The 57,104-nt window shown below is 73.3% G+C and carries 48 protein-coding genes, 1 tRNA gene and 1 riboswitch (2 of these 50 running past the window's edge); of the genes, 21 read left to right on the top strand and 28 right to left on the bottom strand.

Annotation, left to right across the window (positions count from 1 at the left end):
- A protein-coding gene (locus ACYVHQ_RS08760; protein WP_460512137.1) for a DUF3253 domain-containing protein crosses the window boundary here: on the bottom strand, positions 1-372 show its 5' portion. Its footprint begins 39 nt before the window's first position; the window shows 372 of its 411 coding nt (coding positions 1-372); the start codon lies at positions 370-372; its stop codon lies beyond the left edge, outside the window.
- A gap of 234 nt (positions 373-606) precedes the next feature.
- Here ACYVHQ_RS08760 and ACYVHQ_RS08755 point away from each other — a divergent pair, with 234 nt between their 5' ends.
- Complete coding sequence (locus tag ACYVHQ_RS08755) at positions 607-1,899, top strand: MFS transporter (RefSeq protein ID WP_460512135.1); 1,293 nt, start codon at positions 607-609, stop codon at positions 1,897-1,899.
- Positions 1,900-1,968: 69 nt separating this feature from the next.
- On the opposite strand, the gene ACYVHQ_RS08750 is transcribed toward ACYVHQ_RS08755, so the two are convergent.
- A complete protein-coding gene (locus ACYVHQ_RS08750; protein ID WP_460512134.1) occupies positions 1,969-2,091 on the bottom strand; it encodes a hypothetical protein in 123 nt (40 codons plus the stop codon).
- Positions 2,092-2,291: 200 nt separating this feature from the next.
- Here ACYVHQ_RS08750 and ACYVHQ_RS08745 point away from each other — a divergent pair, with 200 nt between their 5' ends.
- Positions 2,292-2,900 (top strand): hypothetical protein, encoded by a 609-nt coding sequence (locus ACYVHQ_RS08745; protein WP_460512132.1) that lies wholly within the window; start codon positions 2,292-2,294, stop codon positions 2,898-2,900.
- A gap of 10 nt (positions 2,901-2,910) precedes the next feature.
- Here the strand turns inward: ACYVHQ_RS08745 and ACYVHQ_RS08740 are convergent, their stop codons facing one another.
- On the bottom strand, positions 2,911-4,065 hold the full coding sequence (locus ACYVHQ_RS08740; protein ID WP_460512130.1) for an SGNH/GDSL hydrolase family protein: 1,155 nt from the start codon (positions 4,063-4,065) through the stop codon (positions 2,911-2,913).
- A gap of 445 nt (positions 4,066-4,510) precedes the next feature.
- Between ACYVHQ_RS08740 and ACYVHQ_RS08735 the strand changes: the two genes are divergently transcribed.
- On the top strand, positions 4,511-5,956 hold the full coding sequence (locus tag ACYVHQ_RS08735; protein WP_460512128.1) for an acid phosphatase: 1,446 nt from the start codon (positions 4,511-4,513) through the stop codon (positions 5,954-5,956).
- Positions 5,957-6,087: 131 nt separating this feature from the next.
- Here the strand turns inward: ACYVHQ_RS08735 and ACYVHQ_RS08730 are convergent, their stop codons facing one another.
- The 7 genes from ACYVHQ_RS08730 to ACYVHQ_RS08700 all read right to left on the bottom strand — a co-directional run bounded on the left by ACYVHQ_RS08730 (position 6,088) and on the right by ACYVHQ_RS08700 (position 15,965).
- Positions 6,088-7,740, bottom strand: coding sequence for an ABC-F family ATP-binding cassette domain-containing protein (locus tag ACYVHQ_RS08730; RefSeq protein ID WP_460512126.1), 1,653 nt, complete (start codon positions 7,738-7,740; stop codon positions 6,088-6,090).
- Positions 7,741-7,795: 55 nt separating this feature from the next.
- Positions 7,796-8,161 carry a hypothetical protein gene (locus ACYVHQ_RS08725; RefSeq protein WP_460512125.1) on the bottom strand — a complete coding sequence of 122 codons (366 nt, stop codon included), beginning with the start codon at positions 8,159-8,161 and terminating at the stop codon, positions 7,796-7,798.
- Between the two features lie 312 nt (positions 8,162-8,473).
- Positions 8,474-8,626 carry a hypothetical protein gene (locus tag ACYVHQ_RS08720; protein ID WP_460512123.1) on the bottom strand — a complete coding sequence of 51 codons (153 nt, stop codon included), beginning with the start codon at positions 8,624-8,626 and terminating at the stop codon, positions 8,474-8,476.
- 67 nt (positions 8,627-8,693) lie between these two features.
- Positions 8,694-9,056: a hypothetical protein gene (locus ACYVHQ_RS08715; RefSeq protein WP_460512121.1), complete on the bottom strand. Its 363-nt coding sequence runs from the start codon at positions 9,054-9,056 to the stop codon at positions 8,694-8,696.
- 655 nt (positions 9,057-9,711) lie between these two features.
- Positions 9,712-10,086, bottom strand: coding sequence for a hypothetical protein (locus ACYVHQ_RS08710; RefSeq protein ID WP_460512119.1), 375 nt, complete (start codon positions 10,084-10,086; stop codon positions 9,712-9,714).
- Entirely contained in the window at positions 10,083-15,563 is a 5,481-nt protein-coding gene (locus tag ACYVHQ_RS08705; protein WP_460512117.1) for a DUF6531 domain-containing protein, read from the bottom strand. Before ACYVHQ_RS08705 ends, ACYVHQ_RS08710 begins: the two co-directional genes overlap by 4 nt.
- Before the next feature lie 120 nt (positions 15,564-15,683).
- Positions 15,684-15,965, bottom strand: coding sequence for a pyrophosphorylase (locus ACYVHQ_RS08700; protein WP_460512115.1), 282 nt, complete (start codon positions 15,963-15,965; stop codon positions 15,684-15,686).
- Between the two features lie 294 nt (positions 15,966-16,259).
- Between ACYVHQ_RS08700 and ACYVHQ_RS08695 the strand changes: the two genes are divergently transcribed.
- The 3 genes from ACYVHQ_RS08695 to ACYVHQ_RS08685 all read left to right on the top strand — a co-directional run bounded on the left by ACYVHQ_RS08695 (position 16,260) and on the right by ACYVHQ_RS08685 (position 24,815).
- On the top strand, positions 16,260-19,049 hold the full coding sequence (locus ACYVHQ_RS08695) for a coiled-coil domain-containing protein (protein ID WP_460512113.1): 2,790 nt from the start codon (positions 16,260-16,262) through the stop codon (positions 19,047-19,049).
- Entirely contained in the window at positions 19,046-20,464 is a 1,419-nt protein-coding gene (locus ACYVHQ_RS08690; RefSeq protein WP_460512111.1) for an ABC transporter substrate-binding protein, read from the top strand. Before ACYVHQ_RS08695 ends, ACYVHQ_RS08690 begins: the two co-directional genes overlap by 4 nt.
- 64 nt (positions 20,465-20,528) lie before the next feature.
- Positions 20,529-24,815 carry an FtsK/SpoIIIE domain-containing protein gene (locus ACYVHQ_RS08685; protein ID WP_460512109.1) on the top strand — a complete coding sequence of 1,429 codons (4,287 nt, stop codon included), beginning with the start codon at positions 20,529-20,531 and terminating at the stop codon, positions 24,813-24,815.
- 136 nt (positions 24,816-24,951) lie between these two features.
- Here ACYVHQ_RS08685 and ACYVHQ_RS08680 read toward each other — a convergent pair whose 3' ends face one another.
- Positions 24,952-26,931: a serine/threonine-protein kinase gene (locus tag ACYVHQ_RS08680; RefSeq protein ID WP_460512107.1), complete on the bottom strand. Its 1,980-nt coding sequence runs from the start codon at positions 26,929-26,931 to the stop codon at positions 24,952-24,954.
- A 200-nt stretch (positions 26,932-27,131) separates the two neighbouring features.
- Here ACYVHQ_RS08680 and ACYVHQ_RS08675 point away from each other — a divergent pair, with 200 nt between their 5' ends.
- Positions 27,132-27,341, top strand: coding sequence for a PspC domain-containing protein (locus tag ACYVHQ_RS08675; protein ID WP_460512105.1), 210 nt, complete (start codon positions 27,132-27,134; stop codon positions 27,339-27,341).
- A gap of 64 nt (positions 27,342-27,405) precedes the next feature.
- On the opposite strand, the gene ACYVHQ_RS08670 is transcribed toward ACYVHQ_RS08675, so the two are convergent.
- A complete protein-coding gene (locus ACYVHQ_RS08670) occupies positions 27,406-27,903 on the bottom strand; it encodes a DUF2017 family protein (protein WP_460512104.1) in 498 nt (165 codons plus the stop codon).
- Entirely contained in the window at positions 27,903-28,181 is a 279-nt protein-coding gene (gene clpS / locus ACYVHQ_RS08665; RefSeq protein WP_460512577.1) for an ATP-dependent Clp protease adapter ClpS, read from the bottom strand. The genes ACYVHQ_RS08670 and clpS overlap by 1 nt, the downstream gene beginning before the upstream one ends.
- A 107-nt stretch (positions 28,182-28,288) precedes the next feature.
- Positions 28,289-28,374: riboswitch (ZMP/ZTP riboswitch) on the top strand.
- A gap of 44 nt (positions 28,375-28,418) precedes the next feature.
- On the opposite strand from clpS, the gene glyA reads away from it, so the two are divergent.
- Positions 28,419-29,696 (top strand): serine hydroxymethyltransferase, encoded by a 1,278-nt coding sequence (glyA, locus tag ACYVHQ_RS08660; protein WP_460512102.1) that lies wholly within the window; start codon positions 28,419-28,421, stop codon positions 29,694-29,696.
- A 152-nt stretch (positions 29,697-29,848) separates the two neighbouring features.
- The gene (locus tag ACYVHQ_RS08655) at positions 29,849-30,775 is read left to right on the top strand and encodes a bifunctional methylenetetrahydrofolate dehydrogenase/methenyltetrahydrofolate cyclohydrolase (RefSeq protein ID WP_460512576.1); all 927 of its coding nucleotides are present in this window, start codon (positions 29,849-29,851) and stop codon (positions 30,773-30,775) included.
- Positions 30,776-31,044: 269 nt separating this feature from the next.
- Here ACYVHQ_RS08655 and galK read toward each other — a convergent pair whose 3' ends face one another.
- Both galK and galT read right to left on the bottom strand, forming a co-directional pair.
- Entirely contained in the window at positions 31,045-32,253 is a 1,209-nt protein-coding gene (gene galK / locus ACYVHQ_RS08650) for a galactokinase (protein WP_460512101.1), read from the bottom strand.
- Positions 32,250-33,350, bottom strand: a complete 1,101-nt coding sequence (gene galT / locus ACYVHQ_RS08645; protein WP_460512099.1) for a galactose-1-phosphate uridylyltransferase — start codon at positions 33,348-33,350, stop codon at positions 32,250-32,252. The genes galK and galT overlap by 4 nt, the downstream gene beginning before the upstream one ends.
- Positions 33,351-33,431: 81 nt before the next feature.
- Between galT and ACYVHQ_RS08640 the strand changes: the two genes are divergently transcribed.
- Positions 33,432-34,376, top strand: coding sequence for a DeoR/GlpR family DNA-binding transcription regulator (locus ACYVHQ_RS08640; protein WP_460512097.1), 945 nt, complete (start codon positions 33,432-33,434; stop codon positions 34,374-34,376).
- A complete protein-coding gene (locus tag ACYVHQ_RS08635) occupies positions 34,373-35,305 on the top strand; it encodes an aldose 1-epimerase family protein (RefSeq protein ID WP_460512095.1) in 933 nt (310 codons plus the stop codon). The genes ACYVHQ_RS08640 and ACYVHQ_RS08635 overlap by 4 nt, the downstream gene beginning before the upstream one ends.
- A gap of 572 nt (positions 35,306-35,877) precedes the next feature.
- On the opposite strand, the gene ACYVHQ_RS08630 is transcribed toward ACYVHQ_RS08635, so the two are convergent.
- Positions 35,878-35,950 (bottom strand) — tRNA-Lys (locus ACYVHQ_RS08630).
- Between the two features lie 103 nt (positions 35,951-36,053).
- Between ACYVHQ_RS08630 and ACYVHQ_RS08625 the strand changes: the two genes are divergently transcribed.
- The 3 genes from ACYVHQ_RS08625 to ACYVHQ_RS08615 all read left to right on the top strand — a co-directional run bounded on the left by ACYVHQ_RS08625 (position 36,054) and on the right by ACYVHQ_RS08615 (position 38,899).
- Positions 36,054-36,686, top strand: a complete 633-nt coding sequence (locus ACYVHQ_RS08625) for a DNA-directed RNA polymerase subunit beta (protein WP_460512093.1) — start codon at positions 36,054-36,056, stop codon at positions 36,684-36,686.
- Between the two features lie 726 nt (positions 36,687-37,412).
- Entirely contained in the window at positions 37,413-38,006 is a 594-nt protein-coding gene (locus tag ACYVHQ_RS08620; protein WP_460512091.1) for a sigma-70 family RNA polymerase sigma factor, read from the top strand.
- Positions 38,003-38,899 carry an anti-sigma factor gene (locus ACYVHQ_RS08615; RefSeq protein WP_460512090.1) on the top strand — a complete coding sequence of 299 codons (897 nt, stop codon included), beginning with the start codon at positions 38,003-38,005 and terminating at the stop codon, positions 38,897-38,899. Before ACYVHQ_RS08620 ends, ACYVHQ_RS08615 begins: the two co-directional genes overlap by 4 nt.
- A gap of 78 nt (positions 38,900-38,977) precedes the next feature.
- Here the strand turns inward: ACYVHQ_RS08615 and pstB are convergent, their stop codons facing one another.
- The 8 genes from pstB to ACYVHQ_RS08575 all read right to left on the bottom strand — a co-directional run bounded on the left by pstB (position 38,978) and on the right by ACYVHQ_RS08575 (position 48,095).
- The gene (gene pstB / locus ACYVHQ_RS08610) at positions 38,978-39,757 is read right to left on the bottom strand and encodes a phosphate ABC transporter ATP-binding protein PstB (protein ID WP_460512088.1); all 780 of its coding nucleotides are present in this window, start codon (positions 39,755-39,757) and stop codon (positions 38,978-38,980) included.
- 28 nt (positions 39,758-39,785) lie between these two features.
- A complete protein-coding gene (gene pstA / locus ACYVHQ_RS08605; RefSeq protein ID WP_460512086.1) occupies positions 39,786-40,883 on the bottom strand; it encodes a phosphate ABC transporter permease PstA in 1,098 nt (365 codons plus the stop codon).
- On the bottom strand, positions 40,883-41,845 hold the full coding sequence (gene pstC, locus ACYVHQ_RS08600) for a phosphate ABC transporter permease subunit PstC (RefSeq protein ID WP_460512084.1): 963 nt from the start codon (positions 41,843-41,845) through the stop codon (positions 40,883-40,885). Before pstC ends, pstA begins: the two co-directional genes overlap by 1 nt.
- Positions 41,846-41,963: 118 nt before the next feature.
- Positions 41,964-43,061, bottom strand: coding sequence for a phosphate ABC transporter substrate-binding protein PstS (gene pstS / locus ACYVHQ_RS08595; protein WP_460512082.1), 1,098 nt, complete (start codon positions 43,059-43,061; stop codon positions 41,964-41,966).
- A 229-nt stretch (positions 43,062-43,290) separates the two neighbouring features.
- Positions 43,291-44,235 carry an NUDIX hydrolase gene (locus ACYVHQ_RS08590; protein WP_460512080.1) on the bottom strand — a complete coding sequence of 315 codons (945 nt, stop codon included), beginning with the start codon at positions 44,233-44,235 and terminating at the stop codon, positions 43,291-43,293.
- Complete coding sequence (locus ACYVHQ_RS08585) at positions 44,232-46,400, bottom strand: RNA degradosome polyphosphate kinase (RefSeq protein ID WP_460512078.1); 2,169 nt, start codon at positions 46,398-46,400, stop codon at positions 44,232-44,234. Before ACYVHQ_RS08585 ends, ACYVHQ_RS08590 begins: the two co-directional genes overlap by 4 nt.
- A 145-nt stretch (positions 46,401-46,545) precedes the next feature.
- Positions 46,546-47,349, bottom strand: a complete 804-nt coding sequence (gene mshD / locus ACYVHQ_RS08580; RefSeq protein ID WP_460512076.1) for a mycothiol synthase — start codon at positions 47,347-47,349, stop codon at positions 46,546-46,548.
- Between the two features lie 65 nt (positions 47,350-47,414).
- Positions 47,415-48,095: a winged helix-turn-helix domain-containing protein gene (locus tag ACYVHQ_RS08575; RefSeq protein WP_460512074.1), complete on the bottom strand. Its 681-nt coding sequence runs from the start codon at positions 48,093-48,095 to the stop codon at positions 47,415-47,417.
- Between the two features lie 90 nt (positions 48,096-48,185).
- Between ACYVHQ_RS08575 and ACYVHQ_RS08570 the strand changes: the two genes are divergently transcribed.
- From ACYVHQ_RS08570 to ACYVHQ_RS08555, 4 genes are all read left to right on the top strand, one after another.
- Positions 48,186-48,494 (top strand): hypothetical protein, encoded by a 309-nt coding sequence (locus ACYVHQ_RS08570; protein ID WP_460512073.1) that lies wholly within the window; start codon positions 48,186-48,188, stop codon positions 48,492-48,494.
- Between the two features lie 169 nt (positions 48,495-48,663).
- On the top strand, positions 48,664-49,287 hold the full coding sequence (locus tag ACYVHQ_RS08565) for a nitrobindin family protein (protein ID WP_460512071.1): 624 nt from the start codon (positions 48,664-48,666) through the stop codon (positions 49,285-49,287).
- Complete coding sequence (gene ygfZ, locus ACYVHQ_RS08560; RefSeq protein ID WP_460512069.1) at positions 49,277-50,449, top strand: CAF17-like 4Fe-4S cluster assembly/insertion protein YgfZ; 1,173 nt, start codon at positions 49,277-49,279, stop codon at positions 50,447-50,449. Before ACYVHQ_RS08565 ends, ygfZ begins: the two co-directional genes overlap by 11 nt.
- Before the next feature lie 83 nt (positions 50,450-50,532).
- Complete coding sequence (locus tag ACYVHQ_RS08555; RefSeq protein WP_460512067.1) at positions 50,533-51,681, top strand: FUSC family protein; 1,149 nt, start codon at positions 50,533-50,535, stop codon at positions 51,679-51,681.
- 17 nt (positions 51,682-51,698) lie between these two features.
- Here ACYVHQ_RS08555 and ACYVHQ_RS08550 read toward each other — a convergent pair whose 3' ends face one another.
- Positions 51,699-52,475 (bottom strand): class I SAM-dependent methyltransferase, encoded by a 777-nt coding sequence (locus ACYVHQ_RS08550; RefSeq protein ID WP_460512065.1) that lies wholly within the window; start codon positions 52,473-52,475, stop codon positions 51,699-51,701.
- Between the two features lie 41 nt (positions 52,476-52,516).
- Between ACYVHQ_RS08550 and ACYVHQ_RS08545 the strand changes: the two genes are divergently transcribed.
- The gene (locus tag ACYVHQ_RS08545) at positions 52,517-53,269 is read left to right on the top strand and encodes a phosphoglyceromutase (RefSeq protein ID WP_460512063.1); all 753 of its coding nucleotides are present in this window, start codon (positions 52,517-52,519) and stop codon (positions 53,267-53,269) included.
- A gap of 103 nt (positions 53,270-53,372) precedes the next feature.
- Here ACYVHQ_RS08545 and ACYVHQ_RS08540 read toward each other — a convergent pair whose 3' ends face one another.
- Positions 53,373-53,906 carry an AAA family ATPase gene (locus ACYVHQ_RS08540; RefSeq protein ID WP_460512061.1) on the bottom strand — a complete coding sequence of 178 codons (534 nt, stop codon included), beginning with the start codon at positions 53,904-53,906 and terminating at the stop codon, positions 53,373-53,375.
- Between the two features lie 67 nt (positions 53,907-53,973).
- The gene (gene phoU, locus ACYVHQ_RS08535) at positions 53,974-54,624 is read right to left on the bottom strand and encodes a phosphate signaling complex protein PhoU (protein ID WP_460512059.1); all 651 of its coding nucleotides are present in this window, start codon (positions 54,622-54,624) and stop codon (positions 53,974-53,976) included.
- A gap of 170 nt (positions 54,625-54,794) precedes the next feature.
- On the opposite strand from phoU, the gene ACYVHQ_RS08530 reads away from it, so the two are divergent.
- Entirely contained in the window at positions 54,795-56,123 is a 1,329-nt protein-coding gene (locus ACYVHQ_RS08530; protein ID WP_460512057.1) for a sensor histidine kinase, read from the top strand.
- Positions 56,120-56,800 carry a response regulator gene (locus ACYVHQ_RS08525; RefSeq protein ID WP_460512056.1) on the top strand — a complete coding sequence of 227 codons (681 nt, stop codon included), beginning with the start codon at positions 56,120-56,122 and terminating at the stop codon, positions 56,798-56,800. Before ACYVHQ_RS08530 ends, ACYVHQ_RS08525 begins: the two co-directional genes overlap by 4 nt.
- 85 nt (positions 56,801-56,885) lie before the next feature.
- Here ACYVHQ_RS08525 and ACYVHQ_RS08520 read toward each other — a convergent pair whose 3' ends face one another.
- On the bottom strand, positions 56,886-57,104 hold the end of the coding sequence (locus ACYVHQ_RS08520; protein ID WP_460512055.1) for a hypothetical protein. It continues 351 nt past the right edge of the window; only the last 219 of its 570 coding nucleotides appear in the window; its start codon lies beyond the right edge, outside the window; its stop codon occupies positions 56,886-56,888.

The raw sequence follows: 57,104 nt of genomic DNA, 5'->3' as shown, positions 1-57,104 counted from the left end.
CGCGGTCGACGGGTCGACCACCGAGCCGCGCTGCGTGATCTCCACCTCGCCCGCGGCGACGAGGCGGCGGGCCGCCCGGCGCACGGGCTCCATGAGGCCGCGCCAGGCGTCCTCGTCGTCGGGGGCGACGGACCGCGCGACGTCCGACGGGCAGATGGTCGCGCCTCCTGCCCGCTGCTCGAGCAGGGACAGCACGCGCGCCTCGAGGTCGCGGTCGAGCGCGGTCACGCCGTGCGCGCGACAGGCGTCGCTGCACCAGGCCACGTCGTCCCAGGAGGCCGCCCACTTGGCCCGCCACTCGATGCGGCGGCCGCACGACCGGCACGTCTTCTCCGCCGGCTCCGCCTCGCGCTCGCCCCGCTGCCTGCCCACGTCGTCTCCTCGCTCCGCGACCGGCTCCCGGTCGACCCGACCACGCTGCTCCCTCGACCTGGGGGCAGGATGCGCGTACGATGTCCGACGGTCGAGCGGCACGCTCGGCCCCGGGCGGGCACGAGGGCTCGCAGTCGGGATCACCACCCTCCTCGACGCACTCGGAGCGACCCCTGGTCGCCGCGAGACGGTCGGGTCGCAGGAACGGCGCCCGCCGACACCGAGGCACCCACCATGACCACCTCTCCTTCCGTGCGCCCGCAGCCGCGCCCCGCGGGGCCGACGCCCTTCCCCTGGGCCGGCCTCGTCGCGCTCGCGGTCGCGACCTTCCTGTCCATCACCGGCGAGATGCTGCCCACGGGGCTGCTGCCCGAGATGAGCGGCGAGCTCGGCGTCAGCGAGTCGAGCATCGGCCTGCTCGTCAGCGTCTTCGCGTTCACCGTCGTGCTCACGAGCACGGGCCTCACCCACCTCACCCGACGGGTGCCGCGGCACCGGCTCATCGTGGGGCTGCTGCTCGTCCTCGCGGTGAGCGCCGTCGCCAGCGCCCTCGCCCCCAGCTACGCGCTGCTCGTCGTCGCGCGCGTGCTCGGCGGGCTCGCCCACGGCGTCTTCTGGGCCGTCGGCGGCGCCTACGCGGCCCGACTCGTGCGGCGCGACCAGGTGGGGCGCGCGCTCGCGGTCGCCATGAGCGGCGGCACGCTCGCGTTCGTGCTGGGCGTCCCGCTCAGCACGGCCGTCGGGCAGGCGCTGGGCTGGCGGGCGGCGTTCGTGCTGCTCGCGGTGCTGCTGCTCGTCGGGGCGGCGCTCGTCTGGCGGCTCCTGCCGGACGTGGGCGCGGCTCCTGCGGGCGACGACGAGCCGGTGCTCGCCGAGCTCACCGAGACCGGGGCAGCCCGGGTCGTCGCGGCCGACGCCGAGACGTACCGCCACCGGCCGCGGCCCAGCGTCGCCGGCGTCGTCATCAGCTGCGTCGTGACCGCGGTCTTCATGATCGGGCACTACTCGTTCTACACGTACATCGCACCGTTCCTCACGCGCCAGTCGGGCGTGCCCGAGGCAGGGCTCAGCGGCGCGCTCTTCGCCTTCGGCATCGCGGGCGCGGTCGGCCTCGGGCTCGTAGGGTGGTTCCTGGGTGCCCGCCCGCGACTCAGCGTGCCCGTCGGCATGGCGGTCACCGCCGTCTCGGTGGCGGCCCTGCTGCTGCTCGAGGGGCAGACGGTCGCGTCGCTCGTGGCGCTCGTCGTCTGGGGCATCACGTTCGGGGCCCTGCCCCCGCTGCTGCAGACGCGCATGCTGCAGGTGGCGCCCGACCGCATCCGCGACCTCGCCAGCGCCTTCTACACGACGGGGTTCAACGTGGGCATCGGCGGCGGTGCGCTCGTCGGCGCGATCGTCCTCGACGGCGTCGGCCTCGCGGCCCTGCCGGTGCTCTACGTCGTCGTCGCGGTGGTCGTGCTGGTCGTGGTCGTCGTCACCGACCGGTGGCTCGCGGTCCGCTCGACCAGGGCGCGACCGGGCGCCTAGGCCGGCGGGGACGGCAGGAGGGCGGCGTCCGTCGGACGCCGCCCTCCTCTCGTCCGTCGACGCGCGAGGTCAGCGGCGTCGACCCGAGCCGCCGCGCGTGCCGCCCTGGGCACCGCCGTTGCGGTTGTCCATGAACTTCTTGACGACGAACGTGATGATCAGCGGTGCGAACCTGCGGAGCAGCGATGCCATGGTGGTGCCTCTTCTCGGTGGGGCCCGCGTGCGGACCAGGAGGCTCCACCTCACCACGCACCCCGCCACCTGTCCGCCCCGTGGCCGGCATGCGCAGGTCATCCCCACCCACGGCGTCCCCCGGCCGGGCGCACGCCGGCGGTGGGTAGGTTGGTGCCGTCGCCGGAAGGGGTCCGGCGCACGAGACCAGGGGGAACGCCGTGCGCGCCACCACGAAGAAGTCCGTCCTCGCGAGTGCCACCGGGGCGCTGGCCCTCTCGCTGCTGCTGGCCGGGTGCACGGGAGGCGGGTCCGACCCGGGCTCCGACGGGTCCAGCGGGTCGGCCGAGGGCGGGAGCGCCACCGAGGCGAGCGCCGAGGCGACGCCCGAGCGGACCGGCGAGCTGACGCTGCCGGCGAGCTGCGACGAGGTCGCCGAGCGCCTCGGAGGGCTCGTCGAGGGCCTGGAGCCCTCGCCGACGAGCTCGATCACCGACACGCGCGCGGACTGCCAGTGGTCGTCGCCCGAGGGCGACGCCTCCGGTGTGCACCGGGTCGCGGTCATCATGGGCCTCGGTGAGGCCGGCGAGCTGGGCCTGGACGCGGTGACCGAGAGCCTGCCGGGGGCGGACGTCGAGGAGATCGACGACGACCGTGCTGCCGCCTTCGACGGCCGGACGTACGCCGCCACGATCGAACAGGACGGACTGAGCGGAACGCTGTCGGCGGTCTCCCTGCCCGACGGCGGCGTCGCCGTGGCAGACGTGAACACCGCGGGCGCCGTGGGTCAGGACGAGCTCGTGGACCTCGCCTTCGAGTTCATCGACTGAGCGGCGCCGCTCAGTCCGCGAGCACGCCCACCACGAGGTCGGCGACGCGGCGCTGGCCCGCGTCGGACGGGTGCAGGCCGTCCGCCGAGAGCAGGCCCTCGAGCCCGTCGGCGGGCAGCGCGCCCTCCAGCCCCACGTACTCGGCGCCGGCCTCCTCGGCCGCGCCGCGCACGGCCGCCGTGTAGTCGGCCAGGGGCGAGGGGAGGGCCCCGTCGGCGGACGTCCCGGGCACGAACTCGCCGAGCACCACGACCGACGGCGACGACCCGACCCCGCGGAGGCCGTCGAGGACGGCGCGGTAGTCGTCGGCGATCTGGTCCGGGGTGCGCCCCTGGGCGGCGTCGTTGATGCCGAGCGACAGGGTGACCAGGTCGGGCCGGACGCGCTCCACGCGCTCCAGGAACGCCGACGGGTCGTCGAGGAACGTCCCGATCGTGGCACCCGTCCGGGCCGAGTCCACGGTCACGATGCCGGCGTCGCGGTCGCCGTCGTACGCGGTGAGGCCCTCCAGGCCGACCGCGTCCTGCGCGGTGACCGTCACGGCGTGGTCGCCGGGGGCCAGGCCCTCGACCTCGGTGACGAGCGGGGCGGCGTCGGTGGCGCCTCCTGACGTGCCGGTGCCCGTGTCGACCGTCTCGGGGGCACCACCGTCGACCGACCAGGTCGCGGTGCCGCCGCCGGGTGCCCACCAGAGGTCGAGGCCGTCGCCGGTGACGGCGTAGGTGACGGACCGACCGGGCTCGAGGTCGACCGAACGGTGGCCGAACGACGGCACGTCGCCCTGCAGGGCGAGCGGTGCCGTCGAGGCCGTGGCCCACGAGGCCCACGGCGAGTCGGGGCCCTGCACGGCGAAGCGGGCGGGCAGGTAGCCCTCGCCCCCCGGGACGCCGTCGGTGGGGAAGCGCTCGCGCAGGTCCGCTCGAGCCAGGTCGAGCCAACGGGCCCCGCGGGTCGAGGCTCCTTGGCCCTCGGTGAGCGAGTCGCCGATCGCGAGCCAGGTGGCCGGCTCGTCGGCGCGGTCGTCGAGGGCGCGCTGCCAGGTCGCGAGGGCGTTCGAGCCGGGCGCCGACCCGGTCGTCGCGCCGCCGTCGCCGCCCGTCGTCGGGGCGGGCGTGCCCGTCGTGCAGCCCGTGGCCAGGGCCGCCGTCAGCAGTGCCGCGGGCACCAGGGCCAGCGCGCGAGGGCCGCGGCGCGAGCGGCGCGGACGACTCGAGCGACCGTGGAGGTGCGCGGTGGGAACGCCGGGGGACCGGTCGGGGGAGGACGGGTCGACGGGAGCGGGACGGCGCGGGAGCATCTGCCCACCGTACGAGCCGTGCCCGCGAGCGGCCCGGGCCGTGGTGGGGTGGGCGTCCCTCACGCGGCAGAGCGCACCGACGGGCCGCTCGGCGTCACTCCCGTGTCACCTGCCGTCCACGGGTCGGCCATGCGCCCTCCCTACGGTCGGCGGGTCCCGCCCGCCGCGCCCCGACGGCCACCGCCGTCGGCACCGAGGCCCGGGTCACCGACCGCACCCCACGAGAGGCACGATCATCACCACCGCACCCGCACGCCCCCGTCGCACGCGCCGCGCCGCCGGCCTGCTCGCCGCCAGCACCGGACTGGGGGTCGTGCTCACCGCCCTGACCGCCGGTGCCGCCTCGGCCGCGACGCCCTTCACGCCCGAGCAGCTGCAGTACCCGTACCCGTCGAACGCGACCTACGACTACGTGCCGATCATCGACCAGTTCACGCAGCTGCGCGCCGACCGGCCCGACATCCTCGCCCTCAACGACTCGCAGACCGTCGCGATCAACCAGGCGGCGACCGACCTCGAGTCCGAGCGCGCGATCATCGACCAGTACGACGACATGTCCGTCTCGATGCACGACGGCATGGGCGAGCGCGTCGGCGCGATCTACCGCGACGCGCGCCTCGCGGGCGAGCTGCCCAAGACGCAGGCCCTCCTGGCCAAGAGCGGCGGCCTGATCGGCTACTACTCGTCGTCGAACCCGGCGAAGCAGCACTTCTCGTACGACCGCCCCTACATCCGGTTCCCCGAGCTGCTGGAGTACCGCGACAAGGAGGGCGGCGACGCGTGGGCCTCGACCTCGGGCGCCTACCCCAGCGGCCACACCTCGCAGGCGTACTGGCAGGGCACCGCCCTCGCGACGATGCTGCCCGAGCTCGCACCGCAGATCCTCGCGCGCACCTCCGAGGCCGGCCACAACCGCATCGTCATGGCCGCGCACTACCCCCTCGACGTGATGAGCGGGCGCATGATGGGCCAGCACATCGTCGAGCGCCGCTGGAGCGACCCCGAGTTCCGCGTCCTCCTCGAGGAGGCCTCGGCCGAGCTGCACACGGTCCTCGAGGCAGGCTGCGGCGTGCCGCTCGCCGAGTGCATCGCCGCCGACACGCCGTACCTGCCCGAGGACGAGGCGCTCGCCGTCTACGAGGCCCGCATGAGCTACGCGTTCCCGCAGATCGCTGCCGCGGGCCAGCCCGTCACGGTGCCCGAGAACGCCGAGTCGCTGCTCCTCACGAGCCACCCCGACCTCACGCCCGAGCAGCGCCGTCAGGTGCTCGCGCTCACCGCGATCGACTCGGGCTACCCGCTCGACGAGGGCGCCGAGGGCAGCTGGCAGCGCCTCGACCTGGCCGCCGCCATGGCCGCCGACGTCACCGTCGCGGCCGACGGCACCGTGTCGCTGGTCGCGGCCCCGGCGCCCGTCGACCCGACGCCGGCCCCGGAGCCCGAGCCCGGCCCCACCCCTGTCCTCCCGGCCCCCGGCGACCCGGGCACCGCGCCCGCTCCCGGTGAGGGCGAGGCCGGCACCGACCCCGTCGACGCCGCGCCCGTCGCGGTCGAGCCCGCGGCCCCCGCAGGAGGCGCGGCCACCGGCACCGCCGCCGGTCGCGACCCGCAGGCGGTCGCCCCCACCGCCTCCGGCCGTGACGGCCTGGCGTACACGGGCAGCGACGCGCTCCTCGGCGTCGCCGGTGCCGCGCTCGCGCTGCTCGGCGGCGGCACGGCGCTCGTGCTGCGTCGTCGTCGCGCCTCCGCGCGCGGCTGACGGTCGGCCTGCTCCGGTAGGCACCCGGAGTTCACTGGGCACCGCAGGAGTTCGCGGTGCCCAGCGAACGTCGTGGTGCGTCAGCCGTCATGGGCAGGTGATCGGGCCAACTGGTGGCGCGCGGCGGGGCGTTACCGCTCGGTGACGGAGCCGCCCTCGACGTGCCAGTGACGGTCGAGGCGGACCGTCTCGAGCATCCTGCGGTCGTGCGTGACGAGCAGCAGCGTGCCCTCGTACCCCTCGAGCGCCTGCTCGAGCTGCTCGATCGCGACGAGGTCGAGGTGGTTCGTGGGCTCGTCGAGCACGAGCACGTTGACGCCACGGGCCTGCAGCAGCGCGAGGCCGGCGCGGGTGCGCTCGCCGGGGGAGAGCTCGTCGACGGGGCGCCCCACGTGGTCGGCGCGCAGCCCGAACTTGGCGAGGAGGGTGCGCACCTCGGCCTGCGGCCAGTCGGGCACCTGCGCCTCGAACGCGTCGGCGAGGGGGCGACCGCCGGCGAGCACGGCGCGCGCCTGGTCGATCTCGCCGATGGCGACGCTGCTGCCGAGCGACGCCGTGCCCTGGTCGGGCGCGAGGCGGCCGAGCAGGAGGCGCAACAGGGTGGACTTGCCGGCCCCGTTCGGTCCCGTGATCCCGATGCGGTCGCCGGCCGCCACCTGCAGCGAGACGGGTCCGAGCACGAACGAGCCGCGGTCGACGACGGCCTGCGCGAGGGTGGAGACGACCGCGCTGGAGCGGGGGGCGCTGCCGATGGTGAACTGCAGCTGCCACTCCTTGCGGGGCTCCTCGACCTCGTCGAGGCGGGCGATGCGGCTCTCCATCTGGCGCACCTTCTGTGCTTGCTTCTCGCTCGACTCGGCGGACGCCTTGCGGCGGATCTTGTCGTTGTCGGGCGCCTTCTTCATCGCGTTGCGCACGCCCTGGCTCGACCACTCGCGCTGCACGCGGGCGCGGCCCACGAGGTCGGCCTTCTTGTCGGCGAACTCGTCGTACGCCTCGCGGGCGTGCCGGCGGGCGGTCTCGCGCTCCTCGAGGTAGGCGTCGTAACCGCCGCCGAACAGCCGGTTCGACGACTGCGCGAGGTCGAGCTCGAGCACGCTCGTGACGCAGCGGGCGAGGAACTCGCGGTCGTGGCTCACGAGCACGACGCCGCCGCGCTGGCCGCGCACGAAGCGCTCGAGCCGGTCCAGGCCGTCCAGGTCGAGGTCGTTCGTGGGCTCGTCGAGCAGCACGAGGTCGAAGCGGCTGAGCAGCAGGGCGGCGAGTCCGACGCGCGCGGCCTGGCCGCCGCTCAGCGACGTCATCAGGGCGTCGGGGTCGATGGCGGCGCCGAGATCGGCGAGCACGACGGGGAGCCGCTCGTCGAGGTCGGCGGCACCGCTCGCGAGCCAGCGGTCGAGCGCGGTCGCGTAGGCGTCGGCCGGGTCGACGGTGCCGGAGGCGTCGGCCGGCTCGCCGAGGGCCGCTGCGGTGCGGTCCATGTCGGCGGTCGCCTGCGTGCACCCGGTGCGACGGCCGATGTAGGCGGCGACGGTCTCGCCGGGAACGCGCTCGTGCTCCTGCGGCAGCCATCCGACGAACGCGTCGCCGGGGGCCAGGGTGACGGTGCCGGCCTGCGGTTCGTCGACGCCCGCCAGGAGGCGCAGCAGCGTCGACTTGCCGGCCCCGTTGACGCCCACCAGGCCCACGACGTCGCCGGGGGCGACCGTGAGGTCGAGGTCGTCGAAGAGGGTGCGGTGCCCGTGGCCGCCGGCCAGGCCCTTGGCCACGAGTGTCGCGCTCATGCGTCGATCATCCCGTACCCGCGCTGGGTCGACACGTCGTCACGTCGTCAGGTCGTCACCTCGTCAGGAGACGGCCGAGCGGGCCTCGCCTGCGCCGTTCGTACTCGAGCGAGGGCCACGTGAGCTCGAGGAGGCGAGTGCCGATCGCGAGGTACTCGTCCGTGGCCCCGTGGTCGGCCGTGGCGTCGTCGTGCTGGACGACCATGTCGAGGGGCTGAGCGGGTCCGCGCCGGAAGAAGGCAGCGATCTTCGCTCGGACGGCCGTGATGTCGTGCGGGTCCGTGAGGCGATCGATCTCCTCGGCGCGGTCCAGGAGCCAGCGGGCAGCGCTCTCCTTGCGGAGTCGCACGAGGTACGGCGCCACGTCGGCTAAGAGCTGCACGATCACGTCGTCGGGTGCGTCGGGGGGTGGCTTCTTCATCATGTGCTCCATCCTGTGCCAGCACCGGGGCCCCTGGCCCTGAGGAGCCAGGGAGAGGACGGCTTCACCAGGAGGACGTCTTCCCCTGTCCACCAGTCCTCGGCCGGCGAGGTCGACGACCGCCGTCGCGTGGGAGGACTTCTTCCTCGATCTGAGCGGAAGACCAATGCTCGATGGTGACACCTCGATCCGCGACGTGGCACTCCAGCGCGGGCTTCGACCTTTTGTCTTTCCGTGACGCGGCGCCTTGCGTGATGCCGTGTGCGGTCACGCTAGCGATGCGGGGGATGACGGCGACCAGCTGGGCCACGGTCAGTCCCGCCCAGCATCGAGGTACTCGGCCACGGAGAGCACCGCAAAGAGCAGGCCGGCCGCTAGGGAAAGGAGGAGGCACCGCTGCACCGGTGTCACGGCTTCGTCGTCGTGGATGGTCCTCCCTCGAACCCAGTCGACGACGAGGAACAAGGGTGGCAGGAGCAGGGGAGCTTTCTCTGCCCATGCTGCATCTCTACAGCGCCGTCGCGCCCGTCGGTCAAGCTGCTTCTGCAAATTGCGCGGCTAGATAGATCTGCCCACCCACAAAGAAGGAGACAAATACCATCGTGAGCACGACCAGCGCGATTCTCTCCTTTGGCACGATGCCCCGCTTCTGATCCTTTCTGCTACGCGACCAAAAGACAAAGAGAAACAACGTTGGTACGATGATGAAAGGTAGTGGAACTCGCCACTCATTACTGACTCGCGTGTAGCTGATGGTAGTGTTCCACGGAATCGTAGCTAAAGATGCAAATGATATGCCCAATGATACGAAACTAGTGATGAGTGCTACAGTGCTGATTCTTCTGGCCAACACTTTGTCATTGTCAGTTCCGATTGGGTTGTGGTCGTTGGTCAACCTATGACACCTGTCTCTTCCAGAACGAATTCGGTGGAGTCCACGATCCCGCTGGCGTGCTGACCGCCTGTCGCCGCAAAGAGATGGTCGCCCATCGTCGGTGCTTGAGCCAAGCCATCGGCTCCTGGGAAGAAGGCAGGACCCGCGCCGCCCACCCCGGGTCTCATCGAGTTATCGCGCGATCGCGCCGACTACTCTTCTGCCCTAGCCACACGTACCATCTTCGCTTGGTTCCGATGAGGCTCCCAGCGGCTAGTCCGAGCATCCAGCCTGGAAGAGCAGCGCCCCACACTGGTACCGAATTGAAGGTGAGATACATGCCGCCGAAAAGAAGGGCCACGGCGATAAGCGAGCCCCACTTAAGGGGTAATAGAAAGAACGTGAGGCCAGCCAGGACAACGCCAGCAACCGTACCGCAGGCGCTGATGGGTAGAAGTCGGGCTGCGGCTGTCCCGCTGATGAGGACAGGTCCGAGAAACCCAAGGCCTGCAACCCCCACTGCTGTCCAAGTCCTCTTTGAAGTGGCAGTCACCTATCGACGGGTTTTCGGCTAGCGCGCCACCAGATCTCGGTATCGCCCGTGCCGGCAGTGCGCCAACGATGTCGACACGCTGCAACATGGCAGTAGAGTTGAATCGCCGGTATCTCGAACGCTTTAGGAGAGATTTGCGGCGCCATAGAAGTACACGGCGAACACGATCTGGCCGGTGATGGATGCAAGAAGATAGAAGGTGCCAAAATACACAAGGAACAGGCGCTCCCATTTTGGTAGAGCCTTAGTCTCAGGGTGGCGATTCTTGATGGCAAGGCTCGCTAAAATCAGCGGAATAAATGCGAATACAAGCAGTGGAACATCGAAAGACCTGCTTACTCGATTGTAGCGGACCGTCGTGTCGAGTGGAACTTGCAGCACGACAGTCATGCCAATTATTGCGGTGATGATGAAAGCTGCTATCGTCGAAAGCCAAATAGCCCGCGTGATTCTTCGGGCACTGGCGACAATTGGATCTTCACCCTGGGTTGGGTTCATGGAATAACTCCTGTTTCTTCCAGGACGAAACCGGTCCCGTCGGCGATCCAACTCGCGTGCTGACCGGCATAGGCTGCGCCAACATGAGTTATCAAGTCTGGAGTTCGAGAGTCCGCAATCTGCTCAGCGCCTGGGAAGTGAGTCAGTGCCGCCCCGGTCAGGCCATCGAAAGTAGCGTCAAAGATGTTGTACTGATCACCCGAAAGTACATTAGTGAGGGCGCCACCAGCCATGTTGCCCCCGGCACCCAAAGCATGCTGGGCCATCTGGCCTGCGGTCGCAGATTCGAAGCGTGCACCGAAGGCTCCGGCGTGCGTGGTGATGCCGCCGCTTACGGCTCCACCTGCGAAGGACGCGCCCGCGCCTCGCAGTGTCCAATCTTCCTGTGGCGTAGTCACGTAGTACGTGCCTACGTTCCCCACGCCGCCGACGCCCGCGTTCGTGATCGTGCGCATGCCAGCCTGAGAAGTCACGGCGCGGGTGGTCGCTCCCAACGCTTGCTGAGCACCGCTGGAGAGGGAGGAGCCTGCTCGGGTGGCGGCACTCTGGACCGCAGTGGCGGCCCGGCCAGCGGAGGCCGTCGCTGACCAGGCTCCAGCCGCCGCGCCCGCGCCACCGAGGACACCACCGATCGCTGTGTCGATGCCTGCTCGCCGCCAGTCGACTTCACCTGTGGTGGCCTTCTGGCTCGCGACGGAGATGCCGCCGGACAGGAGGGCTCCCGATGCTGCCATCAGGGCGATGCCCGCGGGGCCGCCGACGCCCGTGAACATCAGCGCGACTCCGGCGACGATCGCAGCTCCCGCGACGACGTACTCCCAGTTGTCGCCCCACCACTCACCGACCGCAGCGAACGCGCCCTGGTTCGCGTGGGCGTAGGCGTCGAGGTCGGCGTCGGTCGCGGGGCGCAGGCCCAGCGGGTCGAGGGTGTGGAGGGGGTCGTTGCCGGCGTAGGAGTACGGGTTGCCCGCCCACGCAGCTCCCGTGACGGGGGCGAGGGGGTCGGTGGAGAGGAACCCTCGTGCTGCGGGGTCGTAGACCCGGGCACCCAGCCACTCCAGGCCGGCGACGGTGAGGCCGCCGCTTGCCGTCAGCCCGACACCCTCTGGCAGTGCCAGACCCGCGACCTGGCCGAGGACGGCCCAGGGGTCCTTGGCGTCGGTGGCACGGGCGGCACGCCACCCGGGCGTGCTCCAGGCGTCACCCACGGCGATGACCCCGCCGGGCAGGCCCAGCAGGGGCGTGTCGTCGACGCTGATCAGGGTCGGCACGACAGCTGCGGTGTCCCACCAGGTCTCGGTGCCGCCGATGCTCGCGAGCTCGCCGAGGGCATCGACCCACACCTCCACCCGACCCGTGACCTGCGAGGAGGCGTCGCGGTCGATCACCGCGGTGAGGTAGCCGAGATCGTTCCAGGCGTACTCGGTGCTCGACCCGTCCGTGGTGGTGCGGCGGACGCGGCGGCCGAGGCCGTCGTGGACGTACTCCGTCCGCACACCCCCGACGGTCGAGGAGACCAGCTGCCCGGCCGTGTCGTACTCGTGCGTCGTCACGACCCCGTCGACGGTCTCACGGGTGAGGCGCCCCGCGGTGTCGTACTCCCACGTGTGCCTGTTGCCTTCGGCACCGTCGACGCGGATCAGCTGCCCGGCGTCGTCGTGGACGTACGTGGTCGGTCCGGTGCCGTCATCGAGGCTCGTGATCCGGGCGTCGTCGTCCCGGACGATGCGGGTCGCGCTGACCCCGTCGGGTGTGGTCGTGGTGTGCGCGACCAGCGCACCGCCTTCGTAGGTCCAGGACTGCACGAGGTTGCCGGTGGCGGACTCCACGATGCGGCCCGCGGCGTCCCAACGGAACGTGCCCGTGCCCAGGTCGTCACGCTCGACCGCTGTCAGTCGGCCCGCGGCGTCGCGGCGGTACGTGGTGCGGGTGCCGGCGGGATCGGTTCGGGCCGTGCGGTGGCCGTCGGCGTCGTACTCCCACGACACCGCCTGGTCACCACGGCTGCGACGCACCAGCAGGCCCCGCCGGTCGTAGGCGAGCTCGTGCTCGACGTCCCGCCCCTCACCCCGCGTGTGATCGGTGACGACCAGGGTGCGAGAGAACGCGTCGCGGGTGATCGTCGAGAGGGGGCGGCCGTCGACGTTGATCCCGGTGCCGCGGCCCGCGGCGTCGAACGACCACGTGGTCGTCCGCCCGTCGGGGTCGGTCTGGGACAGCTGACGCCCGGCGGCGTCGTAGGTCGCCGTCGTGGTGCGACCCAGCGGGTCGGTGACTGCTGTGACCCGGTCGGCGGCGTCGTAGCTGCGGTGGGTCGTTCCACCGGCAGGGTCCGTGATCGACACCACACGGCCCCGGACGTCGTACTCGTACCGGGTGACACCGCCCAGTCCGTCGGCGGCCTCGATCAGCTGCCCGGCCGCGTCGTAGCGGAAGGCGCGGCGGCCGAAGCGTGGGTCCTGGAGACCGGTCAGCCGACCTGCGGCGTCGTAGCGGAAGCGCGCCGTCCCCGCACCGGGCGTCTTCCTGGTGAGCAGGCGGCCGACGGGGTCGTAGGTGGAGCGCTCGACCTCGCCCGTGGGCAGCGTGCGGGCCACGACCCGCGAGTCCGCGTCGTAGGTCAGCGTCGTCCTGGCGCCCAGCGCGTCGACCGCTGCGGACGGTCGACCGCACGCGTCGTACTCGTACCTCGTCGTGGCACCCGAGGGAGCGACGATCGCGGTGACACGTCCCGCGGCATCCCGCTCGAGGCGGGTGAGGCCGCCCTCGCCGTCGACGAGTTCCACCGGTCGGCCGCACCGGTCGTAGGTCGTCAGCTCTGCCGTGCCGTCCGGGGTGGTCGTGCTGACCGGGCGGCCGAACTCGTCGAACCGGACCGTGGTCGCCTCGAACGCATCCCCCACCGTCGTGGTCCCCGTGCCGCGGTCGATCGTCGCCTCGGCGCGCACGCCGGTGGGATCGACGACGGCGGTGAGGGCACCGGTGGCGTCGTGCTCGCGCGACCACACCCCTCCTGCCGGGTCGGTGACCCGCACCAGGCGCGACAGGGCGTCGTGGGCGAAAGCCCACGCACCACCGTCGGGCAGCACCAGCCGTGACACATCGCCCTGGTCGTCGAACTCGCGCGAGACCTGCCGGCCCAGCGGGTCGGTGGTGGTCTCGAGCTCGCCGTGGGCGCCGTAGGTCAGCTCGGTGCGCGCGCCGACCGGGTCGACGATCGCGGACACGCGGCCGCCGGCACCGTGCTCGAACCGCCACACCGCACCGTCGGCGTCGCGGCGCGAGACCAGCAGCCCCGCGGCGTCGTAGCCGAAGGTGGTGCGCGCCCCCGAGGGGCTGACCGCCGCCGTGGGCCGGCCTGCGTGGTCCCGCTCGATGCGGGCCACGTCCCCTGCGGCGTTCTCGGTCTCGACGAGGTCACCGTGGGCGTCGTACCGGCACGTCACGACGACACCGGTCGGGTCCGTCGCCCGCTGCAGGAGCCCCTCGTGCCAGAGAAGCTCCGTGCGGCCACCCTCCGGGTCGATGATGACGGAGGGATCACGGTCAGTGTCGGCCGCGTACTCGTACGTCACGACCGCGCCGGATTCGGTCACGAGCGTCGTGATGCGGTCCTGCTCGTCCCACCCGTACGTCAGGTCCGCACCCGACGGGGTCACGGTCCGCACCCGGCGGCCACGGGCGTCGTAGCCGTGCACCGTCGTGGAACCGTCACGCTCGATCACCGACACGAGGTTCCCGTGCGCGTCGTAACTCATCGACTGCCGACGATCGTCCGCGTCGAGGACACCCACCAGACGACCCTTGGGATCAGCGAGGTAACTGTTGGAGCGGGTCCCGTCCTCATCGGACACCACCGTCACCCGGCCGGGGAGGTAACCGAAGCGTGCCGTGCGCCCGTGCGGCGTCACCTGACGCACCACACGACCCTGCCCGTCGTAGACGTTCTCCGCCTCCACGACGCCCGCCGCCGACACCACCGCCTCGATCAGACCCTGATCGTTCCACCGGTACCGGCGCGTGCCGATCTCGGTGGTCGCAGCGACCAGCCTGCCGGCGTCGTCATAGGCGTACTCCACCCGGCGACCGTCCGAACCCGCCACCACCGCGACGAGGCCGTCGGCATGCTCCACCGACACCCACCGGCCACGCTCGTGCACCAACCTCGACACCAGGCCGTCGACATCGCGCTCGACGAGCACCCTCGTCCCGGGCCCACCACCAGATCCGACCCAGGTGCCGGAGACCGAGAACGCCCGCCACGCGCCGGCGTTGTCCCGCACCACGAACACCGCCTCCGCGGGCAGGGCACGCAGGCTCTGACGGAGGTCGTCGTCGACCCGGTCGAACCACGCGTTCTCACCCGCCGCACGATCCCACCCACTGCCCTGCCGGGGGAACCACTGCTGACGACCGTCCTCGAGCACGACCGCGGCGCCCTCGTCATCGAGGACCAGCCGCACGTCGAGGGACGACGCCCACCCCGGACCGAACACGCCCACGTGCTCGTCGAGCGAGTTGTACGTCCGCGACACCCGCAACGACGCCGACCCACCCGCGAACCCGAGATCGTGCTCCACCTCGAGGAAGTTCCCCGTCGAGGTGTTGATCGGGTCCATCGTGAAACCCGTCGTCGGCGGTACGCCATACGCGCGGGGCGGGTCGATCACGAGGCCGTCACGAGCCGCGGACACTCCGGCGGCCTGGAGAGCGGCCAGGAGGCCCGCGTCGGAGAGCGTCGACACCGTGTTCTCGGCGCCCACGTTCGCGAAGGCATCGGCGATGGTCGTCGCCCAGTTCGCGTCGTTGTCGTTGTCGGAGAGCCACGTCTCGAAGGCGCTCACGACGCCGTCGCCGTCGATCGTGCCCCACTTGCACTGGGCCGCGAAGTCCGCGAGCTTGCCGCGCACGGCACCAGGACGACCGGACAGCTCGTCGTCGAACGAGCGGATGCCCGCAGCGAAGGAGCGGAGGTCCTCGGGGCGCGCGGACGACGTGCCGCCGCCACCGCCGCCTCCTGCGCCTGGGGCGGGAGTCTCGCGCGAGCCAGGTCGGGCCGTCATCGGCGGGAACGTCGGTGCGGGCTCGTTGCCGAACCGCGGCATCTCCTCGCCCCCGGTGAAGGCGTCGACGATCCTCTCGCCGAGGTGGCGGTTCTCCTGCTCCTCGGCCCACTCACGGGCCTGCCGGCGCCGGTCGTCCTCCTGGCGCGCCGCCTCCTTCAAGGTGTCCGAGGCATCGGCGATCGCCCGGAGGGCTTCGACGAGACCCTGGGCGCCGACGCGGGCCGTCGTCGCGTTGGCGTCGAAGAGCTCGGAGAAGAAGCCTCGGAACTCCTGCTTCGCGGTGGAGACGTTCAGCGCGCGAGGGCCGTACTGCCCCACGATCGCCGTCGCCGCCGCCCGGCACGTGTTGCCGAGCGAGTCGGCGGTGAAATAGTTGAACTCCAACGGCTCGCTGCCGGCCGGAACACTCACGAATCGTCCTTCCCCCGTGTCGGCCCACGCCGACGCTCACCCCATGTGTTGCGCGTGCAGCACCCCCGACGACGGCACCCCACGGGGGCGCCGCCGTCGAGAGCGTCGAAGACCGTCAGGTCAGGCGCCGCCACCGGCGGTGAAGATGTCCTGCGAGATCTTCTCGAGCTGCGTGCGGAGCTCTTCGAGCTCGGTCTTGGCCTTGTCGAGAGCGGCCTTGGTCTCGGGCCAGGTGGAGCTGCGGAACGTGGTCGCCAGCGGGCCGTCCCACGTGTTCGGGTCGGACAGGATGCGACCCTGCGCGTCGAGCTGCGTGATCTGATCGGTGAAACCACCGTTCACGATCGACTGCAGCTGACGGATCGCCGTCTTGGCCTGCTCGGTGGAAAGGACACGAGACATGGTGGATCTCCTCTACTTCGTCATGATGCGCCCCCGCGCACTGAACACCCCCGGGAGCTCGAACACAGCCGACCATACACGCCTCCCGGACAGACCGCTATGTTGCATATCCGGACCTCTGGAAGGACCTCACCACCGCACCCCCCGTCCGTGGGGCAAGCGCGGCGGAAGGGGCGGAGGGGCCCTAGCATCACTCGAGACGCACGGCTACAGGGGGTAGTTCCGCCAATGGACAGGCATCGTTCGCACACCGCCGGGGACGGCACGCAGGGGTCTCGCCGCCACGCGCTCGCCATGGTCGCGACGCTCGGCGTCGTGGTGCTCGGGGTGACCGGCTGCACGGCCGACCCGCCCCTGGAGGACCCGTCGCGCGTGCTGCAGACCGTCGAGACGTCGCTGTCTACGGACGGGGCCGTGACCGGCGTGACCAGCACGACCATCTCGGTGGACGACACCGCCGCCCGGACCAGCACGGCCTCGACCGACCACGAGCCGTCCGAGGTCGCGGACGACCTGCCCGTCCGCGTCACGACGCAGTGGCGCGCGGGCGATGCCTCCGGCACCGATCTCGCCGACCTCGAGGGCCGTGACGGCCGTGTCGAGATCGACCTCACGGTCGAGAACCTCACCGTCGCGCCGCGGAGCCTCGACTACGACGTCGCCGGGCGCTCCCGCACCGATGCCGCGCTCGTCGGTGCGCCCCTGAGCGTCGCGGCGTCGACCGTGCTCGCCGGGACGTCCCCGAGCGCCGTGGTCACCAGCGCCTCCGACGCCGGAGGCGGCACGGACGGGATCGTCAGCACCAACGGCGACGGTGACGCCGTCGTCCAGTGGGGCCGCCTCCTGGCGCCACCGACCTCGGGTGCCAGCACGACCCTCCGTCTCGTCGTCGACGCCGAGCAGTTCACGGCGCCCTCCTTCGACCTCGCCGTGCAGCCCGGCCTGTCCACCGACCTCAGCGTCGACGGCGTCCTCGCCTCGGCGTTCGACGAGGGGCCGACCTCGGAGCTCGCCCTGCAGCAACGCACCATCACCCTCGTCACCGACGTCGCCGCCGTGCTCGGCCGCGCCGGCGGCACGATCACCGAGGTGCGGACGAACCTCGAGACCACCTCGGAGACCCTCGGCGTGCGCACGGCGGAGCAGCTGCGCGACAGCAGCTCGTCGCTCGCCTCCACGATGCAGGGCGTCTCCGGTCAGCTCGCGGCGCTCGAGGGCGACCTCGGCGGGACCGTCACGGGCACGCAGCAGACCGTGCGCGGCCAGCTGCAGCAGACCGTCGCCAGCGTCGACGCCCTGCTCGGCGACACGTCGGCGACGGCGCCGAGCGTCGCCGTCGACGGCGAGGGCTGCGCCGCGGTCGTCGCCGCACCCGGCGAGACCGCCAGCGTCTACGGCAGCCTGCTCCAGGTGTCGGCCCAGCTCGACGCCTACGCGAGCACGAACGCCGAGTGCCGTGACCAGGTCGTGGCCGAACTGCAGCGCGTGCTCGGGCCGGAGACGCCCGACGCCACGGTCTGCGCGAGCGACTCGTCGTTGACCTGCTCGCTCTTCCAGTCGTCGGCGAGCATCCTCGGGGTGCTGGCAGAGCTGGCCGAGCAGGGCGAGAAGCTCTCGACCTCGCTAGAGCCGGACCTGGCGCAGACGGCGCTGGACAGCTACGACGAGCTCGCCGCGTCCGTGGCCTCGCTCGAAGCCCAGCTCGCGGCTCTCGACGAGGACCCGTCCGGTGATGCCGTCGGCGATGCGCTCGACGAGCTGCGCGCGGCGGTAGGGGCTGCCCAGCGTCGAGTCCCCGCGCTGCGGGACCGCGTGGACGGCCTCCACGACGACGCGATCGAGGCCCGTGACGCCATCGGTGACGTCGAGGAGCCGGTCTCGTCCTCCATGCAGGCGCAGAACGCCCGCCTCGCCGACGAGTTGTGCGACCTGCGCGACGTGCCCGGGCTGAGCGTGCTGCAGGTCGAGCGACTGCGATCGTTCCTCGTCGACACCTCGTGCGGTCGTGCGGCAGAGCCCGTCGAGCCGGAGGTCCCGGGGACGCCCGAGGACCCTGCTGATCCCCAGGCGCCGGGCACACCCGAGGAGACCGCCGCACCGACCGCTGGTCTGCCCCTGCCGCCGCCCCTGCCCTTCCTCCGGCCCATGGAGGACCGCCTCGCCGAACAGGCGGCGGCATGGGACCTCGTGATCGCTGTCACGGACACCGATGTGACGGAGGGTGACGGCCTGGGTGCCGCTATCGCCAGCCTCGATGCCGAGGTCACGGCGGTCGACGCCGCGCTCGCGTCCCTCGAGGAGGCCGTCGCCGCCGGCGACGTCAGCCTCGGCGGCGCCCTGCAGCGACTGCGGGAGACGACCGACGCCGCGTCCGCCTCGGGCGTCGGACTCCGCGAGGACCTCGATGCACTCAAGGTGCAGCAGGAGGCCCTCGCCGCCCAGGTCGCGGAGGCCTTCGACTCGGCAGCCGGTACGGCCGCGGAAGACGTCGTCCTCTCCACCGGGAAGCAGGTCGAGCGCGTCACCGCCCAGGCCACCACGAGCCGCGAGGCCGTCTCGGACGCCTTCGCCCGGTCGGTGGCGGGCCTGAGCACGACCTCCGGCTCGGTGACCGCCGAGGCCCGTCGCACGATCGAGTCCCAGCGGGGAGACCTCGGCGAGCAGACCGACGCGCTGACGGCGGCGGTCGACGGCCAGGCCGCCACGACGCTCGAGCGGATCGCGGCGACGACCAGTGCCTCCACCCGTGACGTCGAGGGGGCTCGCACGTTGCTCTCGGCCGACCTGGCCAAGGTGCTCCTCGACCTCGGCGACCCCGAGGTCAACGGCTCCGGCCTGCTCGGCTCGATGACCACCAGCGCGGCCAAGGCCGACACCGCCGACTACCAGCTGGCGCTCGCGTCGCAGGAGGCCTCCGGCTACGCGAACGTCCGTGCCGAGGACGTCGCGGGCATCATGCTCCGGCGCGCCCAGGTCACCGCCTCGCTCGAGGCCGCCGGCGCCCTGCCCGCCTTCCACCTCGACGTCCCGGCGGGCGCCACCTCGACCACGCTGTACTCGTTCCGGATCGGGGGCACGCGATGAGCCGCCACGACGCCAAGGCTGCAGCTGCCACCGACACCGCACCTGACGAGCACGCCGTGGACGGCGACGCCGAGACCGCAGGAGGCACGCCCCGCGGACGCACGAAGGTCGCCCTGGTCGTCGGCGCGGGCCTCGTCACCGCCGCCGTCGTCGCGACGGTCGCGGTCGTCGTCGTGCAGGGGACCGGCTCGGCAGAGGCCGACCCGGTCGCCGCGACCGTCCCGGTCGCCCTGTCGGCCCGCGTCCCCGACGGCACCACCCTCGGCGTCGTCCTCACCCTCGGTTCCGGCGAGGGCTCCGAGTGGGCCGGTGCTGCCCAGGGCGCCCGCGTCGCCCAGGAGCGCCTCGCCCTCGGCGGCACCGACGTCGAGCTCGTCACCGAGGACGACGGCGGCACCGAGGACGGCGCCCGCGCCGCCGTCGACGCACTCGTCGAGCAGGGCGTCGCCGGCGTCGTCGTCGCCTCCTCGGGGGCCCACGTCGCGGGCGCGGTCGAGGCCGCCTCCGCCGCGGGCGTCCCCGTCGTGCTGCCCTACGCGGAGCTGCCCGAGGGCACCGACGCGGACGCGGCCTGGTCGCTCGCCCCCGACGCCGCGGCCACGTCCGCCGCGCTCAGCACCGCCCTCGACGGCACCTCGCGCCCCCTCGTCGTCGACGTGGGCGGCGGCGTCCCCGCCGACGTCCCCGTCGGCGACGTGCTCGTCGTCGCGCCGCAGGACGACCCGGCCACGCTCACCACCGAGCTGGTGCGCCGGGCCGGCCTCGCGCCTCCTGCGCAGGAGGGCGAGGAGCCGCCCGTGCCGGTCGACGCACCGATCGACGCCGTCGTCATCAGCGGACCGCCCGCCCGGCAGGCGGACCTCGTCGAGGTCCTCCAGTCCGCCGACCTGCCCGTGCCCGTCGTCCTCACCCCCGGCGCGACCAGCCCCGCGTTCTCGTCCGCCCTCGCGGAGGCCGGCGGCAGCGCCTCCGGCGGCTTCGTCACCGTGGGCACCGCCACCGACGACGCCGTCGCCCTCCAGGCCGACGCCGCCGGGCGCTCCATGTCGGCGTTCCTCGCCGGCGTCCGCGTCGCCGCCACCGACGGCGACGTGCAGAACCTCACCGACGACCAGCCCTTCTCGGCCGTCGCGCAGGAGGCCGACTCGCGCAGCCACGACGCGGTCGTCGCGCTCGTCCGCGGCGTCGCCGAGGCCGGCAGCACCACGCCGACCGACGTCGCCGTCGCGCTCGCCGCCACGACCCCCGGCGCCGCGCAGGGCATCGCCGGACCGGCCCTCGACCTCGGACGGGCCAGCGCCTCGACGGGCGAGGTCGTCGTGCTGCACGCCTCCCCGCAGTCCCTCGGCCTCCGCCCCGCCGCCGGGGACGCGACCACCCGCACGACCTGGTTCGCGGAGCCCGACGCCGACTGACCCGGTACCACCAGCAGTGCCGGTCGCGCGCCCCCCGTCGCGACCGGAGGAGAGGACGACGCGCATGCGCGTGCAGATCGAGCTCGACGACGAACGACGCAGCATCGACGTGGACCGCTGGCAGGGCACCGCCACGCTCCGCGACCTCGTCCAGGCCGCCGGTGCACCCGCGCCCGGGCCCGACGACGACCTCTTCGTCGACGAGTCCGCGGCCCCCGTGTCGACGCCGCTCGCCGAGGTCCTCCTCCTCGAGGGGTCGCGCATCGGGCGCACGCCCACGCGCCGACCGCGCCGCCTCGCCGGCTGGAACGTCACCCTCGCCGGCGGCACCGACGCGGGCGCCGTCGTCGAGGTGCCGCGCACGCGTCCCCTCGTCGTGGGCCGCGCACCCCAGGCCGACCTCGTGCTGCCGACCGCCAGCGCGTCGTGGGAGCACTGCACGATCGAGCTCGACACGGACGACGAGGGCGAGGGCGTCGTCGTCCGTGACGCCGGGTCGACCAACGGCACCGTCATCGCGGGGGAGCGCGTCGGCGACGACGGGCAGCGGCTCACCGAGGCCACGACCGTCCTCGTCGGCGGCGCCGTGCTGCTCGTGCGCCCGCGGCTCGACGAGGTGCCCGCCCCGGCACCCGGCAGCCTGCACAACCTCACGCCCGCGGCCACCGCCCCGTTCAACCGGCCGCCCCGCCCCGGCAAGGTCGACGACGTCGAACCCGTGGTCCCGCCCACGCGCAAGGAGGTCCCGCCGGCCTCCAAGTTCAACTACATCACCGTCATCGCGCCGCTCGTCCTCGCGGGCACCATGGTCGTCGTGCTCGGCGACGCGCGCTTCGCCCTCTTCGCCCTGCTCAGCCCCGTGATGGCCGTCGGCATGTGGTTCGAGCAGAAACAGCGTCGCAAGCGCGGCCTCAAGGAGGAGGAGGAGCGCTTCACGGGCGCCGTCGCCGACTTCCGCGCCGAGATCGCCGCCGCCGCCGAGCAGGAGGTGCGCCGACGTCAGGACCTCGCCCCCGACCCGGCCACCGTCCTCCGTCGCGCCGCCCTGCCGTCCACGCTGCTCTGGCAGCGGCGGGCCGACGACGACGACTTCCTCGCCCTGCACGCCGGCACGGGCGACGTGCCCTGGCAGCCCCAGGTCGACGACCGCGGCATCGTCCGTCGCGACGACGCCGTCAAGGAGGCCCTCGCCGACAGCCGCCTGCCGGCCGCGCCCGTCGTCGTCGACCTCACCGACGCGGGCGTCGTCGGCATCGTCGGCGACCGGGCCGGAGCCCTGGCCCTCGCCCGCAGCCTGCTCGCGCAGGCCGCCGTGCACTGTGGGCCGGCCGACCTCACCGTCGGCGTCTTCTGCGACCGCGGCCGCACCGACGACTGGGCCTGGGCCTCCTGGCTGCCGCACACCCGGCAGACCGGCAGCAGCACCGGCGACCGCTGGATGTCCGACCAGCGCGAGTCGAGCGCCGCGATGCTCCGCGGCCTCCGCGAGACCGCCGACGACCTGCCCACGCCCGCGATGCTCGTCGTGCTCGACTCCGAGGTGCTCACCGAGGGCCGGGACGCCCCCGCGCGAGCGCTGCTCGGACACGGGCGCTCCGAGGCCGGCCGGTCGCTCCGGCCCGGGGAGCGCCGCCACCGCGTGAGCGGCATCGTCATCGCCACGTCGGAGGAGCAGCTGCCGGCCGCCTGCACCTCGGTCGTGCACGTCGGCGACGACTCCGCCGCGACCGTGCACCGCCCCGAGGACCGCACGCGCGTCGACGACGTCGTGCTCGCCGGCGTCGCCCCCACCCGTGCCGAGGAGTGCGCCCGCCACCTCGCCCACTTCGACGACCCCGAGCTCGTCGTGCCCGGCGCCTCACTGCCGTCGCTCGTGCGCCTGCCCGAGCTGCTCGGCCAGCAGCAGCTCGACGCCGCCGCCGTCCGGGCGCTCTGGGCCGCCCCCACGGGCGTCTCGACCCCCATCGGCTCGTCGGAGACGGGAGTCCTCACCCTCGACCTCGTCAAGGACGGCCCGCACGGCCTCGTCGGCGGCACAACCGGCTCGGGCAAGAGCGAGTTCCTGCGCTCGCTCGTCGCCGGCCTCGCCGCGCGCAACGACCCGACGCGGCTCACCTTCGTGCTCATCGACTTCAAGGGCGGCGCCGCCTTCAAGGCCTGCGAGCGGCTGCCCCACACCATCGGCACCATCAGCAACCTCGACGAGCAGCTCGCCGACAGGGCGCTCCGCGCGCTCGAGGCCGAGATGCAGCGCCGCCAGCGCGTGTTCGCCCAGGCCGGCGACGACATCGACAACCTGGACGCGTACCTGGCGACCGGGCCCGCCGAACCCATGCCGCGCCTCCTGCTCGTCGTCGACGAGTTCGCCATGCTCGCCAAGGACTTCCCCGACGTGCTCAGCTCGCTCGTCAGCGTCGCGGCCGTCGGGCGCACGCTCGGCGTGCACATGATCCTCGCGACGCAGCGCCCCGCCGGCGTCGTCAACGAGGACATCCTCGCCAACACCAACCTGCGCGTCGCCCTCCGCGTGCAGAGCCGCGACGACTCGTCGAACGTTATCGGCGTGCCCGCCGCCGCGGGGATCGGCCGCGCCCAGACCGGCCGCGCCTACGTCAAGCTCGGCCAGGACGACATCACGCCCGTGCAGACCGCCCTCGTCACCGGCCGCGCCGCCGAGGCCGCCGCCGCGCTCGTCGACGTGCGCGCGACCAGCCCCTTCGGCGTGCCCGCACCGCGCCCGGCACCGCCGCGCGCCTCGTCGACCGACGCCGTCGACCTCGACCTGCTCATCGACGCCGTCGTCGAGGCGAACGCCGCCGAGGGGTTCGCCCCGCCGCGGCAGGTCTGGCCGGAGGCCCTGGGCGAGCGGGTCGCGCTCGCCGGCCCCGCGGGCGGTGCGGCCGAGCACGACGGGCTGCCCGCCGTCGGCGACGTCCACGACGACGTCGTGCGGGTGGCCCTCGCCGACGAGCCCGACCTGCAGCGGCAGAGCGCCACCGGGTGGGACCTCGACGAGGGCAACCTCCTGCTGCTCGGGATCCCGGGCAGCGGCACCAGCACCACCCTCGCGAGCCTCGCGCTCACCGCGGCAGGCCAGCTGCCCCCCGACGAGCTCGACCTGCTCGTGCTCGACCTCGGCTCGCGCGAGCTCGCACCCCTCGCCGACCTGCCGCACACCGTCGCCTACGTGGGCTCGGGCACCGGGGCGAAGGAGCAGCAGGCACGGTTCCTGCGCCACCTCCGTGCCGAGCTCGAGCATCGCCGGGGCGCGACCGGCACGCGCCGTCGGGCCCTCGTGCTCATCGACGGGCTCGCCGCCCTGCGCGACGAGCTCGGGGACTACGAGGGCCAGCAGCTGCTCGACCTGCTCTACCGGGTCTACGCCGAGGGCCCCGCGCTCGGCCTCTCGTTCGCCGTGTCGTCGAGCCGCGCCAAGGCCGTGCCCACCGCCATGGAGGAGGTCACGACGCAGCGTTGGCTGTTCCGCCTCGCCGACGCCTACGACTACGCCTCGATGGGCATCCGCGGCAGCACCGTGCCGGCACCCGTGCCCGGCCGCTGCGTCGACGTGCGCACCAGGCTGCAGCTGCACGTCGCGACGCCCGACGGCTCCCTCGCCGAGGCCGTCGCCCGGGTCGCCGCCACCTGGGGCGACGCCGCCCCCAAGCCGCAGGCCATCGGTCAGCTCCCCGAGGACCTCACCGTCGCCGAGCTCGGCGCCACCCCGTCGCTCGAGGGCGAACCGTGGCTGCTGCCCGTCGGCCTCGGCGAGGACGACCTCAGCCCCGCGGCCCTCGAGATCTACGAGGGTGAGCACGTGCTCGTGGCGGGACCGGCCCGTTCGGGCAAGTCGACCCTCCTGCTGGCGCTCGCCGAGTCCGTGCGCTCCGCACCCGGGGGAGCGCACCCCGCGGTGTGGGGCATCTGCGACCGCCGGTCGCCGCTCGCGACGGCCGACCTCGACCGCGTCGCCGTCGGGGCCGACGAGATCCCCGGCCTGCTCGCGTCGCTGCGGCTCGAGCGCGGCCCCGTCGTGCTGCTCGTCGACGACGCCGAGCGCATCGACGACGCCGACCAGGCGCTCGCGACCCTGCTCGCCTCGGGCCGGCCCCAGCTCGTCGTCGTCGCGGCCGGTCGCAGCGCCGACCTCCGCACGCTCTACAGCCACTGGACCAAGACGGTCCGCAAGGCCCGGTGCGGCGTGCTGCTCCAGCCCGACGTCGACTACGACGGCGAGCTGCTCGGCTCGACCCTGCCCCGACGGGCGCCCGTCGCCCTCACCCAGGGGCGCGGCTACGCCTGCGTCGGCGGGCAGGTCAGGCTCGTGCAGACGATGAGCCCGAGCCGCTGAGCGCGGGCCGCTGAGCCCGAGCCGCGGAGCCCGGTCCGCGGGCCCGGGCCGCTGAGCGCGAGCAGGCCGCCGAGCCCGGTCCGCTGCACCCGAGCAGACCGCCGAGCCCGAGCAGGTCGCCGAGCGTCGGGCCGGCTCAGTCGCGCGTCGTGATGCTGAACGGCGAGCTCTCGAGCGCCGTGAAGTTGCCCACGGTCGCGCGCAGCACGCACGACGGGGCGACCGAGAGGGCCGTCACGACGAGGCCGTCCGACGAGACCGCCAGGGCTCCCGAGCAGCCGTCGACGAAGCGCACGCCCGCCTCGCCGCCCGCGACGTCCTGCAACAGCTGCGACGGCGACCCCGTGGCCGGGCTCGAGTAGAGGGGCGACAGCTCGTCGGGACCGTTCGGCCACACCGGCACGAGCACCACCGGCAGCGCCGTCTGGCTGACCGTGCGCGGCGGGGTGCGGACCTCGACGCCCCGGAGACGCTGCACCGGGTAGGCGGTGCTCGTCACGCCGTCGTCACCCACGGCCTCCGCCGTCGCCGCGGCCGCCCCGTCGAGCCAGGCGTCGAGCGCGGGCGCGTCGGCGAGCTCGAGCGGGAGCGTGGCCTCGACCACGAGCTGCTCGCCCGCGGGCACCTCGACGTCGTCCAGCGACCAGGCGCAGTCGGTCGTGAGGCCCGTGACGCTCGCGACGTTGCGCGTCGCCGTCACCGACGACCAGGTCACCGGCGGGCACGCGTCGCCCTCGCCCGCACCGGGCACGACCTCGAGCAGCGTGCCGGAGAGCGGCGCCGTCTGCGCGGCGTAGGTGAGGGTGAGGCGCACGCGGCCCTGGTCGGGGTCGTACGCGGCGTCGCGCGAGACCGTGAGGCCCGTCGGCAGGGCAGGGTCCTGCTGGTGGGCCGTCGCCGCGACCGGCGTCGAGCCCGGCTCGCCCGGGGAGTCGGGGAGGAACCGCACCACCCCGGCGACGAGCAGCCCCGCGACGGCCAGGCCGGCCACGCCGAGGACGGCCACCCGGTTCGTGAGCCAGGCGGGCCTCCTGCCGGGGGCCTGCTCAGGAGGCGCGGTGGCGGTGACAGGGGCGCGCACCTCGCGTCGGGGCATCGGCCGCACGATGGTGCGCGATCTGTCCGAGCCGAGATCGGGCAGCGGCTCGGCGTCGGCGTCGCCGTCGAGGTCGACCGGGGGAGCGGCCGCCGGGGCCGCGGCGGCACCACGCACGACGGTGGCGGGGCGCTCGACCTCCGTGAAGTCGCCGGGCGCCGACTCGGGCGCGAGCGCCGGCGTGCCGTCCAGGCCGGGCGCGAGCCGCCGCAGCCGGGCCGCCGCCTCGCCCGCCGTCGGGCGCGCCGAAGGGTCCTTCGCGAGCATCGCCGAGAGGGCGGCCCAGACGGCGGGGGGCACGTCGAGCTCCGGGGGCACGGTGGTGACGTGCCGGTAGGCGACCGTGAAGTCGGTGCCCGGCCCGGCGAACGGCGTGCGGCCGGCGAGCAGCTCGTAGAGCACGACGCCCGCGGCGTACACGTCGGCCTCGGGGCCCGACCGCCCGTGGCTGATGAGCTCGGGGGCCATGTACCAGGGGGTGCCCAGGAGGCCCGTGGTCGTCCGCTCGCGCTCGCCCACCACGCTCGCGATGCCGAAGTCGCCGACGCGCACCGCGCCGCGCAGGCCCGGGTGCCACGGCTCGGCCAGCAGCACGTTGTCGGGCTTCACGTCGCGGTGCGACACCTGCTGCACGTGGGCCGCGGCCAGGGCGTCGAGGACCTCGGCGACGAGCGAGAGCGCGTCCGCAGGGGGCAGCGTGCCGCGCTCGGCGAGGACGTCGCGGAGCGAACCGCCGGGCACGAGGTCCATGACGATCGCCAGGCGGTCGCCCTCCACGACGAGGTCGCGCACCCGCACGACCGCGGGGTGCTGCAGCGAGAGCAGGACCGAGCGCTCCCGGACGAAGCGCTCCACGACCGACGCGTCGTCGGCGTGCTCGGGCTTGAGCAGCTTCGCGGCGGCCTCCTCGCCCCCGGCCTGCGCGCTGACGCGCCACACCTCGCCCGCGGCACCCGAGCCGATCAGGTCGACGAGGCGCCACCCCGCCCCGAGGGCCTCGCCCGACCGTGCCTGCGCCACGCTTCCCCCGTCCCGTGCTCGGACCCTCCCCGGGCCGACGGAGCCATCGTACCGTCGTACTGCATGCCGGGTGCCGCCGCGGGACGGCACCCCGTGGCCCCCGTCCCGGGGGCGGGGCGTGCCCGATGCCGACCACCCGTCGTCCTGGGGGGGGGCTGGCCCCCGGGCGTCCCGCAGCCCGCGCTGCCACGCTGGAGCACATGACAACCCTCACTCGTCCCCGCCACGGCAAGGTCATCGCCGGCGTCTGCGCCGCCCTGGCCTTCCGGTTCGGCGTCAGCCCGTTCCTCGTCCGCCTGCTCTTCGTGCTGTCGTGCCTGCTGCCCGGGCCGCAGTTCGTCCTCTACATCGTGCTCTGGGTGCTGTTCCCCAAGGAGGGGTCGACGCCGCGCACCGTCCGCCGCCGCTGACGCGCGGCGCGGCGGTCGCGACCGCCGCGCGCGTGGCGACCAGGCCCTCGTGCGCTGCGCCCGCTCAGTCGCCGTCTGGCGTGGCCTCCGTGATCGCCTGGAGCAGCGACTCCTGCACCCAGCCGAGCCAGTCGAACACGTCGCGCAGCACGAGCTCGTGCTCGTCGTCGGTCTCGTCGTAGCCGTCCGCGGTGACGCCGAGGCGCTGACCGAGCACCAGCCGCAGGTCGGTGAGGGTGCGCAGCAGCGCCTGCTGCCGCTCGTCGTCGAGCAGGACGCCCTCGCCCTGGTCGGCGGCGAACAGCCGGGCGACGGTGCGGGCGCCCTCGAGCTTGCGCGCCGTGACGTCGTCGGACGTCCAGCGGCGGAACTCCGCGTCGGCCTCGGCGTCGTCCGGGTAGGCGGACGGCAGGAGGCGCGCCACGGCCCCGTCGCGCCGGTCGCCCCCCTCGAGCAGTCCGCCCAGCTGCCCCGCCAGGTCGACCAGCAGGCCTCGTTCGTGCTCGGCCAGGGTCAGGCGGACGCCGCCGGGGTCGATGCCGCCCTCGCGGCGGACCGGCATCACTCGTCGGCCTTCGCGACGGTGGCGTGCAGGCCGTGCTCGTGCATGGCCTCGACGTGGCGCTCCATCTCTTCACGCGGGCCGGTCGCGACGACGGCCCGGCCCTCCTGGTGCACGCGCATCATGAGCGCCTCGGCCGTCGCCCGGCTGAAGCCGAAGTAGCGCTGGAAGACGTGCGCCACGTACGACATGAGGTTGACGGGGTCGTCCCAGACGATCGTCGTCCAGGGCACGTCGGGGGCCGCGCGCAGTCGCGTGTCGGTCAGCTCGCTGGTCATGCTCACCGCCCCAGCGTCGCACGCGGCACCTGCCCGTGCCCCGGACGTCCGCGGGCCGTCGCACGACCGGCCCGTGCCCTGCCCTGTGCAGGGGTGCTGCGTTATGCTGGCCCGGTCGCGACTGGCGTTGAGGTGGACCACCACCGGGGAGCGACTGACACACGAGCGGTGGCCGTACGCCTGGGCCGCCACGCCAGACCAGACCCCCCGTCCGTCCCGTGTGCCGAGGAGCAGTCCATGACCGACAGCCAGTCCTTCCCGTCGACCTTCAACCAGCCGCTCTCGGAGGTCGACCCCGAGATCGCCGCCGTCCTCGAGCAGGAGCTCGGCCGCCAGCGCGGCACGCTCGAGATGATCGCCTCCGAGAACTTCGTGCCCCGCGCCGTGCTCGAGTCGCAGGGCTCCGTGCTCACGAACAAGTACGCCGAGGGCTACCCGGGCCGCCGCTACTACGGCGGCTGCGAGTTCGTCGACGTCGCCGAGAACCTGGCCATCGAGCGCGCCAAGTCGCTGTTCGGGGCCGAGTACGCCAACGTGCAGCCCCACTCGGGCGCGCAGGCCAACGCCGCCGTCCTCGCCGCGCTCGCGACGGTCGGCGACACGATCCTCGGGCTCGAGCTGTCGCACGGTGGCCACCTCACCCACGGCATGAAGCTCAACTTCTCGGGCAAGCTCTACAACGCCGTCGCCTACGAGGTCGACCCCGAGACGTACCTCATCGACATGGAGACCGTGCGCCGCCAGGCGCTCGAGCACGAGCCGAAGGTCATCATCGCCGGCTGGTCGGCGTACCCCCGCCAGCTCGACTTCGCCGCCTTCCGCGCGATCGCCGACGAGGTCGGGGCCTACCTCTGGGTCGACATGGCGCACTTCGCCGGCCTCGTCGCCGCGGGGCTGCACCCGTCGCCGCTGCCGCACGCGCACGTCGTCTCGTCGACCGTGCACAAGACCCTCGCCGGGCCGCGCTCGGGCGTGATCCTCTCGAACCACGAGCCGCTCTTCAAGAAGCTGAACTCGGCGGTGTTCCCCGGGCAGCAGGGCGGGCCCCTCATGCACGTCATCGCCGCCAAGGCGACCGCGTTCAAGCTCGCCGCCGAGCCCGAGTTCAAGGACCGCCAGGAGCGCACCATCCGCGGCGCGCGCATCCTCGCCGAGCGCCTCACCGCCGACGACGCCAAGGCCGCCGGCATCGACGTGCTCACCGGCGGGACCGACGTGCACCTCGTGCTCGTCGACCTGCGCACGAGCGAGGTCGACGGCAAGCAGGCCGAGGACCGCCTGCACGAGGTCGGCATCACCGTGAACCGCAACTCGGTCCCGTGGGACCCTCGCCCGCCGATGGTGACCTCCGGCGTGCGCATCGGCACCCCGGCGCTCGCGACCCGCGGCTTCGGCGACGCCGAGTTCACCGAGGTGGCCGACATCATCGCCGAGACGCTCAAGCACGAGCCCGACCTCGAGGCCCTCGCGGCCCGGGTGAAGGCCCTCGCCGACGCGTTCCCGCTCTACGCGTGAGCACGGGCACGACCGGTGCCGGCGTCGGTGACGTCGGCACCGCCTCCGGCGACGGCGCAGGAGCCGGTGGCGCGACGAGCGCGACGGGCGGGGTCGGCGAGACGGGAGCGGTCGGCGTGACGGGCTCGGCAGGCGTGTCGGGCTCGGCAGGCGTGACGGGCGAGCCCGGCACTACGGAGCCGCGCCGCTTCGGCGGGCCCGACAGCGCGATCGTCGTCGACGGGACAGCCCTGGCCGCCACGGTGAAGCACGAGCTGCGCGAGCGGGTCGACGCCCTGCGCGCCCGGGGCGTGGTGCCCGGGCTGGGCACGATCCTCGTCGGGGCGAACCCCGGCTCGCTGTCGTACGTGGCGGGGAAGCACCGCGACTGTGCCGAGGTCGGCATCGAGTCGATCCGGATCGACCTGCCCGAGACCGCGACCGAGGCCGACATCCGGGTCGCGATCGCGACCATGAACGACGACCCCGCGGTCACGGCCTTCATCATCCAGCTGCCGCTGCCCGAGGGCATCGACCCGACGGTGATGCTCGAGCTCATGGACCCGGCGAAGGACGCCGACGGCCTGCACCCGGTCAACCTCGGTGAGCTCGTGCTCGCCGTCCCCGGTGGCAAGGGCACGATCGACACGCCCCTGCCGTGCACGCCGCGGGGGATCGTCGAGATGCTGCGCGCCTACGACGTGCCCATCGCCGGACGGCACGTGACCATCGTCGGCCAGGGGCTCACCGTCGGACGTCCGCTCGGGCTCCTGCTCACGAGGCTCGAGGCGACCGCGACCCTCACCCACTCGCGCACCGTCGACGTGGCCGCCGAGGTGCGCCGCGCCGACATCGTCGTGGCCGCGGCAGGAGTCGCGGGCCTGGTGAAGCCGGACTGGGTCGCGCCCGGCGCGGCCGTCATCGACGTCGGCATCACCCGCGTGCTCGACGAGGCCAGCGGCAAGCACAAGCTCCGCGGGGACGTGGACCGCGGCGTGGCCGATGTGGCGGGGCACCTGTCGCCCGTCCCCGGCGGAGTCGGACCGATGACGCGCGCCATGCTGCTCAAGAACGTGGTCGAGGCCGCCGAGCGCCGCTGACGCGGCCGGGCGCCGCGCCGGGGCGGGTGCGCCCGGCCCTGGGGCCCGCACGTGACGCGGGTCCTCCGACGTGGCACGTGCGGGCCCGCTCGTGTGTTGTCGGAGAAGCCGTGTCACCCGGACGTGGTGCCGCCCGCGGCACGCCCGGCCTTCGCGGCCCGCGCCCGGCCCGGCCCGCGCGGCGCCCTGCCGGCACCGGCCGCGCCGCGTGTCACGCCTCCTGCGCCGCGGCCGGCGCGCGGTGCCCGGCCCCGTGCGCGTCGCGCCGGTCAGGCGTCGCGGCGGGCGCCCTGCGCGGCGGTGACGGTGAAGATCGTGGGCGCCGTGTGACCAGCGTCGGCGAACGCGGCCTCGACGGCGGCGGCGATCGCGTCGCGGTCGCCGGCACGGACGAGCGCGATGGCGGAACCGCCGAACCCGCCGCCGGTCATGCGGGCGCCGACGGCACCGTGGGCCTGGGCCGTCGCGACGGCGAGGTCGAGCTCGGGCACCGAGATCTCGAAGTCGTCGCGCATCGACACGTGCGAGGCGTCGAGGAGGTCGCCGATCGCGGTCGCCCCGCGTTCGCGCAGCGTGCGGACCGTGTCGAGCACGCGCTGGTTCTCGGTGACGATGTGGCGCACGCGGCGCAACGTCTCGTCGTCGAGCACCTCGGTGGCCCTCGGCAGGTCGTCGAGGTCGAGGTCGCGCAGCGACGTCACGCCGAGAGCCTCGGCGCCGCGCTCGCACGAGGCACGTCGGTCGGCGTACCCGCCGGTGGCGTGGGCGTGCTCGACGTGGGTGTCGACGACGAGCAGCTCGAGGTCGGCCTCGGCGAACCCCAGGGCGACGACCTCGGCGTCGAGGCTGCGGCAGTCGAGGAACACCGCTGAGTCGACCTGACCGAGCAGCGACGCGGACTGGTCCATGATGCCGGTGGGCGCGCCCACGGCCTCGTTCTCGCTGAGCTGGCCGACGGCCGCGAGGGTCTGCCGGTTGAGGCCGAGGCCCCAGAGCTCGTCGAACGCCAGCGCGGCGGAGCACTCGAGGGCGGCCGACGACGAGAGCCCGGCTCCGACGGGCACGTCGGACTCGACGAAGACGTCGAGCCCCGTGAACGTCGCGGGGTCGATGCCGCTGACGTCGCCGCCCGCGGCCGAGAAGGCGGGGGAGGTGGACCGCGACGGTGCCTCGCCCAGGGCCCAGGCGACGCCGGTGACGTACGCGGACCAGCCGTCGAGGGCCTCCGGCCGGAGCTCGTCGAGCGACACCTCGTGCACGACGCGGGGCTCGAACGTGCTGCTCACGCGCAGCAGGCGGTCGCCGCGACGACCCACCGTGATGGTCGTGCGACGGTCGATGGCGAACGGCAGCACGAAGCCGTCGTTGTAGTCGGTGTGCTCGCCGATGAGGTTGACGCGGCCGGGTGCCGACCAGCGGCCGACGGGCTCGGTGTCGAAGACGTCGGCGAAGCCGGGGGTGGGGGTGTCGGTGGTCATGCGCGCTCCATCGCTTCTCGCAGTCGCTGTGCCTGGGCCTCGGGCACGAGGTCGCCGACCCAGGCTCCCATCGCCGCCTCCGAGCCGGCCAGGAACTTCAGCCGCGACTCGGCACGGCGGGGCGACGTGATCTGCAGCATGAGCCGGACGGTGTCGCGCCCGGTGTGCACCGGCGCCTGGTGCCACGCCGAGATGTAGGGCGTGGGGTCGTCGTAGAGGGCGTCGATGCCGCGCAGGAGGCGTCGGTACAGGACCGCGAGCTCGTCGCGCTCCGCCTCGGTGAGGCCGGCGAAGTCGGGCACGTGGCGGTGCGGCAGCAGGTGCAGCTCGATCGGCCAGCGCGCGGCGAACGGCACGAAGGCCGTGAAGTGCTCGCCCGCGAGCACGACGCGCTCGCTGCCGCGCTCGGACTCGAGGACGTCGGCGAAGAGGTCGGGACCGTAGGAGGCGATGCTGTCGAGCAGCCGCGTCGTGCGCGGCGTGACGTAGGGGTAGGCGTAGATCTGCCCGTGCGGGTGGTGCAGCGTGACGCCGATGGCCTCGCCGCGGTTCTCGAACGGGAACACCTGCTGGACCCCGGGCAGGGCCGAGAGGGCCGCGGTGCGGTGCGCCCAGGCCTCGACCACGGTGCGGGCGCGCGACTCGCTCAGGTCGGCGAACGAGCCGTGGGTCTCGGGGCTGAAGCAGACGACCTCGCAGCGGCCGACGCTGCGGCGCGTGCGGCCGATGCCGACCTCGCGGAGGTCGTCGAGGCCCGTCGGCGCCCCGTCGCCCTCGAGCATCGGGCCGAACGAGGGGGAGCGGTTCTCGAAGACGGCCACGTCGTAGAGGTCGGGGATCTCGCTGGGGTTCGTCGGCGAGGCGGGCGACAGCGGGTCGAGCTCGGCCGGCGGCAGGTGCACGCGGTTCTGCCGCGACGCGGCGATGGAGACCCACTCGCCGGTCAAGGGGTCCTGTCGCATCGAGGCCGTCTCGGGGCGCGGGTCGAGCGTGCGCGCGTCGGCGCGGCGCTCGGGGCCGAGCGTCGTGTCGGCGTCGTCGAAGTAGATGAGCTCGCGGCCGTCGGCCAGCGTCGTGCTCCGTGTCGTGATGCCCACCGTCGCTCCTCGTTCGTGTCGACCGCGAGCCCGGCGGGCTTGCAGTTGCGAAAGCACCTGAAAGCATACGAAACTGTCGGCGTGACCGCCACCCCGTCCCCGGCAGGCCCCGCACGAGCAGGCGCCGCCCCGGCGGACCCTGCCCTCGACGAGCCCGCCTCCCCGGGCCGCGCGCCCGCGGGGCTGCGCCGCGAGCGCATCGCCGACCTCGTCGCTCGGCGGGGCTTCGTGCGCACCGCCGAGCTCGCACGCGAGTTCCGGTTGTCCGAGGTGACGATCCGCACCGACCTCGAGCAGCTCGTCGCGGGCGGGCTCGTGGCGCGGGTGCACGGGGGCGCCCTGTCAACCGACCGCCGAGCCGCCGAGCGGCCCTTCGAGGAGGAGAGCGAGGTCGGCGCCGAGGCCAAGCGGGCCGTCGCCGTGACGGCCGCCGCCCTCGTGCGCTCCGGGGACTGCGTCGTGCTCGACGTGGGCACGACCACCACCCAGATCGCCCTGGCGCTCCTCGAGCGCGCCGACCTGCACGACGTGGTCGTCGTCACGAACGGCCTCACCATCGCCCTCGCCCTCGAGCAGGCCGTGCCGCGCTTCACGGTGGTCGTGAGCGGGGGCACGCTGCGCCCGCTGCAGCACTCCCTCGTCGACCCGCTCGCCAGCAGCGTCCTGGCGAGCATCACCGCCGACATCGCCTTCATCGGCTGCACCGGCGTGCACGCCCGGCACGGCGTCACCAACGTCAACCTGCCCGAGACCGACGTCAAGCGGCTCATGACCGCGACCGCACGGCGGTCCTACATCGTCGCCGACGGGAGCAAGCTGGGGGAGGCGCACATCGGCGTGATCGGCCCCCTCGCCGCGTTCGAGGGGCTGGTCACCGCCGGGGCCGCGCCCGGGGCGGTCGCCGAGCTGCGCGCGGCCGGCCTCACCGTCGTCGAGGCGGACGCGACCTCCCCGGGACCAGCCGGGGTCGCGACTCCTGACCCTGACGCGACCGTCAGCACCCGCACCACCGAGGAGGCGCCGTGACCAGTCCCACCGGAGACCAGTACGACCTGACCCTGCAGGCGGGCGAGCGCACCGTCACCGCGACCGTCACCCAGGTGGCGGCGGGGCTCCGCGCGCTCGCCGTCGACGGCATCGCGCTCGTCGAGACGTTCCCGAGCACGAGCATCCCGCCGTCCGCGTGCGGCATCACGCTCGTGCCGTGGCCCAACCGCGTCGCCGACGGCCGGTGGGAGCTCGACGGCGAGGTGCAGCAGCTCGACCTCACCGAACCCTCGAAGGGCAACGCCAGCCACGGCCTGCTCCGCTGGACGGCGTACCGGGTCGTCGAGCACCACCCCCACGCCGTCACGCAGGCTGCGACCGTGCACCCGCAGCACGGGTGGCCGTTCCAGCTCGACGTCACGGTGCGGCACGAGCTCGTCGACGACGGCATGGTCGTCACCCACACCATCACCAACGTCGGACCGGGTCGCGCGCCGTGGGCGCTCGGCTCGCACCCGTTCTTCCGCGTCGGGGACCACGACGTCGCCGACCTCACGGTGACCCTCGACGCCGCGACGCGCTACGTGACCGACGAGCGGAGCATCCCGACCGGCACGGAGCCCGTCGACGGCACGGCGTACGACCTCAGGCACGGGCCGCGCGTGGGCGACCTCGACCTCGACACGGCCTACCGCGACGTCGCCGCGGACGCGGAGGGCGTGCGCCGCACCACGGTCCGCGCCCCCGACGGCAGCGGCGTCGAGCTCTGGCAGGACGCCGCCTACCCCCACGTGCAGGTCTTCACGCCCCGCGACTTCCCTCGCGACGGGGTGCTCGGCCTGGCACTCGCCGCCGAGCCGATGACGGCACCGGCGAACGCGCTCGCCACCGGCGACGGCCTGCGCTGGCTCGACGAGGGCGAGACCGCCACGGCCGTGTGGGGAGTGCGGTACCTCCCCGCGGACTGAGCCTCGCTGCCGGGGCTGCCGGGGCTGCCGGGGCTGCCGGGGCTGCCGGGCTGTTGGGGCTGCTGCCCGGTGCGCAGGCGGTCCCGACCGCGCGAGGAGGGTCCTGCGCCGGTGGCCCCCGACGGGGCGTCGCCAGGACGGGGGCCGTGAGAGATGTCCGAATACCGCAAGAGCCCGCTGATGCGCATGGTGGCGACTCTCCCGCGGGGTTAGGGTCATCTGTGCATCCCGGCTGGTTACCGGGTGCACGTCGCCGCTGACGCGCACGTTCGTCTCCTGATCCGACGGACGAGACGCTCGCGGCGCAGCGTGCCCCCGCCCTTCGGGGTGGGGGCACGTCTCCCCTTCCCCCGCGCAGGAGGCGCGTCCCCGCCCCGCCGCGCAGCTCACCCGCCTGCCACGCCCGCCCGCCTGCACCGCGGTCGTCGAGGTGACGCTCGATGTCGCCTGCGCGCCCCCGAGGCCGCAGGTCGGGTCACATCGACGGCGGTCGCGCGGAGAGCTCGGAGGAGGGGCTCGGGGGTGGGGGTGCGGCAGTGGGGTGCACGGCAGTGGGGTGGGGCTGCTCCAGGTGGGCCCCGTGGGGCTCGAACCCACGACCCGCGGATTAAAAGTCCGATGCTCTACCGACTGAGCTAGAGGCCCGTTGCCCGTCAACCCTACGCGATCGAGTGCGACCGCCGACCTGGTCCGTTCGCCCTGGGCGACACCCGGTGCGGATGACTGTGGCGACGCCTATCGTGGGCCAGTGCCCAGAGAGTTCCACCGCCCCACGCAGTTCACGAACCAGGAGTTCGAGGCGTACCAGGGCGGCGCCGACCCCGCCACGCTGAACCGCGTCGCCCACGAGTCGGCCGCGGCGCTCGTCGCGCGCGTCAAGCACGACCCGGCGCCCGAGATCCTGGACCGCCTCGTCACCTTCACCGACTCGCACGGCATCGACGTCGTCGCCGAGCTGTGGGCGCGCGCGAGCCCGCACACCCTGCCGGGGGCGCTGTGGCGCATTTACCTGGTGCGGGCGGCGATCCGGGCGAACCCGGCCGAGACGACCCTCCTGTTCGAACGTGGCAGCGAGACGTCGCGCACGATCGACCCGGTCGTGGCGGGTGCTCCCGACCCCGCGACCCCGGGGGAGATCCTCGACCTGGCCGACCTGATCCTGCGGGGCGCCTTCGAGGGCGACTTCTCGCTCGCCCTCGACCGCGGGGCCGCGTTCTGCCGGCTCACGGCCGACGGCGCCACCTCGGTCGCGGACGACCTCGACGAGCACGCGGGTGACGAGCGCAGCAGCGAGCTGACGCGGCGGGCCCTGCGCTGGTCCGAGCTCGCGGTCGACCTCACCGCCTGCGCCGCGCTCTGGCGCGACGGCAGCCTGGACTGACCCACCCGGGAGCCGGCACGGGCGAGTCCGTCGTCCTCGGGCGTCCGCGTCGGCCCGGGGACGACGAACTCGCCCATCCGGCGGGACGACGCAACCGTCCGCGCCACCCCCGTTCGCACCGGGCGAACGCACCCGACGAGCCCTTCCGAGGTCGTCTACACTCGATCGAGCCGGGCCGCAGCAAACCCCGGGCTCCAAAATTCGCCGCTGCGAGCGGCCTTCCGCCGAGAGGCGTTTCTGCGGTCCGGCACCCCCTCCCACCCGCCCCTGGCGAGGTCGAGCACGGCTCCCTCGCGGCGGGGCTCCCGTCCCACGGCGCGACGAGCAGCGAAGGCGCCACGACCCCGCGGCGCGACGAGCAGCGAAGGCGCCACGACCCCGCGGCGCGACGACCCGACGACCACCGTCGGGGCCGCAGCGCGACGACGACCGGGTGAGCGCCCCAGGTGACCGACGGGCGTCGCCGCTCACCCGCCTCCTGCGCTGCCTCGCCCCCGGCACCACCCGCGGCGGGACGCCATCCGGGGCAATCCGCCCTGCTCCCGGTGCCGAACTCCTACACGTGAGGGATCGACTGATCTCCCCGGCACCGCCCACTCCCTGGGGCGGACGCCGAGCCGGTCCTCCACGGCAGCGGGCCTCGTCGAGGCCGTCCCAGACGGTGCCGGTGGAGGACCGGTCACGCACGACGACCGACGACAGGACGGACGAGGAGGTGGACCTGACATGCTTGCACTCGTGACCCGAGACATCGAGATGAGCGCAGCCGAGCAGCCGGCCACGCCGGACGAGCTGCTCGTCAAGGCGGCGCAGGGCGACCAGCAGGCCTTTGGCGAGCTCTACGACCAGACGGCGCCCCGCGTGATGGGCCTGGTGAAGCGGCTGCTGAAGGACCACTCCCAGTCCGAGGAGGTCACCCAGGAGGTGTTCCTCGAGATCTGGCAGACCGCGACCCGCTTCGACACGACGCGGGGCAGCGCCGCCAGCTGGATGCTGACGATGGCCCACCGTCGTGCGGTGGACCGGGTGCGCGCCTCGCAGGCCGGCCGTGACCGCGACGTGCGCATCGGCATCCGCGACCACGAGACCGAGTACGACCAGGTCAGCGAGAAGGTCGAGATCCGCCTCGAGCACGAGCGTGTGACGCGGGCGCTGGCCCGGCTCACCGAGCTGCAACGGCAGGCGGTGGAGTTGGCCTACTACGGAGGTTTCAGCCACAGCGAGGTGGCCGGGATGCTCAACGTGCCGCTCGGCACGGTCAAGACACGACTGCGCGACGGCATGATCCGCCTGCGCGACGAGATGGGGGTGGCATCGTGACCGGTCCTGACGACCCCACGACGACCGGCCGTCGCGGACGCGACGACCACGACACGGACGCGCTCTCCGGCGCGTACGTCCTGAACGCACTGACCGACGACGAGCGTCGGGCCTTCGAGGCCCGGCTCGCCGAGTCCGACGACCTGACCGAGGAGGTGACCGGCTTGACCGAGACCACGCTGCTCATGGCGCACGCCCTCGAGCCGGTGACGCCGTCGGCGTCGGTGCGGGCCGGCCTCATGGCCGCGATCGCGTCGACCCCGCAGCTGCCCCGCCTCGACGAGAGCACCGGCACCAGCACCAGCACGAGCGACCAGCAGGCCGGCACGGCCGAGCCCGCCCGCGTGCCGACCCCGACGGTCGAGCCCGTCGAGGACGAGCGCGCAGGAGGCGCGGTGCTGGCCCCCACGGGAGCGGCGCGCGCCCGGTGGTTCACCCGCCCCGTCGGCATCCTCGCGGCCTCGGCCGCGGCGGCAGCCCTCTTCTTCGGCGGCGGTGCCGTGATCGGCCAGCTCACCGCGCCCGCCCAGCAGGAACAGCAGCAGGCGTCGGGCATCGAGGAGATCTACGCGGCCGAGGACTTCCAGCGCGCGGTGACCGACGTGAGCACCGGCGGCACGGCCGCCCTGGTCTGGTCGAACGAGCTGCAGCGCTCGGCGGTCGTGGTCGACGGCCTCACGTCGCTGCCCGGCGACCAGACGTACGAGCTCTGGTACATCAACGAGTCGGGAGCGGCCCCGGCCGGCACGTTCGGCGTCTCGTCATCCTCGCCGCTCACGCAGGTGCTCGACGGCACGATGCAGCAGGGCGACACCATCGGCATCACGATCGAGCCGCAGGGCGGGTCCGAGAGCCCCACCTCGGAGCCCATCGCGGTGATCCAGAGCGCGTAGCGCCCCGGAAACGGCAGGAGGCGGTGGTCCCGATCGGGACCACCGCCTCCTGCCGTCCGCCCCGCAGGGCCGTGCCGATCAGCCGAAGCGGCCCGAGACGTAGTCCTCGGTCGCCTGGACGCTCGGGTTGGAGAACATCTTCGCGGTCTCGTCGTACTCGATGAGCTTGCCGGGCTTGCCCGTGCCCGCGATGTTGAAGAACGCCGTCTTGTCGCTCACGCGGCTGGCCTGCTGCATGTTGTGGGTGACGATGACGATCGTGTACTGCTGCTTGAGCTCCTCGATGAGGTCCTCGATGGCGAGCGTCGAGATGGGGTCGAGGGCGGAGCACGGCTCGTCCATGAGGACGATGTCGGGCGACACGGCGATGGCGCGCGCGATGCAGAGGCGCTGCTGCTGGCCGCCGGAGAGGCCCGAGCCGGGCTTGTCGAGGCGGTCCTTGACCTCGTTCCAGAGGTTGGCGCCCTGGAGCGACTTCTCGACGAGGGCGTCCGCGTCGGACCTCGTGATGCGACGGTTGTTGAGCTTGACGCCGGCGAGCACGTTGTCGCGGATGCTCATGGTGGGGAACGGGTTGGGGCGCTGGAACACCATGCCCACCTGGCGGCGGACCAGCACGGGGTCGACGCCCTGGCCGTAGAGGTCGTTGCCGTCGACGAGGACCTGGCCCTCGACGTACGCGCCGGGGATCACCTCGTGCATGCGGTTGAGCGTGCGGAGGAACGTCGACTTGCCACAGCCGGAGGGGCCGATGAAGGCGGTGACGGTGCGGGGCTCGATCGTGATGTCGACGTCCTCGACGGCCTTGAACTTGCCGTAGTAGACGTTGAGGTCGCTGACCTCGATGCGCTTGGACATGTGCTGCTTCTTTCGGGAGAGGGCGGCGTCAGCGGCCGAGCTTGGGGGCGAACAGGCGGGCGATGAGGCGGGCCAGGAGGTTGAGCGCCATGACGATGAGGATCAGCGTCAGCGCGCTGGTCCAGGCGCGGTCGATGTAGGCGGCCGCGTCGGTGCCCTGGCTCACGTAGGAGCTGTAGGCGAACACCGGGAGCGACTGCATGCGTCCGTCGAAGAGGTCGTAGTTCATGCTCGCCGTGAAGCCGGCGGTGATGAGTAGCGGGGCCGTCTCGCCGATCACGCGTGCGATGGAGAGCATGACGCCCGTGACGATGCCCGCGATGGACGTGGGGAGCACGACCTTGAGGATCGTGAGCCACTTCGGCACGCCGAGGGCGAAGGACGCCTCGCGGAGCTCGTTCGGGACGAGCTTGAGCATCTCCTCCGTGCTCCGGACGACCACGGGGATCATCAGCACCGCGAGCGCGACCGAGCCCGCCGCGCCCATGCGGACCCCTTCGCCGAAGAAGAGGACGAAGAGGGCGTAGGCGAACAGGCCGGCGACGATCGACGGGATGCCGGTCATGACGTCCACGAAGAAGGTGATGGCACGGGCGAGGCGCCCCTGGCCGTACTCGACGAGGTAGATCGCGGTGAGCAGGCCGATCGGCACGGAGATCACCGTGGCGAGCGCCGTGATGAGCAGCGTCCCCGTGAGGGCGTGCAGGCCGCCTCCGCCGGCGCCGACGACGTTCCGCATCGACATCGAGAAGAAGTCCCCGTCGAGGCGCGCGGCGCCGGAGGTGATCACGGTGACGAGCAGCGAGACCAGCGGCACGACGGCGATGACGAAGGCGGCGCTCACGAGCGTGGTGACGACGCGGTCCTTCGCACGGCGCACGCCCTCGACCTGGTACGAGACGACGAAGACGAGCACCGTGTAGAGGATCGTGCCCAGCACGATCGCCGTCGGCCAGTTGAGGCCGTCGGTGACCCCCGCCGCGGCCAGGAGGCCGAACGCGACGAGCATGACGAGCCAGCTGCCGACGAGGATCGCGAGCGGGCTGTACCGGGGCAGGCGGCCCGTGGTGAGCGTGTTGACGGTGCGGGAGGCGGGGCGCGTGGCCGCCGCGGTGGTGGTGGCCATCAGTTCGCTCCCGAGAAGGCCTTGCGGCGGTTGATGACGTAGCGGGCGATTGAGTTGACGATCAGGGTGATGACGAAGAGCACGAGGCCGGTCGCGATGAGCGTGTTGATGCCGATGTCGTGCGCCTCGGGGAAGCGCAGGGCGATGTTGGCGGCGATGGTCGACGAGTTCGTCGAGGTGAGGATCGCCGGGTTGATCACGAGCGCGGGCGAGAGCACGAGCGCCACGGCCATGGTCTCGCCGAGCGCCCGACCGAGGCCGAGCATGGCGGACGAGATGACGCCCGGGCGGCCGAACGGGAGGACGGCCACGCGGATCATCTCCCAGCGCGTCGCGCCGAGGGCGAGGGCGGCCTCCTCGTGCAGGGTCGGCGTCTGCAGGAACACCTCGCGGCTCAGTGCCGTGACGATCGGCAGGATCATCACCGCGAGGACGATCGAGGCCGTGAGGAGGGTGCGGCCGGTGCCGGAGACCGGGCCGGCGAAGAGGGGGAACCACCCGAAGGTGTCGACGAGCCATGAGTAGAAGGGCTGGATGGCCGGGGCGAGCACGATGCTGCCCCAGAGGCCGAAGACGACGCTGGGGACCGCTGCGAGCAGGTCGACGACGTAGCCGAGCCCCTGCGCGAGGCGTCGGGGCGCGTAGTGGGAGATGAAGAGCGCGATGCCGACGGCCACGGGGAGGGCCATGAGGAGCGCCAGGGCGGCCGCGTAGACCGTGCCGAAGGCCAACGGGCCGACGTACTGCCAGAAGGAGTCCGGGAAGCCCGACAGCGAGATGTCGTCGGGGTCGGAGGTGATCGCGGGGATGCTCTGGACGATGAGGAAGAGCGCGACGGCCGCGAGGATCGCGAGGATCAGCCCTCCGGCGACCACCGTGCTCGTGGAGAAGATGCGGTCGGCCGGACTGCGGCGCACGCGCGGCGTCCGCGCGGTCGCAGGGGTCGTGGCGGGGGCTGTCATCGGCCGGGTTCCTCCGTGTCTCGAGCTGGGGCCGTGCTGTTCGGGTCGGGCGGCGGCCCTGTCAGGCCGACGGCCCGGGACCGCCCGGAGGCGGTCCCGGGCCCGGGGTGGTGCCGTGCTACTTGATGAGCTCGATGGCCGAGGAGACCTGCTCCGAGAGCTCGCTCGAGATGGGCGCGCTGCCCGCGGCGTCGGCCGCGACCTGCTGGCCCTCGTCGCTCGTCACGTAGGAGAGGTACTCCTTGACGATCTCGCCCTGCGCCTCGTCCTCGTAGGACTCGCAGGCGATGAGGTAGCTCACGAGGACGATCGGGTAGACGCCCGACTCGGTCGAGCTGCGGTCGATCTCGATGGCGATGTCGCCCTCGGTGCGGCCCTCCTCCTCGGGGGAGGCGTCGACGATCGCGGCGGCACCCTCGGGCGAGTAGGTGACGAACTCGTCGCCGACCTTGATCTTGGCGACGCCCAGGTCACCGGCGCGCGACGCGTCGGCGTAGCCGATGGTCCCGGTGCCGTTGCTGACGGCGTCCACCATGCCGGTGGTCTGGTTCGCACCCTCGCCGCCGAAGGACTCGGGCCACACGCCGTCGGGCTCTTCCGTCCAGGCGTCGGGCGCCGTGGCGTGCAGGTAGTCGGTGAAGTTCTCGGTGGTGCCCGAGTCGTCCGAGCGGTGCACGGCCGTGATGGTCGTCGAGGGCAGCTCGGCGTCGGGGTTGTCGGCGACGATCTGGGGGTCGTCCCAGCTCGTGATCTCGCCGCTGAAGATGCCGGCGAGGACCGTCGGGCTGAGGTTGAGCTCGTCGACGCCCTCGAGGTTGTAGATGACCGCGATGGGGGAGACGTACGCGGGCAGCTCGACGATGCCGGTGTCGGGCGTGCAGCCCGCGAAGGTGCTGGACTCGATCTCGTCCTTCTTGAAGGCGCGGTCCGAGCCGGCGAAGGCCGCGGCGCCCGCGATGAAGCTCTCACGGCCGCCGCCGGAGCCCTGCGGGTCGTAGTTGATGGTCACGTCGGGGTTCGCGGTCTGGAAGCCTGCGGTCCAGGCCTCCTGCGCCGAGCCCTGCGACGAGGCGCCGATGCCGGCGATCGTGCCGGAGAGGCTGGAGTCGCTCGAGCCCTCGGTCGAGGAGCCGCCCTCGTTGGACGCGCAGGACGCGAGGAGGAGGGTGCCGACCGCGGCGATGGCCGCGATGCTGCCGGTGCGCTTGAAGTTCACAGGGGTTCCTTTTCGGGGATGTGATGTCAGGGTTGCCTGGGCCTGGTGCCGACCCGCCCGTGACGCTACGTCCGGTCGGTGACCACGGTCGTCTGCCTCGGTGAACGGGAGGTGAACGAGGCCCCAACACCTGGCGTTCCAGGCCTGGAGGAGCGGGGCCGCGACCGGTCCGTCCACCGGCGCCCGGGACTCCTGCGCCGTGCCCCCGGGCGGCTCTCGGACGAGCCGCTCAGGCCATCGGTCCGTGCGTCTCGACGGCCACGAGCCGGTGCTCGTCGACCGAGACGTGCAGCACCGTGTAGTCGGCCGTGCCGAGCGAGGAGGCCCGGCGCACGTCGAGGCGGTCGCCGCCCTTCGTGTGGCGCGTCACCTGCCGCACGATCTCGGGCAGCACCGGGCCGTGGCTGCAGAGGACGGTCGAGCGCTGCTTCTTGAGCCGCTTCTTGACCACCGCCGCGACGTCGGCCTCGTCGCGCTCGAAGGCGTCCTGGCTGAGGTCGTCGGTCTGCCGGACGCCCACGTGCAGCAGCTGCGAGACGGGTTCGAGCGTGGCGAGGCAGCGTGCGGCGGTGCTGCTGACGAGGCGTTCGGGCGCCCACGCGGCCAGTGCGGTCGCGACGGCCTTCGCCTGCTTGCGCCCCCGGGGCAGCAGCGGTCGGGTCGCGTCGGAGCCGGACCACTCGGAGGGGGAGACGGCGGCGCCGTGCCGGAGGGCGACGAGCGCGAAGGTGCGGAGGGAGCGGGTGGCGACGCGGTCGGCGAAGCGGTCGAGCACCTCGGCGTCGCGCTCGTAGGTGAGCATGTCGCGGGCCGTGGGCACCGGGACCCAGTCGATGGCGGCGACCTCGTCGTTGGCCGTGAAGCCACCGGCGGCCCGGTGGGCGGCCTCGGTGACCTCGGCCGCCCAGTAGTGCACCACCTTGTCGCGGCCGCCGGGCAGGAGGTACTCGGCCGTGCCGAGCGGGGCGCCGAGGGCGACCCGGTAGCCCGTCTCCTCGTGGATCTCCCGCACCGCGGTGCGCGGCGTCGCCTCGCCCTCGTCGACCTTGCCCTTGGGCAGGGAGACGTCGCCGTGGTGCTCGCGGTGCACGAGCAGCACGAGCACCTCGCCGCGCACCTCGCGCCAGCAGACCGCTCCCGCGGCCACGACCGTCGTCGCCGTCACGGTGGTCACCGGGCGCTGCGCTTCCGCTGCGAGATCTGTCGCACGAGCGCGTTCTGCAGGTCCGTGAGGGGCTTGCCCTCCTCGTCGCGGGCGTGCCGCGTCCACGTGCCGTCGGCGGCGAGCCACCACGACGCCGTGTCGTCGGACATCGCGGTGTCGAAGAGCCCGGCGATCTCGGCGACGTGGTCCTCCTGGGTGAGGCGGACGAGGGCCTCGACGCGACGGTCGAGGTTGCGGTGCATCATGTCGGCGCTGCCCATGAAGACCTGCGGGTCGCCGCCGTTCGCGAACCAGAAGAGGCGGGAGTGCTCGAGGTAGCGACCGAGGATCGACCGGACGCGGACGGTCTCGCTGAGGCCGGGCTCGCCGGGCTTGATGCCGCAGATGCCGCGCACCCAGACGTCGACCGGGACGCCGGCCTGGCTCGCCCGGTAGAGCGCGTCGATCACCTGCTCGTCGACGATCGAGTTGATCTTGATCTTGATGCCGGAGGGCCGCCCCGCCTGGGCGTGCTCGATCTCGGTCTGGACGTGCTTGAGCAGGCCGCGGCGCAGGTAGCGCGGCGCGACGAGCAGGCGCTTGAACTTCTTCTCGATGGCGTAGCCGGAGAGCTCGTTGAAGAGGCGCGTGAGGTCCTTGCCGACCTGGTCGTCGGCGGTGAAGAGGCCGAGGTCCTCGTAGATGCGGCTCGTCTTCGGGTTGTAGTTGCCCGTGCCGATGTGGCTGTAGTGCCGCAGCGTGCCCTTCTCCTGGCGGACGACGAGCGCGAGCTTGCAGTGCGTCTTGAGCCCGACGAGGCCGTAGACGACGTGCACTCCCGCCTTCTCGAGCTTGCGGGCCCAGGTGATGTTGTTCTGCTCGTCGAAGCGCGCCTTGATCTCGACGAGGGCGAGCACCTGCTTGCCGGCCTCGGCCGCGTCGATGAGGGCCTCGATGATGGGGCTGTCGCCGCTCGTGCGGTAGAGCGTCTGCTTGATGGCGAGCACGTTGGGATCGGCGGCGGCCTGCTCGAGGAACGCCTGCACGCTCGTCGCGAAGGACTCGTACGGGTGGTGCACGAGCACGTCCTGTCGCGCGATGCTGGCGAACATGTCGGGCTTCATGTTCGGCTCGGTCGGCTGCAGCTGCAGCGCCGTCGTGGGCAGGTGCTTGGCGTACTTGAGGTCGGCCCTCGAGAGCTTGGTCAGTTCGAAGAGGCCCGCCAGGTCGAGCGGCGCCGGCAGGCGGTACACCTCTTGGTCGGTGACGTCGAGCTCGCGGACGAGCAGCTCGAGGGTGACCGGGTCCATGTCGTCGGTGATCTCGAGCCGGATCGGCGGACCGAAGCGACGCCGCAGCAGCTCGCGCTCGAGCGCCTGGATGAGGTTCTCGGACTCGTCCTCGTCGACCTCGACGTCCTCGTTGCGCGTGACGCGGAAGACGTGGTGCTCGACGATCTCCATGCCCGGGAAGAGGTCCTGGAGGTGGTTGGCGATGAGGTCCTCGAGGGTGATGAACCGGACGCGACCGCTGTCGTCGTCGGGGAGCTGCACGAAGCGGGGCAGGACCTGCGGCACCTTGAGGCGCGCGAACTCCTGTCGACGCGTCTTGGGGTTGCGGACGCGCACCGACAGGTTGAGCGAGAGCCCCGAGATGTAGGGGAACGGGTGCGCCGGGTCGACGGCGAGCGGCATGAGCACCGGGAAGATCTGCTCGCTGAAGACCTCGCGCATGCGCACGCGGTCGGCCTCGTCGAGGTCCGACCAGTTCTCGATGTGGATCCCCGCGTCGTCGAGGTCGGGCTTGACGAGGTCGAGGAACGCGCGAGCGTGGCGTTCTTGCAGCTCGTGCGCCGTGCGGCTGATGTCGGCGAGGACGTCGTTGGGGCCGCGCCCCACGTTCGTCGGGACGGCGAGCCCGGTCGCGATCCGGCGCTTGAGGCCCGCGACGCGGACCATGAAGAACTCGTCGAGGTTGCTGGCGAAGATGGCCAGGAAGTTCGCCCGCTCGAGCAGCGGCGTGCTGGGGTCCTCGGCGAGCTCGAGCACCCGCTGGTTGAAGGCGAGCCAGCTCAGCTCCCGGTCGAGGTAGCGCTCGGCGGGCAGCCCGCCCTCCTCGAAGCTGACGATCTCGTCGAAGTCGTCGAGGAAGTCCGGGGTGACGCCGGCGCCGTCGACACGGGGTTCGCTGTCCATCCCGTCATCCTGCCACCGTGGCGGCGCTGCGGAGGCACGGCGTCGGTGAACGGGGGATGACGCCCGGTCGTCCGTCGCCGGAGCGGGCGAGCACGGCCTCCTGCCCTGGCGCTCCTGCTGCGCCCGGGCCCCGCTCCTGCTCCGATCAGCGCCGCAGCAGGTGCTGCACGTCGATCGCGTGGTCGCTGAAGCCGCGCGAGGCGTAGAGCCGCAGCGCGGCGGCGTTGTCGCCCTCGACGTAGAGCGACGCGGTGTCGAGCCCCCGCTGGGAGAGGCGCACCAGCCCGGCGTCGACGACGGCGCCGCCCAGCCCCTCGCCCTGGTGGTCGGGGCTCACGGCGACGGCGTAGTACTCGCCCGGCGAGCCCGGCTCGACCTTGAGCCAGCACGACGCGAGCAGCTCGTCGCCGCGGCGCAGCAGGAGCAGGTCGTCGGCGTCGAACCAGTCCTCCGCGAGGCGCGCGTCGAGGTCGGAACGGCCCAGGCCGCCCTGCTCGGGGTGGTCGGCGAACGCGCGGCCGTTGAGGTCGAGCCAGGCCTCCTCGTCGACCCCGGGCCGGAAGGCCGCGATGCGGTCCCCGTCGCGCAGACGCGGCGCGCGTGGCTGGGTCGGCACGGGGGCCCGCTGCTGCAGGAGGGTGCGGACGGCGTCGAAGCCGGCCCGCTCGGCGAGCACGCGCGAGCCCGGCAGGTCGCCGTGCGCCCAGGCCGCGAGGTCGCCCGTGGTCTCCTCGAGCACGCGCCCGAGCAGGGCGGTGCCCAGCCCCCGCCGTCGGTGGTCGGGGTGCACGACCAGCTCGACCTCGCCCGCTCGCAGGACGGCTGCGGCACGGCCGTCGCCGAGCACCCGCGCCCGGCCCGCGCGGGCGTCGACGAGGGCCTGGTCCGAGAAGGGCGGTGCGCCGTCGACCGCCGAGGCGTCGCGGGCGAGGTCGTCGAGGAACGTCATGGCCGCAGCCTACGAGCGGGTCAGGAGGCCCGCCCGGGGGACCGGGCCCGCCGCGGCCGGGCGCGTCACGGCACGACCGCGCCGACCTCCTCGTCGTAGAGGTTGAAGCGATAGCCGACGTTGCGGACGGTGCCGATGAGCGAGTCGAGCTCGCCGAGCTTCGCGCGCAGGCGCCGCACGTGCACGTCGACCGTGCGCGTGCCGCCGAAGTAGTCGTAGCCCCACACCTCGCTGAGCAGCTGCTCGCGCGTGAACACGCGCGACGGGTGCGTGGCGAAGAAGCGGAGCAGCTCGAACTCCTTGAAGGTGAGGTCGAGCGTGCGGCCGTGCACCTTCGCCGAGTAGCTGGCCTCGTCGATGACGACGCCGGAGGCCTGGATCTTCGAGCCCGTGTCCTGGTGCGCCGCGCGCCCCGTCACGAGCCGGATGCGGGCGTCGACCTCGGCGGGCCCGGCCGTCTCGAGGACGACGTCGTCAGCGCCCCACTCGGCGTTGACCGCGGTGAGGCCGCCCTCGGTGAGCACGAGGACGAGGGGCACCGCGAGGCCGGTGGTGCGGAGGATCTTGCACAGGGACTTCGCGGCCGCGAGATCGGTGCGGGCGTCGACGAAGACGACGTCGCTCGGAGGGGCGGACACGAGCTGCGCGGGTTCGGCCGGGATCTGCCGGGTACGGTGGCTCAGGAGGCCGAGCGCCGGGAGCACGTCCGTGCTCGTGGCAGAGGTCAGTACCAAGAGCTGCGCCACGGGACCTCCAGGGGTTTCGACTGTCCTGGAGTCTAGGACAACGGCGCGGAGCGCCAGGGCCACCGGCCCGGCCCGGACGGAGGACCACCAGTGGACGCCAGCACGCACACCCCCGGCGCGACCGCGGCGACGACCGGTGCGCAGCGCCGTCTCAAGCCGCTCACGATCGTGCCCGTCTGGCTGCTCACCCTCGCCGCGGCGGTCGTCATCGGCGTGACGTCGTCCGGGGACGACGCCTACCTCTGGCTGCCCCTGGCGCTGGCGGGGGCGGTGCTCGTCACGTTCGTGCTCCAGCTCGCGACCAGCCAGAAGGACGGCCTCGTCTCCCGCACGATGCTGAGCACCGGCGGCAGCCTGGTGATCCTGGCCCTCGCGACCCTGGTCGTCGAACTGGCCTGACGGCGCGGCCTACTGCTGTCGGTGGTCGACGCGTAGGCTGAGGGCATGGATTCCCTCCTCGCCCTCGAGGTGTTCTACGTCGGCCTCCTCGGCCTGGCGTCGCTCGCCATCGCCTTCGTGTCCGTGGTCGTGCTCGTGAAGCTGTTCAAGGGTCAGCGCTGAGCCGTCCATGATCGACATCCCCACCGACCTCCCCGCCGAGATCGTCCCCCTGTCCTGGCTCCTCGGCGTGTGGGAGGGCACCGGCGTCGTCGACTACAAGATCGGCGACGGCGACCCCGACCTCGAACCGGGCACCGAGCGGCGCACCCACGAGTTCGGGCAGCGCATCAGCTTCAGCCACGACGGCCTGCCGTTCCTCAACTACAGCTCGTTCACCTGGCTGCTCGACGACGAGCGCACGCCCCTGGCGAGCGAGTCCGGCTACTGGCGCCTCGAACGACCCGCCGAGGTGGGCGACCGCGGCCCGGGCATGCTGCCCGGCGTCGGCGTGCAGCCGTACACCTCCGCGCAGACGGTCGAGATCCTCAGGAGGCCCGACGACGGCTTCGGCCTGGAGGTCCAGCTGGTGCACCCCACCGGCGTCAACGAGCTCTACCTGGGTCGGGTCGCGGGGCCGCGCATCGACCTGTCCACCGACGCCGTCCTCCGCTCGAGCAACGCCAAGGAGTACTCGGCGGCGACGCGCATGTACGGCCTCGTCGAGGGGCACCTGCTCTGGGCGTGGGACATCGCCGCCCTCGGTCAAGAGCTGCGGACGCACGCCTCGGGGCGGCTCGCGCGTGTCGACTGACGCGGTCGTCGACGAGCCGGCCCCGGCCTCCTGGGGCGCCCTCGCCGCGCGCCCGGGCTTCGTCGGCCTCGAGCCCGTCCTGCCCGACGGTCCCTTGGCCGCCGCCCATTTCGGCAACCCCATGAGCGAGCAGCGACCGCTCCTGGCGGGCACCGCGGTGGTCGACCTCAGCGACCGCGGCGTCGTCACGGTGACCGGACCGGACCGCCTCAGCTGGCTGCACTCGCTGACGAGCCAGGACCTGACCTCGCTGGCGCCCGGTGGGTCGACCGAGACCCTGCTGCTCGACGCCAGCGGGCGCCTCGAGCACGCGATGCGCGTCGTCGACGACGGCGAGACCAGCTGGCTGCTCGTCGACGGTCCCGAGGCCGCACCGCTCGCCGCCTGGCTCGACCGCATGCGCTTCATGCTGCGCGTCGAGGTCGCCGACCGCAGCGCCGAGGTGGCGACGGTCGGCGCGCTCGGAGCCGTGGAGCTGCCGGTCCCGGTGCTCGCCCCGTCGGGCACGCCCGTCGTGTGGATCGACCCGTGGCCCGGCGTGCTGCCGGGCGGGCACGGCTACGCCGCCGCCGAGGGGCACCCCGGGGCCGCCTGGACCTACCGCGAGGTGCTCATCGCCCGCACCGACCTGCCGGCGCTGGCCGCCTCCGACCTGCCGGTCGTCGGCCAGCTCGCGCTCGAGGCGCTCCGGGTCGAGGCCTGGCGCCCGCGCTGGTCGACCGAGGTCGACGACCGCGCGATCCCGCACGAGGTCGACTGGCTGCGGACCGCGGTGCACCTCGCCAAGGGCTGCTACCGGGGGCAAGAGACCGTGGCCAAGGTGCACAACCTCGGCCACCCGCCGCGGCGCCTCGTGATGCTGCACCTCGACGGGTCGGACGCCGTGCTGCCGACGCCGGGCGACCAGATCGTCCTCGCCGAGCCCGGCGCCGACCTCCTGACCGCCCGCAGCATCGGGACGGTCACCGTCGCGGCCCTGCACCACGAGCTGGGGCCGGTCGCCCTCGCCCTGGTCAAGCGCTCCGCCGACGTCGACGCCCCGCTCGCCGTCCTCGCGGGCGACACCGTCGTCGCCGCCGCCCAGCAGACGATCGTGCCGCCGAGCGCAGGAGCCTCGGCCGGCGTGCCCCGGCTGCCGCGGCTCGGAGCCGTCCGCCGCTGACCGTGCGCGGCGGAGCCCCGCAGCCCCCGTCCGAGCGCGGCGGGGGACCAGGTGCCCTGGCGCCCGCCACGTCGCCGGTCGCCGTGCCCGTCGTCGGCTGGCTCGGCCGCGCCGGTGGGCGCGCCGCGGGCGCCCTCGTGGCGGCCGGGTTCGACCCGCGCGGCGCCCTCGCGCGAACGATCGGCTCGCTGCCCGCGATCGTGCAGCTCGTGCTCGCCGTGTCCGTCTCGTACGCCCTCACCCACGTGGTGCTCGGCCACGAGGTACCGCTGCTCGCCGTGACGGTGACGCTCACCTCGCTCGGCCTCGCCCGCGACGCCCGGCCGCGCCAGGTGCTCGAGACCGCCGTCGGCGTGGTGAGCGGCATCGCCCTCAGCGAGCTGCTCCTGCTCGTGCTCGGCAAGGGGCTCTGGCAGGTGGGGGTGGTGCTGCTCGTCGTGCTCGTCGTCGGCCGCTTCGCCTCGCCGAGCGCGGGCTTCACGATCGCCGCCGCCACCCAGTCCATGCTCGTCGTGCTGCTGCCCGACCCCGACGGGGGCCCCTTCGTCCGTAGCGTCGACGGGAGCGTCGGCGGACTCGTGGCGCTCGCCGTGACAGCGCTCGTGCCGCGCGGGGTCGTGCGGACGGTGCACCGCGACGCCCAGGCCCTCGTCGCCGAGCTCGACGGCGCCCTCGGGGCCCTCGTCGACGCGCTGCGCACCGACGACGTCCGACGGGCCGACGCCGCCGTCCGCCGCCTGCGCGGCACGCAACCGCTGCTCGACGCCTGGGGCTCGAGCCTCGACGCGGCCCGCTCGACCGCGCGCTTCTCGCCGTTCCTGCGGCCGCGGGCGGCGCACCTCCTGCAGGTCGAGGAGCTGCGCCGCGACCTCGACCTCGCGGTCCGCAACCTCCGCGTCATCGCCCGGCGCATCGACACGTCGATCGGCGACGGGAGGGTCCGCACCGAGGTCGCCGACGTCGTCGCCGAGCTGCGGCTCGCGGTGCAGCTGCTCGGCGCCTCGGTCGAGGAGCCGGTGCGCGGCGACGACCTGCACGGCGACGCCCAGCGCGGCGACGCCCGCGAGCGGCTCACCGTCGTGGCGCGGCAGCTCGACCCGACGGTGCTGGTGGCGGGGCAGCCCGTCACCGAGCAGATCGTCGTGCTCATGCTGCGGCCGCTCGTCGTCGACCTGCTCATGGCGACCGGCTTGCCGCACGCGCGGGCCAGGGCGCTGCTCGCACCGCTCTGACGCGCACGGTCGGGCCGTCAGTCGCGCGGGGCGACCGCCGACCAGGGCAGGCTGAGCTCGCCCAACCGCCAGCGCGACCGGCCGTGCAGCACGGGCCACCCGGCCGCCTGCAGCCCCTGCACCGTGGCCAGCCACCGCTGCACCGGCCCGAACGTCGACCAGCCGGCTGCCGTCGCCCACTGCCGGTCGAGCTCGACGAGCAGGTCGTGCACCCGCTCGCCCGGCACGTTCCGGTGGATGAGCGCCTTCGGCAACCGCTCGGCGACGATCGACGGCACCTCGAGGTCGGCCAGGCGCAGGCTGACGGTGAACGTCGTCGGACCACCGGCCCCGACGTCGACCCAGCTCGAGACGCGCCCGATCTCGTCGCAGGTGCCCTCGACGAGCACGCCGCTCGGCTGCAGCCGGTCGGTGACGAGCCGCCAGGCGTCGGCGACGTCGGCCTCGTCGTACTGGCGCAGCACGTTCGAGGCGCGCACGACGACCGGACGGCGACCCGCCTCGAGCGGCACCTCGAAGCCGCCGACCCTGAAGCTCACGCCCGGGCGGGCCGAGAGGGCGGCGTGCCGCACGCGCTCGGGGTCGATCTCGACGCCGACCACCTCGACGTCCGGGCGCACGCGCGACAGCCGCTGGTGCAGCTCGAGCGTGGTCGTGGCGCTCGCCCCGAACCCCAGGTCGACCACGAGCGGGTCGTCCGCGCGGCGGAGCGCGGGCAGGGCGGCGATCCAGCGGTCGACGCGCCGGAGGCGGTTGGTCCCGGTCGTCCCGCGGGTGACGGCTCCGATGGGCATGCGTCGAGTCTGCCGCAACCCCCGATCGGTAGGGTGGCGGCATGACTTCGACGCTCATCCTCCTCAGGCACGGCAACAGCGAGTGGAACCAGCAGAACCTGTTCACGGGGTGGGTGGACGTCCGCCTCAGCGAGAAGGGGCGGGAGGAGGCGCGCCGCGCCGGCGAGCTCATCCGCGACTCGGGCCTCCTGCCCGACGTGCTCTACACGTCGGTGCTCACGCGCGCCATCCAGACCGCGAACATCGCGCTGGACGAGGCCGACCTCGCCTGGCTGCCCGTCAAGCGCTCGTGGCGGCTCAACGAGCGCCACTACGGCGCCCTGCAGGGCAAGGACAAGGCGCAGACGCTCGAGGAGTACGGCCCCGAGCAGTTCCAGACCTGGCGCCGGTCGTTCGACGTGCCGCCGCCCGCCCTCGACGACGACGACCAGTGGTCGCAGGCGCACGACCCGCGCTACGCCGAGATCGACGGCGACCTGCCGCGCACCGAGTCGCTCGCGCTCGTCATCGACCGCATGCTGCCCTACTGGGAGTCCGACATCACGAAGGACCTCGCGGCCGGCCGCACCGTGCTCGTCACAGCGCACGGCAACTCGCTGCGTGCGCTCGTCAAGCACCTCGACGGCATCTCGGACGACGAGATCGCCGAGCTGAACATCCCCACCGGGATCCCGCTCGTCTACCAGCTCGACGACGAGCACCGCCCCACGGGCCCGGCCGAGTACCTCGACCCGGAGGCCGCCGCCGCCGGCGCGGCCGCGGTCGCGGCCCAGGGCAAGAAGTCGGGCCTCTAGGCGCGGCTGCCGCCTGCACCCACGACGGCCCGGCACCCTCGCGGTGCCGGGCCGTCGTGCGTCTCCGGGCGGCCGTGCACGGTCGCGGCTCCGCGCCCGGCGGTCAGCTGAAGTGCTCACCGATCTCGGTGACGAGAGCGTCCAGGTCGACCTCGCCGCCGGCGTCGACGCGCACGACGGGCCAGGCGCCGAGGGGCACGGCGCCCGCGACCCGCTCCGGCCAGCCCTCGCGGACCTCCTGCGCCGTGCCGTGCAGGCGCGACCGCGCCCCGCTCTCGACCCGCTCGAGGGTGCGCCGGAGGGCGACCTCGGGGTCGACGTCGCACCAGACCTCGACGGTGCGCGGCCGGCCGGCGCGCTCGAGCCCTGCCCGCACCACCTCGCGGTCGCGTCCGGCGTGGAACGCGGCCTCCACGACGACGCCCGCCTCGATCTCGGCGGCGAGCGACCAGACGGCGTCGGTCGCGACGGAGCGGAGGCCCGACGGGGCGACGACGGGCCCGGTCAGGCCGGCCAGGGACTCCTGCACGACGTCGACCGAGAGCGCTGGGCAGCCGAGCACGGCCGCGAGGGTGCGGGCGAGGGTGGTCTTCCCGGAGCCGGGAAGGCCGTTGACGAGGATCGCGACGGAGGCCATGCACCCATCTTGACGGGACGGGGCCCGGGTCGACGACGCGACCCGGGCCCCGGCACGGCAGGACGGCTCAGGACTCGGGGACCCAGTCGCCCGTGGCGAGGTACTGCACCTTCTTGGCGATGGAGACCGCGTGGTCGGCGAAGCGCTCGTGGTAGCGCGAGGCGAGCGTCGAGTCGACGGTGTCGACCGCCGCGCCCTTCCAGGTCTCGCCGAGCACCTTGTCGAACACGCTGAGGTGCAGCTCGTCGATGCGGTCGTCGTCGTTGCGGATCTCTTCGGCGAGGCGCACGTCTTCGGTGGTGAGCAGCTCGGTGAGCTTGCGGGCGATCGCCACGTCGAGCTCGCCGAGCTCCTTGAAGGTCGGGCGCAGCGACTTCGGCACGACCTTCTCGGGGAAGCGGTAGCGCGCGAGCTGCGCGATGTGCTCGGCCATGTCGCCCATGCGCTCGAGCGAGGCGCTGACGCGCAGCGCGCTCACGACGATGCGGAGGTCGCGCGCGACCGGGTTCTGGCGGGCGAGGATGTCGATGGCGAGCTCGTCGAGCGCGACCGCGCGCTCGTCGATCTTGACGTCGTCGGCGATGACGCGCTCGGCGAGCGAGACGTTGGAGTCGTTGAACGCGGTGGTCGCGTTCTCGATCGAGACCGCGACGAGCGACGCGATCTCGACGAGTCGCTCCTGCACCTCTTGGAGCTCTTGCTGGAACACTTCGCGCATGTCGTCGACCGACCCTCTCGTCACCGGGGCTGAGCAGCCCGCACAGTCCCGACGAGCCTCGCGCCCCGAGGCCAACGAACGGTGAACTGCGCCTGAACTCTGTCCAACGTACAACGGGCCACCGACACCGGGGTGCGGGCACCCCGGTGGGGGTCACTATCGTGAGGACCATGGACTCGCCCTGGCTGGTGCCGCTGTCGCTGGCCTTCGGTGCCGTCGTGGGCGTCGCCGTGGTGCTGCTGGTGCTCTCCGCCGAGCGTCGAGCCCGGCGTGCCGCCGCCCTCACCGAGGTGGCCCTGCCCGACGGCGTCGACGCCGTGCTCGACGCGCTCGAGTCCGCCGGCCTGGTCGTCGACCCCTCCGGCAACGTGGTCAAGGCCTCCCCGGGGGCCGTCTCCCTGGGCCTCGTCTCGGCACAGAAGCAGATCGTCCACCCGCAGATCGAGGAGCTCGTCGCCGCGGTGCGGCGCGAGGGGCGACCGGAGGCGCGGGAGCTCTCCGTCGCCCGGGCGCGCGTCGGCGAGGCCGTGCTCGCCCTGCACGTGCGCGCGGCCCTGCTGGGCGGGCGCTACGTGCTCGTGCTCGCCGAGGACCGCACGGAGGGGCGGCGCCTCGACGACATGCGGCGCGACTTCGTGGCGAACATCTCGCACGAGCTGAAGACGCCGATCGGGGCCGTGGGGCTCCTCGCCGAGGCGCTCGAGTCCGCGTCGGCCGACGCCGACCAGGTGCGCTACTTCGCCTCGCGCCTCACCAAGGAGGCCGGGCGCCTGGGGCGGCTCACCCAGGACATCATCGAGCTGTCGAGGCTCCAGGCCAGCGACGTGCTGGAGCAGAGCGAGCTCGTCGACGTCCGCGACGTGGTGGCCGCGGCTCTCGACCGCAACCGCGTCGAGGCCGACGCCCGCGGGATCAGGCTCGTGGGCCGTTCGGGCAAGAGGGCGCGCGTGACGGGCGACCCCGCGCTGCTCACCACCGCGATCGACAACCTGGTGTCGAACGCCGTGCACTACTCGCCCGAGGGGTCGCGCGTGGGCGTGGGGGCGACCGTCGACGGCGAGGGCTTCGTCGAGGTGTCGGTGACCGACCAGGGCGACGGGATCCCCGAGGACGAGCTCGACCGCGTGTTCGAGCGCTTCTACCGCGTCGACCCTGCCCGGTCGCGCCGGACGGGCGGCACCGGCCTCGGGCTGGCGATCGTCAAGCACGTCGTCCAGAACCACGGCGGCGACGTGCGGGTCTGGTCGCAGCTCGGCAAGGGGTCGACGTTCACGGTGCGACTGCCGGCCACCGTCGTCGAGCCAGGTCCCGACGAACCCGAAGAGCCCGACGACGTCGACGAGCCCGACGAGGCCGACGGGCCCGCCGCCGTCGACGGGGCCGCCCCTGCAGACCCCGCCGCCGCCCTGCGCGGCGCGCACCGGCGCACCGCCCCCACCCACCCGAGTCGCACACCCGAGCCGGCGACGGCTCCTGGCCGAGGAGACACCCCGAGATGACCCACATCCTGATCGTCGAGGACGAGGAGTCGCTGAGCGGACCGCTCGCGTACATCCTGGAGCGCGAGGGCTACACGGTCACCGTGGCCGAGGACGGCCCCTCCGCCGTCACCAGCTTCGACGCGGGGGGCGTCGACCTGGTGCTGCTCGACCTCATGCTGCCGGGGATCCCCGGCACCGAGGTGTGCCGCGAGATCCGCACCCGCTCGCAGGTGCCGATCGTCATGCTGACGGCGAAGGACAGCGAGGTGGACGTCGTGGTGGGCCTCGAGCTGGGCGCCGACGACTACGTGACCAAGCCGTACTCGACCCGGGAGCTGCTCGCCCGCATCCGGGCGGTGCTGCGCCGGCGCGTCGACGTGGAGGACGTGCCCGACAGCGTGCTCGAGGCCGGGGACATCCGCATGGACGTCGAGCGCCACGTCGTCTCCGTGCGCGGCGAGGAGATCGCGATGCCGCTCAAGGAGTTCGAGCTGCTCGAGATGCTGCTGCGCAACGCGGGCCGGGTCCTCACGCGCGGGCAGCTCATCGACCGCGTGTGGGGCTCCGACTACTTCGGCGACACGAAGACGCTCGACGTGCACATCAAGCGCATCCGGTCGAAGGTCGAGGAGGTGCCGAGCGAGCCCCGTGCCCTCGTCACCGTGCGCGGGCTCGGCTACCGCATCGAGGCCTGACCGGCGGCGGGACGGGGCCAGGGCCCCGGACGCGACGACGCCCCCTGGTCCGAGGACCAGGGGGCGTCGTCGCGCGCGGGGCGCGTCAGTCGGTGGTCGCCTCGGGCGACGGGGTGCCGTCCTCGTCCTCGAGCAGGGGCGTCGGCGACGTCTGGTCGCCCTCGACGGGCGTGGGCAGCAGCGTGGAGTACTCGGGGAACGCGCCGGTGAGCACGGGCACGTCGATGGTCGTGCCGGTCTCGGCCCCGTACTGCACGAAGACGGGCAGCAGGGCCCCGGGCGTGACGTCGAGGTCCTCGAGCAC

Source organism: Frigoribacterium salinisoli (assembly GCF_054781095.1).
Note: the sequence above shows the minus strand (reverse complement) of the source record. Positions and strands in the feature narration are given on the sequence as shown.

Excerpts from the sequence above, each read along its gene's own strand:
- ACYVHQ_RS08755 (WP_460512135.1), top strand. The coding sequence starts at position 607 with ATGACCACCTCTCCTTCCGTGCGCCCGCAGCCGCGCCCCGCGGGGCCG.
- ACYVHQ_RS08750 (WP_460512134.1), bottom strand. The coding sequence starts at position 2,091 with ATGGCATCGCTGCTCCGCAGGTTCGCACCGCTGATCATCACGTTCGTC.
- ACYVHQ_RS08730 (WP_460512126.1), bottom strand. The coding sequence starts at position 7,740 with ATGAGCGCGACACTCGTGGCCAAGGGCCTGGCCGGCGGCCACGGGCAC.
- ACYVHQ_RS08725 (WP_460512125.1), bottom strand. The coding sequence starts at position 8,161 with ATGAAGAAGCCACCCCCCGACGCACCCGACGACGTGATCGTGCAGCTC.
- ACYVHQ_RS08710 (WP_460512119.1), bottom strand. The coding sequence starts at position 10,086 with ATGAACCCAACCCAGGGTGAAGATCCAATTGTCGCCAGTGCCCGAAGA.
- ACYVHQ_RS08700 (WP_460512115.1), bottom strand. The coding sequence starts at position 15,965 with ATGTCTCGTGTCCTTTCCACCGAGCAGGCCAAGACGGCGATCCGTCAG.
- ACYVHQ_RS08695 (WP_460512113.1), top strand. The coding sequence starts at position 16,260 with ATGGTCGCGACGCTCGGCGTCGTGGTGCTCGGGGTGACCGGCTGCACG.
- ACYVHQ_RS08690 (WP_460512111.1), top strand. The coding sequence starts at position 19,046 with ATGAGCCGCCACGACGCCAAGGCTGCAGCTGCCACCGACACCGCACCT.
- ACYVHQ_RS08685 (WP_460512109.1), top strand. The coding sequence starts at position 20,529 with ATGCGCGTGCAGATCGAGCTCGACGACGAACGACGCAGCATCGACGTG.
- ACYVHQ_RS08675 (WP_460512105.1), top strand. The coding sequence starts at position 27,132 with ATGACAACCCTCACTCGTCCCCGCCACGGCAAGGTCATCGCCGGCGTC.
- ACYVHQ_RS08670 (WP_460512104.1), bottom strand. The coding sequence starts at position 27,903 with ATGCCGGTCCGCCGCGAGGGCGGCATCGACCCCGGCGGCGTCCGCCTG.
- clpS (WP_460512577.1), bottom strand. The coding sequence starts at position 28,181 with ATGACCAGCGAGCTGACCGACACGCGACTGCGCGCGGCCCCCGACGTG.
- glyA (WP_460512102.1), top strand. The coding sequence starts at position 28,419 with ATGACCGACAGCCAGTCCTTCCCGTCGACCTTCAACCAGCCGCTCTCG.
- galK (WP_460512101.1), bottom strand. The coding sequence starts at position 32,253 with ATGACCACCGACACCCCCACCCCCGGCTTCGCCGACGTCTTCGACACC.
- ACYVHQ_RS08620 (WP_460512091.1), top strand. The coding sequence starts at position 37,413 with ATGCTTGCACTCGTGACCCGAGACATCGAGATGAGCGCAGCCGAGCAG.
- pstB (WP_460512088.1), bottom strand. The coding sequence starts at position 39,757 with ATGTCCAAGCGCATCGAGGTCAGCGACCTCAACGTCTACTACGGCAAG.
- pstA (WP_460512086.1), bottom strand. The coding sequence starts at position 40,883 with ATGGCCACCACCACCGCGGCGGCCACGCGCCCCGCCTCCCGCACCGTC.
- pstC (WP_460512084.1), bottom strand. The coding sequence starts at position 41,845 with ATGACAGCCCCCGCCACGACCCCTGCGACCGCGCGGACGCCGCGCGTG.
- ACYVHQ_RS08585 (WP_460512078.1), bottom strand. The coding sequence starts at position 46,400 with ATGGACAGCGAACCCCGTGTCGACGGCGCCGGCGTCACCCCGGACTTC.
- mshD (WP_460512076.1), bottom strand. The coding sequence starts at position 47,349 with ATGACGTTCCTCGACGACCTCGCCCGCGACGCCTCGGCGGTCGACGGC.
- ACYVHQ_RS08565 (WP_460512071.1), top strand. The coding sequence starts at position 48,664 with ATGATCGACATCCCCACCGACCTCCCCGCCGAGATCGTCCCCCTGTCC.
- ACYVHQ_RS08550 (WP_460512065.1), bottom strand. The coding sequence starts at position 52,475 with ATGCCCATCGGAGCCGTCACCCGCGGGACGACCGGGACCAACCGCCTC.
- ACYVHQ_RS08545 (WP_460512063.1), top strand. The coding sequence starts at position 52,517 with ATGACTTCGACGCTCATCCTCCTCAGGCACGGCAACAGCGAGTGGAAC.
- ACYVHQ_RS08540 (WP_460512061.1), bottom strand. The coding sequence starts at position 53,906 with ATGGCCTCCGTCGCGATCCTCGTCAACGGCCTTCCCGGCTCCGGGAAG.
- phoU (WP_460512059.1), bottom strand. The coding sequence starts at position 54,624 with ATGCGCGAAGTGTTCCAGCAAGAGCTCCAAGAGGTGCAGGAGCGACTC.
- ACYVHQ_RS08530 (WP_460512057.1), top strand. The coding sequence starts at position 54,795 with ATGGACTCGCCCTGGCTGGTGCCGCTGTCGCTGGCCTTCGGTGCCGTC.
- ACYVHQ_RS08525 (WP_460512056.1), top strand. The coding sequence starts at position 56,120 with ATGACCCACATCCTGATCGTCGAGGACGAGGAGTCGCTGAGCGGACCG.